The sequence below is a fragment of the Leptothoe sp. PORK10 BA2 genome, assembly GCF_034932105.1.
Classification (GTDB): domain Bacteria; phylum Cyanobacteriota; class Cyanobacteriia; order Phormidesmidales; family Phormidesmidaceae; genus Leptothoe.
In genome coordinates, this window is sequence record NZ_JAYGIG010000013.1 from 1 (window position 1) to 57671 (window position 57671).

Annotated in this window: 52 protein-coding genes and 1 other RNA gene (1 of these 53 running past the window's edge); 28 read left to right on the forward strand and 25 right to left on the reverse strand. The window is 51.3% G+C overall.

What is annotated here, in order from left to right; translation table 11 throughout:
• Positions 1 to 292 precede the first annotated feature (292 nt).
• Both VB741_RS05605 and VB741_RS05610 read left to right on the forward strand, forming a co-directional pair.
• On the forward strand, positions 293 to 1834 hold the full coding sequence (locus VB741_RS05605) for a SulP family inorganic anion transporter (RefSeq protein WP_323364166.1): 1542 nt from the start codon (positions 293 to 295) through the stop codon (positions 1832 to 1834).
• Between the two features lie 148 nt (positions 1835 to 1982).
• Positions 1983 to 2798, forward strand: a complete 816-nt coding sequence (locus VB741_RS05610; protein WP_442786295.1) for a TlyA family RNA methyltransferase — start codon at positions 1983 to 1985, stop codon at positions 2796 to 2798.
• Between the two features lie 238 nt (positions 2799 to 3036).
• Here the strand turns inward: VB741_RS05610 and glpK are convergent, their stop codons facing one another.
• Together glpK and VB741_RS05620 are read right to left on the reverse strand one after the other, a co-directional pair.
• On the reverse strand, positions 3037 to 4536 hold the full coding sequence (gene glpK / locus VB741_RS05615) for a glycerol kinase GlpK (protein WP_323364168.1): 1500 nt from the start codon (positions 4534 to 4536) through the stop codon (positions 3037 to 3039).
• Between the two features lie 395 nt (positions 4537 to 4931).
• Entirely contained in the window at positions 4932 to 5216 is a 285-nt protein-coding gene (locus VB741_RS05620) for a DUF6679 family protein (RefSeq protein ID WP_323364169.1), read from the reverse strand.
• Positions 5217 to 5404: 188 nt separating this feature from the next.
• Here VB741_RS05620 and VB741_RS05625 point away from each other — a divergent pair, with 188 nt between their 5' ends.
• From VB741_RS05625 to VB741_RS05640, 4 genes are all read left to right on the forward strand, one after another.
• On the forward strand, positions 5405 to 5578 hold the full coding sequence (locus VB741_RS05625; RefSeq protein WP_323364170.1) for a hypothetical protein: 174 nt from the start codon (positions 5405 to 5407) through the stop codon (positions 5576 to 5578).
• Positions 5579 to 6025: 447 nt separating this feature from the next.
• Positions 6026 to 7537: a glucosylglycerol-phosphate synthase gene (gene ggpS / locus VB741_RS05630; RefSeq protein ID WP_323364171.1), complete on the forward strand. Its 1512-nt coding sequence runs from the start codon at positions 6026 to 6028 to the stop codon at positions 7535 to 7537.
• 144 nt (positions 7538 to 7681) lie between these two features.
• Positions 7682 to 9364 carry a glycerol-3-phosphate dehydrogenase/oxidase gene (locus VB741_RS05635; protein ID WP_323364172.1) on the forward strand — a complete coding sequence of 561 codons (1683 nt, stop codon included), beginning with the start codon at positions 7682 to 7684 and terminating at the stop codon, positions 9362 to 9364.
• A gap of 103 nt (positions 9365 to 9467) precedes the next feature.
• On the forward strand, positions 9468 to 10412 hold the full coding sequence (locus VB741_RS05640; RefSeq protein ID WP_442786296.1) for an NAD(P)H-dependent glycerol-3-phosphate dehydrogenase: 945 nt from the start codon (positions 9468 to 9470) through the stop codon (positions 10410 to 10412).
• On the opposite strand, the gene VB741_RS05645 is transcribed toward VB741_RS05640, so the two are convergent.
• The gene (locus tag VB741_RS05645; protein WP_323364174.1) at positions 10409 to 12094 is read right to left on the reverse strand and encodes a hypothetical protein; all 1686 of its coding nucleotides are present in this window, start codon (positions 12092 to 12094) and stop codon (positions 10409 to 10411) included. The genes VB741_RS05640 and VB741_RS05645 overlap by 4 nt on opposite strands.
• A 693-nt stretch (positions 12095 to 12787) precedes the next feature.
• Between VB741_RS05645 and psaA the strand changes: the two genes are divergently transcribed.
• The 4 genes from psaA (at position 12788) to VB741_RS05665 (ending at position 20367) form a co-directional block, all read left to right on the forward strand.
• Positions 12788 to 15055 (forward strand): photosystem I core protein PsaA, encoded by a 2268-nt coding sequence (gene psaA, locus VB741_RS05650; RefSeq protein WP_323364175.1) that lies wholly within the window; start codon positions 12788 to 12790, stop codon positions 15053 to 15055.
• Between the two features lie 23 nt (positions 15056 to 15078).
• Positions 15079 to 17283 carry a photosystem I core protein PsaB gene (psaB, locus tag VB741_RS05655; protein ID WP_323364176.1) on the forward strand — a complete coding sequence of 735 codons (2205 nt, stop codon included), beginning with the start codon at positions 15079 to 15081 and terminating at the stop codon, positions 17281 to 17283.
• A gap of 296 nt (positions 17284 to 17579) precedes the next feature.
• Entirely contained in the window at positions 17580 to 18626 is a 1047-nt protein-coding gene (locus tag VB741_RS05660) for a DNA cytosine methyltransferase (protein WP_323364177.1), read from the forward strand.
• 1 nt (position 18627) lies between these two features.
• On the forward strand, positions 18628 to 20367 hold the full coding sequence (locus tag VB741_RS05665) for an ATP-dependent nuclease (protein ID WP_323364178.1): 1740 nt from the start codon (positions 18628 to 18630) through the stop codon (positions 20365 to 20367).
• Between the two features lie 141 nt (positions 20368 to 20508).
• Here the strand turns inward: VB741_RS05665 and VB741_RS05670 are convergent, their stop codons facing one another.
• Together VB741_RS05670 and VB741_RS05675 are read right to left on the reverse strand one after the other, a co-directional pair.
• A complete protein-coding gene (locus VB741_RS05670) occupies positions 20509 to 21201 on the reverse strand; it encodes a hypothetical protein (RefSeq protein WP_323364179.1) in 693 nt (230 codons plus the stop codon).
• 285 nt (positions 21202 to 21486) lie between these two features.
• Positions 21487 to 22692 carry a phosphoglycerate kinase gene (locus VB741_RS05675; protein WP_323364180.1) on the reverse strand — a complete coding sequence of 402 codons (1206 nt, stop codon included), beginning with the start codon at positions 22690 to 22692 and terminating at the stop codon, positions 21487 to 21489.
• A 170-nt stretch (positions 22693 to 22862) separates the two neighbouring features.
• On the opposite strand from VB741_RS05675, the gene VB741_RS05680 reads away from it, so the two are divergent.
• The 7 genes from VB741_RS05680 to VB741_RS05710 all read left to right on the forward strand — a co-directional run bounded on the left by VB741_RS05680 (position 22863) and on the right by VB741_RS05710 (position 31166).
• A complete protein-coding gene (locus VB741_RS05680; RefSeq protein WP_323364181.1) occupies positions 22863 to 23273 on the forward strand; it encodes a universal stress protein in 411 nt (136 codons plus the stop codon).
• A 46-nt stretch (positions 23274 to 23319) separates the two neighbouring features.
• Positions 23320 to 24234, forward strand: coding sequence for a ribosome biogenesis GTPase YlqF (gene ylqF, locus VB741_RS05685; protein ID WP_323364182.1), 915 nt, complete (start codon positions 23320 to 23322; stop codon positions 24232 to 24234).
• 313 nt (positions 24235 to 24547) lie between these two features.
• Positions 24548 to 25849, forward strand: coding sequence for a glycosyltransferase (locus VB741_RS05690; protein WP_323364183.1), 1302 nt, complete (start codon positions 24548 to 24550; stop codon positions 25847 to 25849).
• 170 nt (positions 25850 to 26019) lie between these two features.
• The gene (locus tag VB741_RS05695) at positions 26020 to 28074 is read left to right on the forward strand and encodes an ABC transporter ATP-binding protein (protein ID WP_323364184.1); all 2055 of its coding nucleotides are present in this window, start codon (positions 26020 to 26022) and stop codon (positions 28072 to 28074) included.
• A 91-nt stretch (positions 28075 to 28165) separates the two neighbouring features.
• Complete coding sequence (locus VB741_RS05700) at positions 28166 to 29164, forward strand: Npun_R2821/Npun_R2822 family protein (RefSeq protein ID WP_323364185.1); 999 nt, start codon at positions 28166 to 28168, stop codon at positions 29162 to 29164.
• A 12-nt stretch (positions 29165 to 29176) separates the two neighbouring features.
• Entirely contained in the window at positions 29177 to 30154 is a 978-nt protein-coding gene (locus VB741_RS05705) for an Npun_R2821/Npun_R2822 family protein (protein WP_323364186.1), read from the forward strand.
• 43 nt (positions 30155 to 30197) lie between these two features.
• Positions 30198 to 31166 (forward strand): hypothetical protein, encoded by a 969-nt coding sequence (locus tag VB741_RS05710; RefSeq protein ID WP_323364187.1) that lies wholly within the window; start codon positions 30198 to 30200, stop codon positions 31164 to 31166.
• A gap of 86 nt (positions 31167 to 31252) precedes the next feature.
• Here the strand turns inward: VB741_RS05710 and VB741_RS05715 are convergent, their stop codons facing one another.
• Both VB741_RS05715 and VB741_RS05720 read right to left on the reverse strand, forming a co-directional pair.
• The gene (locus tag VB741_RS05715) at positions 31253 to 32095 is read right to left on the reverse strand and encodes an N-acetylmuramoyl-L-alanine amidase (RefSeq protein WP_323364188.1); all 843 of its coding nucleotides are present in this window, start codon (positions 32093 to 32095) and stop codon (positions 31253 to 31255) included.
• 204 nt (positions 32096 to 32299) lie between these two features.
• Positions 32300 to 32944 (reverse strand): MotA/TolQ/ExbB proton channel family protein, encoded by a 645-nt coding sequence (locus VB741_RS05720; RefSeq protein WP_323364189.1) that lies wholly within the window; start codon positions 32942 to 32944, stop codon positions 32300 to 32302.
• Positions 32945 to 33585: 641 nt separating this feature from the next.
• Here VB741_RS05720 and VB741_RS05725 point away from each other — a divergent pair.
• Positions 33586 to 34227, forward strand: a complete 642-nt coding sequence (locus tag VB741_RS05725) for a LabA-like NYN domain-containing protein (RefSeq protein WP_323364190.1) — start codon at positions 33586 to 33588, stop codon at positions 34225 to 34227.
• Between the two features lie 54 nt (positions 34228 to 34281).
• A complete protein-coding gene (lptC, locus tag VB741_RS05730) occupies positions 34282 to 35436 on the forward strand; it encodes an LPS export ABC transporter periplasmic protein LptC (RefSeq protein ID WP_323364191.1) in 1155 nt (384 codons plus the stop codon).
• Here lptC and VB741_RS05735 read toward each other — a convergent pair.
• A complete protein-coding gene (locus VB741_RS05735) occupies positions 35387 to 36745 on the reverse strand; it encodes a D-alanyl-D-alanine carboxypeptidase (RefSeq protein WP_323364192.1) in 1359 nt (452 codons plus the stop codon). The genes lptC and VB741_RS05735 overlap by 50 nt on opposite strands.
• A gap of 155 nt (positions 36746 to 36900) precedes the next feature.
• On the opposite strand from VB741_RS05735, the gene VB741_RS05740 reads away from it, so the two are divergent.
• The 3 genes from VB741_RS05740 to VB741_RS05750 all read left to right on the forward strand — a co-directional run bounded on the left by VB741_RS05740 (position 36901) and on the right by VB741_RS05750 (position 38757).
• On the forward strand, positions 36901 to 37563 hold the full coding sequence (locus VB741_RS05740) for a cofactor assembly of complex C subunit B (RefSeq protein WP_323364193.1): 663 nt from the start codon (positions 36901 to 36903) through the stop codon (positions 37561 to 37563).
• Positions 37564 to 37637: 74 nt separating this feature from the next.
• Positions 37638 to 37907, forward strand: coding sequence for a YciI family protein (locus VB741_RS05745; RefSeq protein WP_323364194.1), 270 nt, complete (start codon positions 37638 to 37640; stop codon positions 37905 to 37907).
• Between the two features lie 121 nt (positions 37908 to 38028).
• A complete protein-coding gene (locus VB741_RS05750; RefSeq protein ID WP_442786297.1) occupies positions 38029 to 38757 on the forward strand; it encodes an NYN domain-containing protein in 729 nt (242 codons plus the stop codon).
• 10 nt (positions 38758 to 38767) lie between these two features.
• On the opposite strand, the gene VB741_RS05755 is transcribed toward VB741_RS05750, so the two are convergent.
• Positions 38768 to 39169 carry a type I restriction enzyme HsdR N-terminal domain-containing protein gene (locus VB741_RS05755; RefSeq protein WP_323364196.1) on the reverse strand — a complete coding sequence of 134 codons (402 nt, stop codon included), beginning with the start codon at positions 39167 to 39169 and terminating at the stop codon, positions 38768 to 38770.
• A gap of 102 nt (positions 39170 to 39271) precedes the next feature.
• Between VB741_RS05755 and VB741_RS05760 the strand changes: the two genes are divergently transcribed.
• Positions 39272 to 40264 carry a glycosyltransferase family 2 protein gene (locus VB741_RS05760; RefSeq protein ID WP_323364197.1) on the forward strand — a complete coding sequence of 331 codons (993 nt, stop codon included), beginning with the start codon at positions 39272 to 39274 and terminating at the stop codon, positions 40262 to 40264.
• A gap of 24 nt (positions 40265 to 40288) precedes the next feature.
• On the opposite strand, the gene VB741_RS05765 is transcribed toward VB741_RS05760, so the two are convergent.
• The 3 genes from VB741_RS05765 to VB741_RS05775 form a co-directional block, all read right to left on the reverse strand.
• The gene (locus tag VB741_RS05765; protein ID WP_323364198.1) at positions 40289 to 40696 is read right to left on the reverse strand and encodes a DUF4346 domain-containing protein; all 408 of its coding nucleotides are present in this window, start codon (positions 40694 to 40696) and stop codon (positions 40289 to 40291) included.
• A gap of 232 nt (positions 40697 to 40928) precedes the next feature.
• Positions 40929 to 42155, reverse strand: coding sequence for a GNAT family N-acetyltransferase (locus tag VB741_RS05770; protein WP_323364199.1), 1227 nt, complete (start codon positions 42153 to 42155; stop codon positions 40929 to 40931).
• Positions 42156 to 42251: 96 nt separating this feature from the next.
• The gene (locus VB741_RS05775) at positions 42252 to 42986 is read right to left on the reverse strand and encodes a RibD family protein (protein WP_323364200.1); all 735 of its coding nucleotides are present in this window, start codon (positions 42984 to 42986) and stop codon (positions 42252 to 42254) included.
• A gap of 284 nt (positions 42987 to 43270) precedes the next feature.
• On the opposite strand from VB741_RS05775, the gene VB741_RS05780 reads away from it, so the two are divergent.
• A complete protein-coding gene (locus VB741_RS05780) occupies positions 43271 to 45262 on the forward strand; it encodes a sensor histidine kinase (RefSeq protein WP_323364201.1) in 1992 nt (663 codons plus the stop codon).
• Positions 45263 to 45266: 4 nt separating this feature from the next.
• On the opposite strand, the gene VB741_RS05785 is transcribed toward VB741_RS05780, so the two are convergent.
• The 11 genes from VB741_RS05785 to VB741_RS05835 form a co-directional block, all read right to left on the reverse strand.
• Positions 45267 to 46277, reverse strand: coding sequence for a Gfo/Idh/MocA family protein (locus VB741_RS05785; protein WP_323364202.1), 1011 nt, complete (start codon positions 46275 to 46277; stop codon positions 45267 to 45269).
• Between the two features lie 42 nt (positions 46278 to 46319).
• Positions 46320 to 47093 carry a ribonuclease III gene (rnc, locus tag VB741_RS05790; protein ID WP_442786298.1) on the reverse strand — a complete coding sequence of 258 codons (774 nt, stop codon included), beginning with the start codon at positions 47091 to 47093 and terminating at the stop codon, positions 46320 to 46322.
• Positions 47094 to 47142: 49 nt separating this feature from the next.
• Positions 47143 to 47567, reverse strand: an RNA gene (rnpB, locus tag VB741_RS05795) — RNase P RNA component class A.
• Positions 47568 to 47724: 157 nt separating this feature from the next.
• Positions 47725 to 48012, reverse strand: coding sequence for an STAS domain-containing protein (locus tag VB741_RS05800; protein WP_323364204.1), 288 nt, complete (start codon positions 48010 to 48012; stop codon positions 47725 to 47727).
• A gap of 203 nt (positions 48013 to 48215) precedes the next feature.
• Complete coding sequence (locus VB741_RS05805; RefSeq protein WP_323364205.1) at positions 48216 to 48629, reverse strand: ExbD/TolR family protein; 414 nt, start codon at positions 48627 to 48629, stop codon at positions 48216 to 48218.
• Positions 48629 to 49060 carry an ExbD/TolR family protein gene (locus VB741_RS05810; RefSeq protein ID WP_323364206.1) on the reverse strand — a complete coding sequence of 144 codons (432 nt, stop codon included), beginning with the start codon at positions 49058 to 49060 and terminating at the stop codon, positions 48629 to 48631. Before VB741_RS05810 ends, VB741_RS05805 begins: the two co-directional genes overlap by 1 nt.
• 77 nt (positions 49061 to 49137) lie before the next feature.
• A complete protein-coding gene (locus VB741_RS05815) occupies positions 49138 to 49833 on the reverse strand; it encodes a MotA/TolQ/ExbB proton channel family protein (RefSeq protein WP_323364207.1) in 696 nt (231 codons plus the stop codon).
• Between the two features lie 125 nt (positions 49834 to 49958).
• Complete coding sequence (locus VB741_RS05820; RefSeq protein ID WP_323364208.1) at positions 49959 to 50690, reverse strand: hypothetical protein; 732 nt, start codon at positions 50688 to 50690, stop codon at positions 49959 to 49961.
• A 134-nt stretch (positions 50691 to 50824) separates the two neighbouring features.
• Positions 50825 to 51319, reverse strand: coding sequence for a MogA/MoaB family molybdenum cofactor biosynthesis protein (locus VB741_RS05825; RefSeq protein ID WP_323364209.1), 495 nt, complete (start codon positions 51317 to 51319; stop codon positions 50825 to 50827).
• A 107-nt stretch (positions 51320 to 51426) separates the two neighbouring features.
• A complete protein-coding gene (gene psb28, locus VB741_RS05830) occupies positions 51427 to 51759 on the reverse strand; it encodes a photosystem II reaction center protein Psb28 (protein WP_323364210.1) in 333 nt (110 codons plus the stop codon).
• 124 nt (positions 51760 to 51883) lie between these two features.
• The gene (locus VB741_RS05835; RefSeq protein ID WP_323364211.1) at positions 51884 to 54070 is read right to left on the reverse strand and encodes an S-layer homology domain-containing protein; all 2187 of its coding nucleotides are present in this window, start codon (positions 54068 to 54070) and stop codon (positions 51884 to 51886) included.
• 143 nt (positions 54071 to 54213) lie between these two features.
• On the opposite strand from VB741_RS05835, the gene VB741_RS05840 reads away from it, so the two are divergent.
• The 4 genes from VB741_RS05840 to VB741_RS05855 all read left to right on the forward strand — a co-directional run bounded on the left by VB741_RS05840 (position 54214) and on the right by VB741_RS05855 (position 56345).
• Positions 54214 to 54510 carry a hypothetical protein gene (locus tag VB741_RS05840; RefSeq protein ID WP_323364212.1) on the forward strand — a complete coding sequence of 99 codons (297 nt, stop codon included), beginning with the start codon at positions 54214 to 54216 and terminating at the stop codon, positions 54508 to 54510.
• A 116-nt stretch (positions 54511 to 54626) separates the two neighbouring features.
• Positions 54627 to 54959 carry a YtxH domain-containing protein gene (locus VB741_RS05845; protein ID WP_323364213.1) on the forward strand — a complete coding sequence of 111 codons (333 nt, stop codon included), beginning with the start codon at positions 54627 to 54629 and terminating at the stop codon, positions 54957 to 54959.
• Entirely contained in the window at positions 54952 to 55479 is a 528-nt protein-coding gene (locus tag VB741_RS05850; protein WP_323364214.1) for a DUF948 domain-containing protein, read from the forward strand. The genes VB741_RS05845 and VB741_RS05850 overlap by 8 nt, the downstream gene beginning before the upstream one ends.
• Positions 55480 to 55532: 53 nt before the next feature.
• A complete protein-coding gene (locus tag VB741_RS05855) occupies positions 55533 to 56345 on the forward strand; it encodes a TPM domain-containing protein (RefSeq protein ID WP_323364215.1) in 813 nt (270 codons plus the stop codon).
• 78 nt (positions 56346 to 56423) lie between these two features.
• Here VB741_RS05855 and VB741_RS05860 read toward each other — a convergent pair whose 3' ends face one another.
• Entirely contained in the window at positions 56424 to 56969 is a 546-nt protein-coding gene (locus VB741_RS05860; protein ID WP_323364216.1) for a GNAT family N-acetyltransferase, read from the reverse strand.
• Positions 56970 to 57058: 89 nt separating this feature from the next.
• Positions 57059 to 57671, reverse strand: the final stretch of a protein-coding gene (gene hisS, locus VB741_RS05865) for a histidine--tRNA ligase (RefSeq protein ID WP_442786299.1). Its footprint extends 665 nt past the window's final position; the window shows 613 of its 1278 coding nt (coding positions 666-1278); its start codon lies beyond the right edge, outside the window; it ends in the stop codon at positions 57059 to 57061.

The window sequence follows — 57671 nt, forward strand, 5'->3', positions numbered from 1 at the left end:
TCACTGAGTTTGATGCGACCCTTGGGCTTGCTCAAGGAGGTTACCAATTCCTATATTTGGATTACGCTAGCTGATAATCTCTGTAACCTGGGAAAACTCTCTAATTTTTTAAGCCTGAGTAGTTACATCTAAAGGCAAATTGGCAGCACTGTCTAGGGGCAAACAAAAAAGAGAATACAAAGACAGCAAGGGTATTCTTCTAGACTTGCTAATTTAATCAATAAGCTAAAAACCTATAGCTACCGTTATGGCCGCAGTAGCATTTCTACCCCCCAAACATTTGGAACAAATCATGAGTACAAAGTTTAGCTGGGACTCAATCCAACATGACTGGTTTGCCAATATTCGTGGGGATCTCTTGGCTGGCATTGTCGTCGCCCTGGCCCTGATTCCAGAAGCGATCGCATTTTCCATTATTGCCGGTGTGGATCCCAAAGTCGGCTTATATGCCTCCCTCACCATGGCCGTCACCATTGCCTTTGTGGGCGGTCGTCCTGGCATGATCTCGGCCGCCACCGGGGCCATGGCATTACTCATGATCGAATTGGTTAAAAACCACGGCGTGGAATACCTATTTGCCGCCACCCTATTAACAGGTGTTTTGCAGATCGTTTGGGGCTTTTTGAAAGTAGGCCGCCAAATGAAATACGTCCCCAGGGCTGTGCTAGTAGGGTTCGTCAATGCCCTAGCCATTTTGATCTTTATGGCCCAGCTACCCGAATTTGGCGGCCAGGGATTCACCATGTATTTCGCCGTGGCCCTCGGGTTAGCCATCATCTATGTGTTGCCCCGCCTGACCAAGCTGGTGCCGTCTCCCCTCGTCGCCATTGTGGTCCTCACCACAATGGGCATGGCCGCCAATGGCAACTTTGCCGATGGTCCTTTTGCCGCCCTCGGCGATCTAGCCGCTCCCTTTAGCAATTTGCCCACCATCCAAGATAAAGGGGACCTGCCCACCACCCTACCGATATTTCACATTCCCCAGATACCCTTTAACTTTGAAACCCTCAGTATTCTGCTGCCGGTGGCCTTGACACTGTCCGCCGTGGGGCTGCTGGAGTCGTTCCTCACCGCATCGGTGATCGACGATATGACCGACACCAATAGCGATAAAAACCAAGAAGCCAAAGGGCAGGGCATTGCTAATCTGGTCACCGGATTTTTTGGTGGCATGGCCGGCTGTGCCATGATCGGTCAGTCAGTGATTAACATTACCTCCGGCGGTCGCCAGCGGCTATCCACGCTCAGTGCTGGTGCGCTGCTATTTTTCTTTATTTTGGCCATGGGCCAGTGGGTCAGCCAAATCCCCATGGCGGCCCTCGTAGCCGTGATGATCATGGTCTCCGTCAGCACCTTTAACTGGGCATCCATTACCGACATCCGCCAGCTGCCTAAGAGCGAAACCACCGTGATGATAGTGACGGTCATTACGACGATTATTACCCATAACCTAGCCATCGGAGTGATTGTCGGCATTGCCCTCAGTTCTTTGTTCTTCTCCCGTAAGATTGCCAAAATCATCCGCATTGATACAGAACTCAAGGGAAATGACCGGATTTACTATGTCAACGGCCAGCTGTTCTTTGTCTCGGTTAATCATTTTTTGAGTACCTTTGACTTCCATGAAGAGTTAGACAGCGTTGTGATTAACCTCTCTAACTCCCACCTATGGGATCAGTCCGCCGTCATAGCCATTGATAAAGTAGTTCTGAAATTTCGTGCTAAAGGCATTGATACCACACTGATTGGCATGAACGAAGCCAGTGAATCCCTGGTGGAGAAGTTGGCAGTGCACAATAAGCCTGAAAAGCTGAAGAATATGTCTGCCCATTAAACGCCTGCCATCGTCAGGGACATCGTGTTTCAGCCATTAAGGGCCGCCCTTAATGGGATCGGTATTGGGATCGGTATATTGAATCCATTCCCCTGCAAAATGGTAGGGTGGGCACTGCCCACTATTCCCAATGAACGCCCCCCTCGCAATGGCCAAACAACGCCTGGATATGTACCTCGTAGAGCAAGGGCTGTGCGAATCGCGGCAGCAGGCTCAGCGGTGTATCCGAGCCGGTGAAGTGAAGGTGAATGAAGCGGTGATTGATAAGCCGGGCACACCGATTAAACCCGATGCGGTGGTGGTGCTGAAGCAAAAGTCGCCCTATGTGTCACGGGGTGGGGAGAAACTGGCGAAGGCGTTGACTGCATTTGGGCTGGAGGTGGCCGGGCGCATCTGCCTAGATGGTGGCATCTCCACGGGGGGCTTCACAGATTGCCTGTTGCAAAACGGGGCCAAGCAGGTCTATGGAATCGATGTGGGCTATGGCCAGGTTGCCTGGAAGCTGCGTCAAGACCCCCGTGTGGTGCTGCGAGAACGCACTAACCTACGCCACCTGACGTCAGAAGAGTTATATGAAGAAAACGCCCAGCGGCCTGACCTGGGGGTGATGGATGTGTCGTTTATTTCCTTGGTAAAAGTTCTCCCTGCGTTTTGGAACCTGATGACGGGGGTAAGGGAATGTGTTTTGTTGGTCAAACCCCAGTTTGAGGTGGGCAGAGAGAAAATCGGTAAAAAAGGTGTGGTGAGAGATCCGAAAGACCATGCGGAGGCTATCTGGCAGGTTTATGGGGCTGCGCAGCAGCTAGGATGGCATGCCCAAGGTCTGACCTGGTCACCCATTCGTGGACCGGCTGGTAATACTGAGTATTTACTCTGGCTGGCGGCTGACGGTGAAGATATGGGTTTAAGTGAGGATATGGTCCTAAAGCTGACTCAGAATGCCTGCAGTTCGTTGAACAGTTGACCAGAGCTACAATATCTAAGGGTTGATGATTATCTGTAGCTAGCCGCTAAAAGCCCCATCAAGCACGGGTATATTGATGGCAAAGCCTATAGGATGAGACTTTTGCTTTAGAGAGTATTGACTTCACAGGTACCTTTGCTGAGCGTTACGAAGATGTTGCCCTAGAACCTTAGCGCCAACCTGGATATGCTGACACTGTTATGGCCATAGACACAAAACTGGGGATAGACCTCAGCTCTTAGTTAATCCAGTCCTTGGCCCGCTCCACTGCTCGCTGCCAAGTTTCAAAATTATCTTGGGTCGCTGTTTGTCCCGGCCCCGGTTCAAAGGTTTTATCAATCTTGCGACTATTTACCAGGGCTGTATAGTCATCCCAGAAACCCACCGCCAGCCCTGCAGCAAAGGCTGACCCCTGGGCTGTCGCATCCAGCACTGCCGGACGCTCCACCGGAATCCCCAACACATCCGCCTGATACTGCATCAAAAAGTCATTGTTACAGGCACCTCCATCCACCTTTAGTGTGGTGATGGGGGTGCCACTGTCGTCATTAATCGCCGTCACTACTTCTCGGACCTGGTTAGCAATGGCTTCTAACACTGACCGTACCATGTGGGCCTTGGTCACCCCTCGGGTAATGCCCAAAAATGCACCCCGAGCCCCCATATCCCAGTGGGGAGCCCCCAAACCACTGAGGGCAGGTACAAAATAAACACCGCCATTATCCTCAACGGAGGTGGCCAAGGGCTCACTATCGGCAGCGCTGTCAATAATCTGCAATCCATCTCGCAACCACTGGATGCAGGCCCCGGCGGTGAACATACTGCCTTCTAATCCATAGCCCAGATCATAGCTGCCGTCTGCTTTGGCGGTGGTCCAGCCGATGGTGGAGAGTAGCTGGTTTTTGGATCGGACGATTTCCCCTCCGGTGTGGGCGACTAAGAATGCGCCGGTGCCGTAGGTGCATTTGAGTAGGCCGGGGCGATCGCAACCATGGGCAAATAAGGCTGCCTGCTGATCACCCAAAATCGCTGCAATGGGAATCTCTACCCCCAGCAAACTTGGGTCCGTGTAGCCAAAAATTCCCTGGCTGGGTTTGATGTCTGCCAGTAGCGATCGCGGCACCCCAAACCTATCCAAAAGGGTTTCATCCCACTGCTGTGTCGCCAGGTTCATTAATAACGTACGGCTAGCATTACTATGATCCGTCGCGTGGACCTTGCCACCCGTTAGATTCCACAAGGCCCAGGTGTCGATGGTGCCCGCTAGGATATTGTCCAAAGTCTTGTCTGATAATTGGGGCTGAGTTTTATCCAGCAGCCACCGAAGCTTTGTGCCTGAAAAGTAAGCATCGAGAAAGAGGCCGCTGCGCTCGTAAATATCGGCTTTATAGTCCGCCAGGGTGATACACATTTCCGCGGTGCGTCGATCTTGCCAAACGATGGCCCTATGCAAGGGCTCACCCGTCGTTTTATCCCACAGTAGACAGGTTTCCCGCTGCACCGTCAGACCAATGGCGGCAATATCCCTGGCGTTGACCTGGGCCTCTGCAATGGCTTTTTTCATGGCCCATTGCACAGCTTGCCAAATTTCGACCGCATCATGTTCCACCCAACCGGGCTGAGGATAGTACTGGGTCAGTTCCCTATAGGCTTGGCCCACAATGTCCCCTGCTTGGTTAAACAGGATGGCACGGTTACCGGTGGTGCCTAAGTCCAGGGCCATGACGTACTGTGACATGGGGAAAGATCTAACGAAAGAACTCCACCCATTGTGTCGCGGGTTTTCTGGTGTGGAAGGAAATGTGGGAAGTCTTACGGGAAATTAATAAAGGTTAGGAAAAGAGTATTGGTGGGGATGGGGGTAGCCCAAAACTGTCTATGCAATGAAAAAGAGGATGCGTGGCCGCACTCCTCTATGTTTTTGAGTATTGATTTGTTGTTGCTAATTTGGAAGATGGAACGCTCCGTTAGAAATGCCATCAGGCAGCATTTTCCAGATAGAACCAGGTTCGGATTAGCGAAGCTTTGATTTTTTAAACTAACGCTTACTTGACGGCTAGATCGGCCCAATGGGTGAATTTTTGTCAGGTGAGGAGGAGTGATGGAGTGGGACCACAATGGGAACCCAGCGCCTTAATCGTCCTGTTCTAGTAATCGGGATAGTTGGCCACGGATGGCATCTAGCTTTTTGTCCACTTTGGGCACGGTGAGTAGGCGTACTTCCACCTCGGCGATGTTGTCGATGCGGGTGGTTTTTTCCCACAGCTTACGCTCTACCTCAGACTCAGATTCGTAACGAAACGTAATGGTAGTGTCGGTCACTTCCAAAATTTCCACATTTTTAAACCAGCCACTGCTGCTTTTTACATACAGCCACACGCTGCCTTGGCCAACGAGTTCTTTGAGCTTTTTTTCCATATGACAAAATTCCCCAGACACTGCACAGGTCGACAAGAGATAATGCTGTCTTTTCTTAAGATTGATTTTATAATCTTAGCACTTTGAAAAGTTATATGTAGGCTAAAAAATAAATGTTCTATGATTTCAAAACTTTTCTGAGATGATTAATGGACTCCGTCCATTAATTGTTGCCAGGGAAAAATGATGTGACGGTCTATTCTCTGCCTGGGGTAACGGCGGAGATCGGAATGTATTTTGTGAGTACTTTTCTAGATGTAAAAACGATTTTTTTCTGTTCAACCAGAGCCCTTGTGCTGTCCCTGGGGGAAGTGGCGGCGATGGTGCTGCTTTGGGGGCAGATGCAATATGGCCTAACCTGATCGATCCGGTCGTAGGCGCGGGACACATTGCACAGATTGTGGCTATGCTCCATAAAGGCCAGGGTGGGTGAGAAAACCCATGGGGCCAGGTTTGAAATTCGTTCCTAAAAATGTGTGCCTGTGCCTTTTTGCTGAGTTTGCAGAATAGGGCAAGGACAACGTTGGTCCAATTGCTAAATCAGGCTGAATAGGATAGCGTAATCTACTGTAAACCCTTATGAATTAAACGTTTTACATGTCCAGAGTTAGGGTTTCTCTGTGGCAGCGCTTACAGGTTTAAGCTTGGGCAGGGTTTAGCAAAAAAACATCAGCGGATTTTAATTATTATATTCATGCAATTTTGAGGCTCAGTAGAGGCAACTTGGCAAAGGGGTTGTCTCCGCTGAGTCCTATTTGGTTTGAAAGCCCCAATTAACCGCTGTTTAGAAAACTACAGGAGAAATCAATATGAAATCTTCCTTGGTGATCCTCTATCACCGTGAACCCTATGATGAAGTAACGGAAAATGGCAAGATTTACTACCGTGAAAAGCAGAGTCCAAACGGAATTATACCCACGCTAAAGAGCTTTTTTGCCAATGCGGATCAGAGTACTTGGGTGGCGTGGAAACAAATTGCCGAGGCGGAGCATGAAGACTTTATTGATCGGGTGACCATGGAAGGGGGGAGCGATAGTTGCGTTGTTAGGCGTATCCCCCTCAATGCTGATCAGGTGCGTAACTTTTATCACATCACCTCCAAAGAAGCATTTTGGCCAATTTTGCACTCGTTCCCCGAGCATTTTACCTATGACAGCTCGGACTGGGAAAACTTCCAAAATATTAACCGTCTATTTGCTGAGGCTGCCTGTGAGGATGCTGCCGATGATGCCCTGATCTGGATCCACGATTACAATCTCTGGCTCACCCCCTTCTACATCCGCCAAAAGATGCCCCATGTGAAGATTGCCTTCTTCCACCACACCCCCTTCCCGGCGGCGGATGTGTTTAATATTCTCCACTGGCGAGATGCGATTATTGACAGTTTGCTGTGCTGCGACCTCTGTGGTTTTCACATTCCTCGCTATGTGCAGAATTTTGTGTCGGCTGCCCGTAGCTGCCGCGAGGTGGATATTGTGGAGCGCATCCCTGTGCCGGAGGCCTTTACTAAGACGGGCACCGCATTGGCTGAGCCTGAAATGGTGACTAAGCTCCGTTACAAAGGCCGCATTGTGACCATTGATGCTTTTCCCGTGGGGACCAGTCCCCAAAAGATTCATGATGTGGTGATGCGTCCCTCGATCCAAGAGCGGGTGAAGGTACTGCGGGCTGAAATTGGTGATAATACGCTGATCATGTCTGCTGGTCGAGTGGACTATGTCAAAGGGGCCAAGGAAATGCTGGCCTGTTTCGAGCGACTATTTGAACAGAGCCCGCAGTATATCGGTAAGGTGAATCTGATGATGACGGCGGTGAAGGCCGCTAAGGGCATGCGAGTTTATCGTATTGCCCAGGAGCAAATTGAGCAGATGGTGGGCCAGATCAACGGTCGCTTTGGCACTCTCAACTGGACGCCCGTACAGCTGTTTACTGAGCCCCTACCTTACGATGATCTGATGGCGCTCTATAAGGCGGCGGACATTTGCTGGATCTGTCCGTTGCGGGATGGGCTGAACCTGGTGGCCAAGGAATATGTGGCAGTGCACAACGGTGAGGACGGTGTTTTAATCCTGTCGGAGTTTACGGGGTCTGCCGTGGAGCTACCCGATGCCCTGTTGACCAATCCCTATTCGTCCAAGCGGATGGATGAACGTATTCATGAGGCGTTGGCAATGTCGGCTGAGGAACAGGCGGCGCGGATGAAGAAGTTGCACAAGGCCATTTGCCGCTACGACGTACAGCAATGGGCCAATCATTTGTTTAGGGAAGCAAAAGCGACGGTGGCGATTGAACCGGAGACGAAGGAGACGTTGGGCGTTTAGGGAAACTAGAAATGTTAGGGGCGTGCCATGGCACGCCCCTAACTAAATTAACTCCACGTCGAAAAATCTGTGCCATCTTGAGACATGGGAAGCCTGTGTTCGTAAGCTAATACATCTACAGATCGTTACTTATTGGTGGCAACTATGCCTGATTACTCAACGGTAGAGGCGACGACCTACGATTTGATTGTGATTGGTGGTGGCATCAACGGGGTGGCTGTAGCCCGTGATGCTGCGCTGCGGGGGCTTAAGACTATTTTGATTGAGAAAGGCGACTTTGGTGGCGGGACGACTAGTTGGTCAAGTCGTTTGATCCATGGTGGGTTGCGCTACCTGGAGTATTTTGAATTTAATTTGGTGCGGGAGTCCCTGCGGGAGCGGGAGATTTTGCTGAAGACGGCTCCCCATCTGGTGAAGCCGATCCAGATGACGATTCCGATTTATGCCCAAGGCTCCCGCAGCTATTGGGAAATCCAGGCGGGTATGGTGCTTTATGACCTGCTGAGCTATGACAAAAGCTTGCCCAACCACCGCATGTTGGGGGGGCGGAAAATGCGACAACTCTTTCGGGATGTGGAGCCGGAGGGGTGTCGGGGGGCGGCCCAGTATTATGACGCCCAGGTGGAATATGCGGAGCGCCTGTGTTTAGAGATAGTGCTGTCGGCCCAGGATGCTGGGGCCACCATGCTGAGCTATGTGACGGTGACTCAGCTGCAGCGGCAAGGCAACCGGATTTCGTCCCTAGTATGTCGGGATAGTGAGACGGCTGAGGCGTTCACGGTCCATGGCCATGACCAAACCGTGGTGATTAATACCTCTGGACCTTGGGTGGATCAGATCTGTCGCCGTGGGATTCGGGGCAATGCCCCGGCCCCTGTGGGTAAGACTCGTAAGATTGGGGGTACGCGAGGTAGCCATATTATTGTGGAGAAATTTCCTGGGGCGCCGGATGAGGCGCTTTATGTGGAGGCGCTGACGGATGGTAGACCGTTCTTCATTTTGCCGTGGTTGGGCATGTGTCTGATTGGTACTACAGATATTCGGTTTGATGGGGATTTGGATCAGGTCCATGCCAGCAATGATGAAATTGATTACCTCTTAAATGAGACTAATCGGGTTATTCCTAAGGCCCAGTTAACGCGGGAGTTGGTGCGGTTTACCTATGCTGGCATTAGACCGTTGCCCTATAGCGAGGGGAAAAAGACCAGCAGTATTACTCGCAGCCATGTGTTGTATGACCATACGTCTGAGGGTGTGGAGAACATGGTTTCTCTGATTGGGGGCAAGCTTACTACCCATCGTCAGGTGGGTGAGGAAATGGTGGATGCGGTGCTTTTTAAGCGGCTGAAAAAGCGGGGTCACAGTCATTCGGTGACTCGAAAGGCTCTATTGCCGGGGGCGATGGCGATGAATGCGGTTAGGGACATGATGACAACGGCCAACCGAGATGTGATGGCCCATTTGTTGTCTGTTTATGGTGCTCGGACACCCCAGGTATGGGCCATTGTGGAGGAACTTCCTGAACTGGCTGAGCCGATTGTGGTGGGTCAGCCTGATATTAAGGCTCAAATTGTCTATAGCGTTAGGGTTGAGCTGGCTCGCACCTATGTGGATATTTGTCGGCGACGGACGGCGATGGCCATGCGGGGTAACTATGGGTTTGATGCGTTGCCGGTGATGGCAGCGGTGCTCAAGCGCTACTGTGGTTGGTCTGGGGAGCGGTGCGATCGCAACCTCCTGGACTACTACACCTATATGCGCGATCACTGCATTCCTGAGTACCAACTGGATCAATACCAGCCCCCCGTGGCTGCAACCGTGGCTTAGGCTAGATATAGGTTCTGAGTTCTGAGTTTTTCTAAGGGGACATTTTCACGTGGTTACCTCATCGGCATCGTCTATAACGCCCATCATTCCGCTATCGGAAGCCCTGAAGCAAACGGCGCGAGTGACGGTGTTGGGGGCGGGGGCCTGGGGCACAGCCTTGGCTAGGCTGGCCCTGACCAATGGCAACCAGGTGCAAATTTGGTCAAGGCGGGGACCGTCGGATTTGGCGACGGCGGTGGCCGATGCCGATATTGTGATGTCGGTGATTTCCATGAAGGGGGTGGCGGCTCTGGCGGGACAGTTGCAGGTGGCCAATCTGAAACCGTCAACCATTTTGGTGACCGCCACCAAGGGGTTGGATCCGGAGACCACCCGCACTCCCTCGAGGATTTTTCGGGACACCTTTCCTGATAACCCGATTGTGGTGATGTCTGGTCCCAATTTATCCAAGGAAATTGAGGCGGGATTGCCGGCTGCCACCGTGGTGGCGAGTACGGATGTGGATGCGCTAACCCTTGTACAGCAGGTGTATTCATCCGAGACCTTTCGGGTCTATACCAGTCCTGATCCGGTGGGGGCGGAGCTGGGGGGGACCCTGAAGAATGTGGTTGCGATCGCAGTCGGCGTCTGTGACGGTCTGAAGCTAGGTTCCAATGCCAAAGCCGCATTGATTACCCGGGCTATTCCTGAAATGCTACGGGTGGGTGTCCACATGGGGGCCCAGGTCGAAACCTTCTATGGTCTCTCGGGCCTAGGGGATTTACTCGCCACCTGCGACGGCACCCTGAGTCGTAACTATCGGGTGGGCTATGGCCTGGCCCAGGGCAAAAAACTAGACCAGATTTTAGATGAGCTGGGCAGTACGGCGGAAGGGGTGAACACCACCCATGTCTTGGTTGATATGGCCAACCGAGAAGGCATTCCGGTCCCCATTGCGCGGCAGGTCCATCGGTTGCTACGGGGGGTGATCACTCCCCAGGCAGCGGTTGAAGGCTTGATGGAACGGGAACTAAAGCCGGAGGCCTGTGATTTGAAGGCTAGAAATTAGCGATCGCGACCATAGGTTTGCATAGACCGCTCGCGATAGTCATAGAGCCGTTGCAAATAGCGTCGCTTTGATGGAGATGCCTCTTCATCCCTAGACGGTTCAACCTCAGATTCATCCCTAGATGGTTCAACCTCAGATTCTGGGGAACCTTCACCCCTTGATTCCGTAATAGCTGTGGTTGATTGATCAATTTCCTCAGCTTGTTCCCGATCAGATGCTTGGGAATCAGATGCTTGGTACTCTTGACCGTCCTCCGTTATGACCTCGGCTTCTGGAGTGTCAAGGGCGTCAAGGATCGCTGGACTTGGCGGTTCATCAGCTTGGAGTGACTCCGGCTCCAAGGTTGATGATTGTTCCACCCGTGTGTCCTGCCCATCGTCTGACGGGGCAGAAGGTTCCTTACTTTCCCTGGTTTGATTCGAGGTTTTAGCCTCAATTTCTCCAGGTTGAATCTTTTCAGGTTCAGCCTCTTTAGGCTCAATTACTTTGGGTATTACCCCTTCCATCGATTCAACAGACGAGGCTTTGTCAGACGTAGCGTCTTCCATCGATTCAGCAGACGAGGCTGGTTTAGACGTAGCGTCTTCAATCAAAGAGGTGTCTTCAGAAGCGGTGTCTGAAGACGCCGCTTCAGGTTCTGAATTTAGGTCAATCGTTTCGTTTTCCTCAGAATCTTGGCTGGCAGGTGTTTCGGGCGTTTCGGTAATGGTGGGTTCAGGGATCGGTGGCTCATAGGTAGGATCGATAATGCCCCCCACCTGGGCAAACGTGAGGTCACCTCGGACAATTTTGGCCAGACTGTTATCCAGGGCTGGGTCATAGTTAATTAGCCGGATGGTGTTATTAAAGACTCCCCCGATGGGGTTGTCCTCCTCATCTACCAGGGTTAACTGCACCCAGTTTTGTCCCGGTTTTAGCCCCTCTATATATATAGACTCCCAATCCTTAAGCATTAGGCTGTCGCCATTGAGGGTATAGCGCACCCGCCAGTCTGTAATCCCTGGGTTATCTTCAGCCACCTGATGCAGGGGGGCATTGGTTAAATAAAAGTCCAATAAAACGGGTTCAGCGCCGTAGGTACCCACCGGTGAAACGTAGGTTAGCAGGGGTTGATTTTCCCCTGGGGAATTTTCGTCCGTTTTGGCCAAAATGTGGAACGTTACCTGGGCGTAGGACCCTTCATTTTTGAAGCTTTCATCCCAAGGTCCTAGGGCAAAGGCTCGGAGGGTATGGGTGCCTGGAGCCAGATCCTGCAGAATAATAGGTTGCTCCAGGTCATATACCGATTCATAGGGCTGGTTATCCAGCAAAATCTGCACATGGGGGCCCATGTCCCACGGTTCATCCTTATATATAGGTAAATCTTGTACCCGTAAACTCACCTTGACGGTGGTGGTATCAAAAACTTGCTCGGCCTTGGGTTGGCGGATCTGTACTTGGGGCGCATAGGCATCTAACCAGGGAGCTAACTCCTGAATCAGAGCGGGCGGGTCCACCTGTTTAAGGGCAGGTCGAGGGGCAAAGAAGGCTGGGGGAGCTTTTGCTGACGCCTCGATTTCGGTTTCAGGCTGAGGGGCGGAGTTACAGCTGGTCAGCAGCAGTAGCGCCACTAGGACAACCGGTCCGACCACCTGAGCCAGTAGCCGCTGCAGATGTCTTAAAACATCAGAAGCCAAAGTCATGACAAGCATTTCCCCAAAAGATGGTTAAACCTAGTGCCCCTGTAACGATGTAATGACATCCCAGGCTTAAACGATATTAACTGTCCATCGACCTCGATCAGTCCAGGATGTTCAAAGCTTTGCTCTAGAGGGCGACCTTCTTTAGCTGTCTTGCTCAGGGGGGCTTAAAGGTTAGGAAAATGCTAGGGACCCATGATGGCTGCGTGAGGCTGTTTCTGAAAGGTGAAACAACGCTCAGGTATTTTACAAAACTAAACAAAAATGGCCCTGAATGTAACTAACCTTTGAGTTTTAGTCATGGGTTCTTTATAAAAATGATCTATGGTTTTGATTTAAATAAATAAATTTGATTTTGAGGGTTTTATGCATGCCCTGCGGTGTGTAGCTGAAAAGGGCTGGGACTATTGAGATTTGTTAATATCCGAGCCGATAAGTGTCCGTTTTGTGAAAACGACTACCGTGTGACCCTTGTTCTAAGAGGATTTCGGAGGTTGAATTATTGTTAACTCGACGCGGGATCGAGCAAGTGCCGAGTCTATAATGCTCAGGAGCAATCCTATAAATAGCGAGTGTCGACGTTTTCTCTGACTTAACATCTCGGTTGAAAATGTTTGTAATTGTTTCCTTCATGAAGCTTTTGCTGACCTCAGTTTTTAGGCTGTTCGTTCTTTGTCTAGAGAGAGGAGAGTCTCCATGACAACTACCCCGCGGGAGCGGGAGGCGAAAGTCAAGGTAGAAGTGGATGAAAATCCGGTACCCGTTTCTTTTGAGAAGTGGGGTCAGCCGGGACATTTCAGTCGTACCTTGAAGCGAGGACCCAAAACTACTACTTGGATTTGGGATCTTCACGCCGACGCTCACGACTTTGATAGTCACACCAGTGACTTAGAGGACATTTCTCGTAAAATTTTTAGTGCTCACTTTGGCCATTTGGCCATCGTGTTCATCTGGCTGAGTGGCATGTATTACCATGGTGCTCGGTTCTCTAACTTTGAGGCTTGGTTAGCAGACCCCATTCATATTCATCCGAGTGCTCAGGTTGTTTGGCCCATCTTTGGCCAAGAAATCCTGAACGGTGACGTGGGTGGTGGCTTCCAAGGTATTCAAATTACATCTGGTTTATTCCAGATGTGGAGAGCAGCTGGCTATACCAATTCTTTCCAGCTTTTGTGTACCGCCATCGGTGCGCTGGTCATGGCTGGTTTGATGATTAATGCTGGTGTATTCCACTACCACGTCAAAGCTCCTAAGCTTGCGTGGTTCCAGAATGTGGAGTCCATGCTGAACCACCACTTGGCTGGTTTGTTTGGTTTAGGCTCTCTATCCTGGGCAGGTCACTTAATTCACGTGGGTGTGCCTGTTAACCACATGTTGGATGCGGGTGTTGCTCCACAAGATATTCCTCTGCCCCATGAATATCTATTGGATAAGGCATTTATGGCCGACATGTTCCCGAGCTTTGCTCAGGGTTTGACGCCATTCTTCACCCTTAATTGGGGTGCTTACTCTGACTTCTTGACCTTCAAAGGTGGTCTAAACCCGGTAACGGGTGGCCTTTGGATGACTGACATTGCGCATCACCACGTGGCGATTGCCGTAATGTTCATTTTTGCTGGCCATATGTACCGCACTAACTGGGGTATTGGTCATAGCATCAAGGAGATTCTCGAAGGTCAGAAGGGCGATCCGTTGCTCTTCCCTGCTAAGAATGGCCACGATGGCTTGTTTGAGTTCTTGACCACTTCGTGGCACGCTCAGCTGGCTATCAACCTGGCTATGGGTGGTTCGGTGACGATTATTGTGGCTCAGCATATGTATGCGATGCCTCCATATCCTTACCTGGCAACTGACTACGCTACCCAGCTGTGCCTATTCACTCACCATATGTGGATTGGTGCCTTCATGATTGTGGGTGGTGCTGCCCACGGTGCGATCGCAATGGTTCGGGACTACGACCCTGCCATGCATGTCGACAACGTGCTCGACCGCGTTCTGCGTGCTCGTGATGCCATCATCTCTCACCTCAACTGGGTATGTATTTTCCTAGGCTTCCATAGCTTCGGTCTATATATTCACAACGACACCATGCGTGCGTTGGGTCGTCCCCAGGACATGTTTTCCGACAGTGCGATTCAGCTTCAGCCCATCTTTGCTCAATGGCTGCAGAACCTGCACACCCTAGCTGCTAGCGGTACCACGGCTCCCAATGCCATTGGTCCTACTAGTATTGCCTTTGGTGGTGACATGGTTGCCGTTGGCGGCAAAGTGGCTATGATGCCGATTGCGCTTGGAACGGCTGACTTTATGGTGCATCACATCCATGCGTTCACCATTCACGTAACTGTTCTCATCCTGCTCAAGGGTGTGCTGTACTCCCGTAGCTCTCGCCTTATCCCCGATAAGAGTGAGCTGGGTTTCCGCTTCCCCTGTGATGGCCCCGGTCGTGGTGGCACCTGCCAGGTATCTGGTTGGGACCATATCTTCCTAGGTCTGTTCTGGATGTACAACTCCATCTCCATTGTACTTTTCCACTTCAGTTGGAAGATGCAGTCAGATGTATGGGGTACGGTTTCCGGCGGTACGGTGTCTCACCCTGCTGGTGGTAATTTTGCAACTAGCGCTATTACCATCAACGGTTGGCTCCGTGACTTCCTGTGGGCTCAGGCTTCTCAGGTGATCAACTCCTACGGTTCGGCTCTGTCCGCCTACGGTTTGATGTTCTTAGCCGGTCACTTTGTTTGGGCATTTAGCCTGATGTTCCTCTTCAGTGGTCGCGGCTACTGGCAAGAGTTCATCGAGTCCATCGTTTGGGCTCACAACAAGCTCAAGGTTGCTCCTGCAATCCAGCCCCGCGCACTGAGTATCACTCAGGGTCGTGCTGTTGGCGTCGCCCATTACCTCCTCGGCGGTATTGTGGTGACCTGGGCGTTCTTCCATGCTCGAATTCTGTCGATAGGTTAGCGGGGAGGACTTACTAGAAAACTATGGCAACTAAATTTCCAAAATTTAGCCAAGACCTCGCACAAGATCCAACTACGCGTCGGATCTGGTACGGGATTGCCACCTCTCATGACTTTGAAAGCCACGATGGCATGACTGAGGAGAATCTTTACCAAAAGATTTTTGCTTCTCACTTTGGTCACCTGGCAGTCATTTTCCTCTGGGTATCCGGCAACCTGTTTCACGTAGCTTGGCAAGGTAACTTTGAGCAGTGGATTAAAGATCCCCTCAACGTTAAACCCATCGCCCATGCGATTTGGGATCCTCACTTTGGTCAGAATGCGGTGGATGCGTTCACCCAGGCTGGCTCCACTGGTCCCGTTAACGTAGCGTTCTCTGGGGTTTACCACTGGTGGTACACCATTGGTATGCGGACCAACAGCGACCTTTATTCGGCGTCTTTGTTCCTTTTGGTTCTGTCGTCTATCTTCCTGCTAGCAGGTTGGTTACACCTACAGCCCAAGTTCCGTCCCAGCTTGTCCTGGTTCAAGAATGCTGAGTCTCGCCTAAACCACCACCTAGCTGGTTTGTTTGGTGTGAGTTCCTTGGCTTGGACTGGTCACCTGGTTCACGTTGCAATTCCTGAGTCCCGTGGTGTGCATGTTGGTTGGGATAACTTCCTAACTGTTTCGCCTCATCCCGCTGGCTTGGCCCCCTTCTTCTCCGGAAACTGGGGTGTGTACGCTCAGAACCCTGACACTGTAAACCATGTGTTTGGTACTTCTGAAGGTGCCGGGACTGCAATCTTGACCTTCTTAGGCGGGTTCCATCCTCAGACTGAGTCTCTATGGCTCACTGATATGGCTCACCATCACCTAGCCATTGCGGTGATCTTTATCATTGCTGGCCACATGTACCGGACTAACTTCGGTATTGGTCACAGTCTTAAGGAAATCCTCAATGCTCACCAGCCCCCTAGCGGTGGTCTGGGTGAAGGCCACAAGGGAATGTTTGATACCCTCAACAATTCCTTGCACTTCCAGCTAGGTCTAGCTCTGGCTTCCTTGGGTGTAGTAACTTCTCTAGTTGCTCAGCACATGTATGCGATGCCTCCTTACGCGTTTATTGCTAAGGATTACACCACCATGGCTGCGCTTTACACTCACCACCAGTACATCGCAGGCTTCCTGATGATGGGTGCCTTTGCTCACGGTGCGATCTTCTTGATTCGCGACTACGATCCAGCTGCGAACACTAACAATGTGTTGGCTCGTATTTTGGATCACAAAGAAGCGATCATCTCGCACTTAAGCTGGGTGACTTTGTTCCTCGGTTTCCATACCCTGGGTCTTTACGTACACAATGATGTGGTCGTTGCCTTTGGTACTCCCGAGAAGCAAATCTTGGTTGAGCCTGTGTTTGCCCAGTGGGTTCAAGCTGCCTCTGGTAAAGCTCTTTATGGCTTTGACACGCTGCTATCCAATGCTGACAGCATGGCCACTGGCGCTGCTAGCGGCATCTGGCTACCAGGTTGGTTTGAGGCCATTAATAGTGGTACAAACTCTCTGTTCTTGACTATCGGCCCTGGTGACTTCTTGGTGCACCATGCGATTGCTCTGGGTCTTCACACCACTACCTTGGTCTTGGTCAAGGGTGCGTTGGATGCCCGTGGTTCTAAGCTAATGCCCGACAAGAAGGACTTTGGCTATAGCTTCCCCTGTGACGGCCCCGGTCGTGGCGGTACTTGTGATATCTCTGCATGGGATTCCTTCTACCTAGCCATGTTCTGGATGTTGAATACCCTGGGTTGGCTAACCTTCTACTGGCACTGGAAGCATTTAGCTATCTGGTCTGGTAATGTGGCTCAGTTCAATACGAGTTCCACGTACTTGATGGGTTGGTTCCGTGATTATCTGTGGTTGAACTCTTCCCAGTTGATCAACGGCTATAACGCCTACGGCATGAATAACTTGGCGGTTTGGGCTTGGATGTTCCTCTTTGGACACCTGGTCTGGGCGACCGGTTTCATGTTCCTCATCTCTTGGCGAGGTTACTGGCAAGAGCTGATCGAGACCATTGTTTGGGCTCATGAGCGCACTCCTCTGGCTAACTTGATTAGCTGGAAGGATAAGCCGGTTGCTCTATCCATCGTTCAGGCTCGTGTAGTTGGTTTGGCTCACTTTACCGTGGGTTATGTTCTGACCTATGCAGCCTTCCTGATAGCGTCGACGTCTAGCCGATTTGGATAGCGTTTGAGGTTTTAGGAGAATGAAAAAAGCCCTTCAGCTTTGCCTGAAGGGCTTTTTGTTTGATACAAAGACATACTGATTTGAGTAGGACTGGAGTAGATATGAAATTTTAGAGGTTAAAGTATTTAACGGTTATTTAATAAATGACTAAGCTAGCTGATACTCTTTCAGCAGAGGTCTGCAAGGATATGAACTAATTTGAGCAGAGGTAAGTTCACCTATCAAGTCGAAGATATGAGGATACTTTTCTAGTACTTGTCTTACACCCAAGATTTATACCATCTGAATTTTTATTAATGGTCGCTCTATCGAAGATGAGAGAATTTACCTGTATTGATTTGTTTGCTGGAGCAGGTGGGTTGAGCTGTGGCTTAATCGCTGAAGGGTTTGATATTGCTGTGGCAGTGGAGATTGACTCTGTCTCTGCGAAAAGTTATATCTTAAACCATTCAAGTACTAAGGTTCTTGTTAAAGACATACGTAAAATTACTGGTCCAGAGTTGCTTAAACAGGCTGGTTTAGTTCGTGGTGATTTAGATTTATTAACTGGTTGTCCACCATGTCAAGGATTTTCAACACTTCGCACAAAGCGGCGAACACTAGAGTCCGATGATCCTAGAAATGACTTGATTCGGGAAGTATTGCGTTTAGTACGTTCTATGAGGCCTCGCGCTATTCTCATCGAGAATGTTCCAGGACTTGCTAAGGATAGAAGATTTGTGGATTTCCGAGTAGGTTTGAAGCAGGCTGGTTATTGTTCGGATTATGCAATTTTAAATGCTTCGGATTTCGGTGTCCCGCAACGTCGTCGTCGTTTAGTCCTGATTGCTTTTCGTGGCATGAATGTACCGGCTAACTGGTCTTGTTACGAGACTTCTGAAAAAAATGTTAGGCAGGCTATTTCTCATTTGGCTACATCAGCTGGATCCAGTGGAGATGCACTTCACGATATTCCTGAGAAACGGACGCCAGCTATGATGGAGCGAATAAGAGCTACGCCGAAAGACGGTGGCAGCCGAAAAGATTTACCTTCAGAAATGCAATGCAGATGTCATGTCCGTGGAGATGGATATTTTGATGTCTATGGCAGAATGGCTTGGGATGCCCTTGCACCCACTATTACAAGTGGATGTAGCAATCCTTCGAAAGGACGATTTTTACATCCTGAGAAGGATAGAGCTATAACTCTTAGAGAGGCAGCCGTACTGCAAACATTTCCAGAAACTTATAAATTTTGTCTTGATCGTGGGAAAGATCATGTAGCGCGCCAGATTGGAAATGCTTTTCCTCCTGATCTGATTAAACCTATTGCAAGAATTATCAGCCAAAAATTAGTGTCATAGAATGAATTCCCCTCTAGATTCTTTAAGTAGAAGTTTCAGAGCACTTGAGCATACGAAAATCCATATTCATAGTCTTCGTTTTCCAAATTATAGGAATCTTGAACCTAATGCTGAATTAGTGTTTAAATTTCCTATAACGGTTTTACTGGGTCGTAATGGGACAAATAAAAGCTCTATACTACATGCTTTGTATGGCAGTGTGAGAGGAAAGAGTATTGGAGATTTTTGGTTTGAAACGAAACTTGATTTGATTCCAGAAACAAGAAATGGTTTAAAGCAAAGTATTGTCCATAGATATTTGGACGAAAATGGAGATTTAGTGGAATGTATTAAAGCTCGTGCGCCAAGGAGAGGGAATCCAGATTACTGGGAACCAGTAAGACATACTCAACTTTATGGATTTAAAGATAGTGGTGTTCGTATTAGCCCTGTTCAACTTAATGTTGTTCATTTAGATTTTCGGGGTGAACTTCCTGCATTTGACAAATATTTTTATTTTCCTGATCCTCAACATTTGGACGCACGTGATCGTGATCGGAAGAAAAATTTAGATCCTCATATACGAAATAAATATAGTAAGCAAGATTATCTTAGATCTCGTTCAAGTTCTCTCAAAAAAGAAATTAGTGAAAGAGGAAAATCCTTAACTCCCAATGAACTGGAAGTTTTAAGATATATTCTTGAACGTGATTATACTGGTGGAAAAGTTCTAAAACATAAACTATTTCACGGGCACGAGGGCTGGACAATTTTATTTGAAACTGAGCATCTAAATGATTATTCAGATGCCTTTGCTGGTAGTGGCGAGTCAGCATCTACATTATTGGTTCATAATATTTTAGAAGCTCCTGATAATTCTTTAATACTGTTAGATGAACCTGAGACTTCCCTACATCCTGGTGCTCAGCAACGAATGCTAGAGTTTCTCGCTCATCAAGCTGTTCGAAAGTCCCTTCAGATTGTTATTGCGACACACTCTACACACTTTACAGAACTACTTCCTAGAGAGGCTATTCAGCTCCTTTATCTTGGATCTGAAGGCAATGTGTCAGTCGAGGCAAACCTTTCAGCTCAAGAAGCATTTCATGATATGGGATCATTTCCTGCAGGAAAGACTATTTTAGTTGAGGATGCGAGGGCAAGGTTGATTGTTTCAGAAATTTTGAAAATTCAGTCTGATCAAGCTTCTAAAGAATTTAGTGTAGTAGTTCAACCAGGTGGTACTGCAAAAATTTACAGAGATATAAAAGCTTTTGCTAACTCTAAAAGAAATAATATCTTTGTAGTTTTTGATGGTGATCATTCTCCTGAAGAATCTATCCCAAAAGATGGGCTTTTACCCCAAGGTGAAATGGAGGTTAAGGCTCTGATTGATGATCTTACAAAGGGTAATAATTCTAAGGGGCCTAATCTGAATTTTGAAGATGTAGATGATATGACACGTTATATTCGATTTTTCCGAAAGTTCGTATATTTTCTACCTGCCTGTACACCTGAAGAGCTGGTGTGGAATGATATTGTAGCTACAGAGATTTTAAAGAAAGAGTTACCTTCAAATATATTAGAAGAGGAAAACTACAAGCACAAAATAAGTTTACTTTCCGATATGATTCCAGGGGTTGACCCTAATGCTGTATTTCAATTCTTATTGTCTGGATTTTTAAAGCAAGATAGTGAACTCAAATCTAGTCTTGTGAAATGTATCCAGGAAATTCGATCGTCTCCTTCTACCAAACTTTAGCTATCCCACTGCATGGAACCAGTGCCTTAAGAGCTTATGTAGGATTTTTACAGCCCAAGGGCCATGCAAGAAAAGGCTATGGCCGTAACGCATTGGTCTTCATCTTTAAACAGATCCCTAGACGACCAAAGCCATAGATGCTCAGTTAGTCCTTAGTGCGGTCGGTTGGAGCATATCGCAAAGCTTATTTAACTGCTTTATGACCTGTTTTGCCTGAGGTTGTTGTCCACTGGCATTCAAGTACCACAGCGCATCCAGGTAATATTCAATGGCCACAGCTGGATGATTGGTGACTTCAGCGATATTGGCAATTTCACATAGCAAGGTGGCGATCCGTCTTTGTGTTAGCTTATCGGGTTTTTCTAAAGACTTATAGGCTTCCAGGGCAGCCTTAAACGAGGCCAAAGCAAAGAGATAATATCGTTGGGTATGGTAGATTTTTCCCATCATACCCAGGACAATTGCAGCGCAATATTGTCCCTGGGGTGGCTCAATATCCACCAGAGTATCGCTCAGCTGTAGACCACGTTCTAGCAGATTGATGGCGACTTGGTATTGATACCGACGACTGTGATGCAGACCTAATCGGCAGAGACGTAGGATTTCAACTTTTAAGGAGACAGACGGAGATGCCTGGGTTTCATCGGTTGGGCGAGACTCTAGTTCATAATTAAGTTCATTCAGACGCTCAGTCAGCTGGAAGGCAGTTATCTGATCGTCTTCATGTTTAAAGGCTTCAACCGCATTTAGATAATCAAGACAGGCTTGATCTAGATTGCCAAATTGAATGTTTAGATAACCTAGCGTTTGGTGGTAACGACCGTCTGAGTACATGGGATAGATGTCCTATGGTGTAAGCACATCTATTACTCGTTCTGACTTCCCAAAGCTTATGCAATTGAACGTACTGCTTTAAGAAAGTTAATACTGCACTATGGCTTGAATTCCAGACTTTGGATAGCCGGTGTGTGAGGGAGAAGTGCTGGCTTGGGAGAACAGGCCATGTGGGTGGGTAATGTATCGCTGGCAGAGTTCTGAAAAAAAAGTCCCTACCCGTAGGCAAGGACTTTCTTATTTCAAAGTCTTGCTCCTTTGATGGAGAAAGATTTTGAATGAGACTTACTTGTCATCTAGAGCAGCAATGCCAGGAAGAGTCTTGCCTTCTAGTAACTCAAGACTGGCACCACCACCGGTGGAAATGTGGCTCATCTTCTCAGCAACGCCCACTTTCTCAACAGCGGCAACGGAGTCACCACCACCGATGATGGACATGCAACCGGTGGCGGTTATGTCAGCCAATGTGTGGGCAATCGCTTCGGTACCCGCAGCAAATTTGTCGAATTCGAATACGCCCATGGGGCCATTCCAAATGACGCCCTTGCAGTCGGCCAAAGCAGCTTGGAAGACCTTGATGGAGTCGGGACCGATGTCTAGACCCATCCAGCCTTCGGGGATTGCATCAATACTAACGGTTTGAGCGTTGGCGTCGGGGGAAAAGTTGTCGGCAACCACGACATCAGTGGGCAGTAACAGCTCAACGCCTTTCTCCTTGGCTTTGGCTTCAAGGGCTTTGGCTAGTTCTAGCTTGTCTTCTTCTACGAGAGACTTACCGACGCTGAGGCCGCGAGCCTTATAGAAGGTGAAGATCATGCCGCCGCCGATGAACAGTTTGTCCACCTTGTCGAGCAGGGTTTCGATGACGCCAATCTTGGAGGAAACTTTGGAACCACCGACAATGGCGGCAAATGGACGCTGGGGGTTATCCACAGCATTCTGGAGATACTGGAGTTCTTTCTCGATCAGTAGACCGCTAACGGAGGGACTGAGGTACTCAGTAACACCTGCAGTCGAGGCATGAGCACGGTGGGCGGTACCAAAGGCATCGTTAACGTATAGGTCAGCGACAGAGGCTAGATTCTTCGCAAACTCAGGATCGTTGTCGGTTTCGCCATCGTAGAAACGTACATTCTCTAGGAGAGCAACTTGACCATCGGCCATGTCAGCTAGGGCTGCGGTGACGGAATCACCAATGCAGTCGTCGCACTTGATCACGTCTTGGCCCAGGAGCTCAGACAGGCGGACGGCGACGGGGGTGAGACGCATGCTGTCAACTACCTTGCCATCGGGACGACCAAAGTGGCTACACAAGATTACCTTGGCACCTTTGCTGGTCAGTGCTTGGATGGTAGGCAGAGCTGCCCGGATCCGAGTGTCATCAGTAATGGCGCCCTGGTCATCGAGGGGCACATTAAAATCGACTCGCATGAGTACACGTTTGCCTGACAAGTCAGCCGCTGACAAATCGGTGACGGATTTCTTAGCCACAGAACTATCCTCCTAATGCAGTTTTGTTACGTTACGTACGCTCTACTTCAAAGCTAGGACAAGCTTGATTACCCTAGTTGTAAAGCGTTAATACATTTTCTTTACTCACTAGGTATTATCGCCTATTGCGGCTCTGATTTCTGATCGAAGTCTAAGGTTTTGCTAATCGTATGTTTAAGACTGTTCTCTTTCCGATAGATGCTAGCCCAGAGGCCCAGCAGGCGGCTTTTAAGGCGGCGGAGTTAGTGAAATATCATAAAAGTCATTTGATTTTACTGTCGGTGGTTGAAGCGCCGGGTAGCTCAAATGCGGATGCTCACCCGGAGCAGACATCGCCGGAAGCGGTGGCTCAGCTTTTAGCCAAAGCTAAGATGGTATTCACGGAGCAGGGTATTGAGACGGAGACGCTTGAGCGAGAAGGAAATCCGGCGTTTGTGATTTGTGATGTGGCGGATGAGATGTCGGCGGATCTGATTGTGATGGGCTGTCGTGGTATTGGTCTTACCCCTGAAGGTCAATCGGAGAGTGTGAGTAGTCGAGTGATTAATTTATCGCCCTGTCCGGTGATGGTGGTGCCGTAGGGGTGGCTGACCGTTAGAATGGATCGCTACCTCATCTCTCTTCGCCATGTCTTCGCCATCTATTCAGTGGTATCCCGGCCATATTGCCAAGGCGGAGCGCTCTTTGAAAGAGCAGCTAAATCGGGTGGATGTGGTGATGGAAATTAGGGATGCGCGCATTCCCCTGGCTACGAATCATCCTGATGTGGATAGTTGGATTGGGGATAAGGCGAAGGTGCTGGTGCTGAATCGGGTGGATATGATTTCCACCGAGGCCCGGCAGGCTTGGCAGAATTGGTTTAAGGCCCAGGGGCAGACGGTTTACTTTACGAATGCTAAGCAGGGTAAGGGGGTGCAAAACCTGCTGCGGGCGGCCCAGGATGCGGGTAAGGCGATGAATGACCGGCGGGAAAGCCGGGGGATGATGCCGCGACCGGTGCGGGCGGTGGTGATTGGGTTTCCGAATGTGGGTAAGTCGGCGTTGATCAATCGATTGCTGAAGCGAAAGGTGGTGGTCAGCGAACGCCGGGCGGGGGTGACGCGCCAACTGCGGTGGGTGCGGATTTCCGAGGAGATTGAAATGCTGGATGCGCCGGGGATTATTCCGCTGAAGCTGAATGATCAGGCGGCGGCGCTGAAGCTGGCGATTTGTGATGATATTGGCAATGCTGGCTATGACACGCAGCGGGTGGCGGCGGCGTTTGTGGATTTAATTAAGGACTTGGATGGCCATGATGGGGATTATGGGAATGCGATCGCAACCCGTTACGATACCCCCTTAGCCTCGGATGCTGGCGCACCCTATACCGGCGAAACCTACCTAACATTGCTGGCCCAGCGTCATGGCGATGATCTAGAGCGAGCGGCCCACCAGCTACTCAATGACTTTCGCAAAGGCCATCTGGGCAATTTAGTATTAGAGCGACCCCCTGAGCATCCCATCGATGCAGTCCCATCGGCCCCAATGGAACTCCTGACATAGGTTTTCCCTAGGGTCAGGTAAATGATGTAAATCTTCAGCGAAGATTACTTCTTTAATACGGACGGGGTGGGTCTCCTGAGATATTATTCGGATTAAACGGGAAATCTTGATTAATAGCAACAGCATTGAAATCTCCGTGATCGCTCATGAGTGGAACGTACTTCCACGTCACTGACTCCACTCAAGGATTCTGGAGTACATCCTAGTTATCTCATAACTTTTACGTTGACTTAGGGTGTCTCGGGTAGGCTAGGGCTACTTAACTTAGTGGTTATCAGTTATGGCTAAATCATTCCAACATGATCCCACAGTCATGACTTTGCCTTTTATGTTTAGCAATGGTCCAGTGGACACCTCAAAATCCGAAAGTAAAGCCAAAAAAATCAAGATTTCAATCATTGCCAGCGATTTGTCTAAGTCTGGTGCAGGTCGTTGGCAGGGAGCTGTACGACCTTTTTTGCTAGCTGAGACGGCTGTAAGGCTAGGACATGACGTAGAGATACTAGGCTTTACCGATAGTAAAACCGAGGATGGCTTTCCATCAAAGTTTGCCATTAAAGCGATTCCTGGGGGGAACTACCCGCAGTTTTTTGGAGCAGCGCGTAGTCTTTTGCAGGCGATCAGCGGTGATATAGTCTACGCTTATAAGCCCAAACCCAGCAGCTTTGGGCTGGCGCTTCTACATCGTCTGCGCTGTCATCGCCCCGTTATTTTAGATATCGATGACTGGGAGCTCAGCTGGCATGGTGGCGACCACGGTCGCTATCGCTGGACCCCACAAAATGTGGCGAGGGGACTGCTTAAAGCTGATGGCGAACTGCGCATGCCAGACCATCCTGTTTATCTACGCTGGATTGAGAATCTGGTATCCAAAGCCGATGCGGTTACCCTGCACACACAGTTTCTGCAAAATCGTTTTGGGGGTGTCTATATTCCCAATGGCAAAGATACCGATTTATTTACGCCTGAACGCTACGACCCCGAGGCCAGTCGTGCCAAATACGGCTTATCAGACTATCGAGTGCTGATGTTTCCAGGGGCACCCCGTCCCTATAAGGGAATTGAAGATTTACTAGCAGCTCTCGATATTTTGAATCAGCCAGACCTACGACTGGTTATTGTTGGGGGTAGTCCCTACGATGACTACGACCAAATTCTGGCTAAACGCTGGGGGCGATGGCTTGTGCAGCTACCAAAGTGTCCCTACGATACGATGCCTGAGGTTGTGGCAGCAGCACATGTCATCGTCGTACCTCAGCAGGACCATGCTGCAGCCCAGGCCCAATTTCCTCTTAAGTTAACGGATGGTATGGCGATGGCAAAGCCAATTTTAGCAACTACCGTTGGTGATATTCCGGATATTTTAGGAGATACAGGCTACTTGGTCGACTCTGAATCACCCCAACAATTGGCCGATATGCTGCAAACTATTTTGAATAATTTGGACCAAGCATCTAACCAAGGGCGACGGGCTCGGGAACGCTGTATCCAGTACTACAGTATTGATACGATGGCATCAATATTAGGACCTCTGATTCAGCAATGTCTCAAGGGACAACTTCGGAATCAGTTAGGCTATAAACGAAATTTCAGCCGTATGGAGAACGGCCGCTAGCCTTTGATGTAAACAACATCTACATAATAGTTGTTGCTAAATGGGATAAACCGATGTGGGTAATATCCATTTCCGAAACTTCTCAGACTAATGCATCCCGAGGATCAGTAACCTTCCCATCCTAATTGCCCTTAAATTGCATCTATTTAGCGTCGCCTGACCATTTATTTATGTTTTCAATCCGTTTATTAATTCAGCCGCTTCTAAAGTATCCGGTTCTTTTATTTTTTACTGTAGTACTGGGTTTTTCCGGGGCATTGTTTAGCGGTGTGAGTACCCTGCTGATCTTACCGATTTTGCTGGAGCTGTTGGGGCAATCAGCAGAATATGTCACCTCCCTGCCGCCTATTTTGCAGAAGGCCATCAGTATATTTGATGGTTTGCCAGAGGGGGCGCGCCTGCCGGTCATGGCCGGTTCGGTGGTGTTGATCATTATCCTTAAAAGCCTCTCGGGCTATGCTAGTGCATTGACGGCAGGTACCCTGAACCGGAAACTGGCCGTGTCCCTGCGGCGGCAGGGGCTGCGGTTGCTGTTGGATGTGGATTTGGATTATTTTGCCCGGACTAAGATTGGCGATTTGATCAACCAGTTAAACGTTGAAATCAATCGCACCACCATTGCCATTAGAACCTTAGTCCGCCTGATGGTGGTGATCATCACCATCCTGGTGTTCTTTATTTTGTTGGTTTTGACCTCTTGGCAGCTGACGATAATTTCCGCCGTCACCCTGGGCGGCGTCACCCTGCTCAACCAGTTTATGATCAGGCGCTCTAAGGTTTTGGGTAAGCGTCTGTCGGCAATTTCTAAGGACTATTCCTCCCGAGTGTTTGAAATCCTATCGGGGATTCGTTTGGTTAAGGCGACGGCCAATGAAGATCGTGAATATCGCTACGTTGATCAAATAATTTTGGATCGGGAAAGCGCTGAGTATGACTCCCAGCTGATTTTTGCGGCGGTTGGTCCGTTTAATGAAATCATCAACATTTTGGCGCTGATGTTGATTGCGTTGCTAGGGCGGGTGGCCTTTAGTAACCAGCTGGATTTGTTTTCGTCTTCGCTGCTGACCTATTTAATTATTCTATTTAGGATGCTGCCCTTTTTGGGACAACTTAACAGCCAACGGAGTACCTTGGCCAATAACTTTGCCAGTGTAGAGATCGTTCAGGCGCTGCTGCGCCGGGATGATAAACCGTTTATGCCCCTGGGGGTTCAACCTTATCGTCCCCTACAGGACGGTATTCGATTTAATCAGATTCGGTTTAGCTACCCCGGTCATGATCAAGAGGTGTTGCAGGGGATTGATCTGTTCTTGCCCAAAGGGCAAACCCTGGCGCTGGTGGGGTCCTCAGGGGCGGGAAAGTCCACCCTGGCGGATTTATTACCCCGGTTTTACGATCCCACCAGCGGCACCATCGAACTGGATGGGGTGGATCTAAAAACCATAGACATCTCTAGCTACCGGTCGAATTTGGGTATTGTCAGCCAGGAAACCTTTCTGTTTAATGCGTCGGTGCGGGAAAACTTGTTATACGGTCGCCCTGGGGCTACGGAAGATGAGCTGATATTGGCGACTAAGCAGGCCAATGCCCATGAGTTTATTGAAAACTTACCCCAGGGCTTTGACACCCTGATTGGAGATCGGGGGGTGTTGCTTTCGGGAGGACAGCGGCAGCGGTTGGCCATTGCCAGGGCACTGCTACAGGACCCTGATATTTTGATTTTGGATGAGGCTACCAGTGCCCTGGATACGGTTTCGGAGCGGCTGGTGCAAAATGCCATTGATAAGCTTAGTCGCGATCGCACCACCTTGGTCATTGCCCATCGCCTATCCACCATTTATGAGGCGGATCAAATTGCGGTTTTAGAGCGGGGCCGGGTGGCTGAGGTGGGTAGTCACGAGGAACTGCTGGAAAAAAGGGGAGCCTATGCCAAACTCCATGCGATGCAGTTGACCAAGAGTCTGCACGAAAATAATAATGGTATAAACGGTAGCAGCCTGGTGGCAGATGTTTTGCCCGTTTATCGCAGTGCCATCGGTAAGTCTTCATATGAGCTGCGATCGCAACTTAATTCCATGATTGGACTGCTGACTCTGATCCAAGAGGATGTCGATGACCCCTTTGAACAGGCAGAGTTCATGGCCGATGCCCAAAATATTGCCGTCGATCTGCTCCGGGTGGTCGAAAATCTAGAAGCCATTGGCACCCCCCCCCCGAAAACATAGCCCCCGCTCGCTCTTGCCATCCCCGTTTGCCGGTGGTCGCCCCTGTAGCCCTAACGTAGCTTCCTCCCAACCAACCATTTGATTTTTTCCCATGACGCGTGGCATATACACCCTGGCTAATGACGTGGTCTATGACCAGCTCGTCGCCCTGCTCAATAGTATTCAGCAAAACTCAGGCCATACTCCCGTCTGTGTGATTGCCTACAACGACGACATTGAGAAGGTGGCAGCGGAGGTGGCCAAACGAGACCAGGTATCGTTGCTAAATGACCCAACCCTCTTTAAGTTTTGGGAAGACTTTTCCCTGCGAGTCTGGCAGACCCACCCCACCGCCATCCAACAGTGGAAAGCATCCGGAGTCAAAACCCAGTTCTATCGAGTGGGGGAAAACCACCGCTATGTGTCCTTTGACCAGGCCGCTCCCTTTGAAGAATTTATCTATCTAGATGCTGACACCCTGGTCATGCAGCCCCTAGATTTTATGTTTGAGCGCCTCACCCAGGCAGATGTCGTCGTCTACGACTTCCAGTTCAAAGACCTCAGCCACATATTTAATGTCAGCTCCGACAAACTGACGACGGTCTTTTCTGAGGAACGGCTGCAGCGCGATATTTTTTGTTCGGGCTGCTATGCCTCTAGGCGAGGCCTGTTTTCGGCAGCAGAGCTAGACCATGTGGTGGAGACCCTGGCCCAGGGCAATGCAGACGTTCTCTACATGGGGGCACCCAACCAGTCCCTGCTGAATTATATGGTGCAGATTAACCACCATAGCGTTCACAATATGGCCTTAGAATGGCGGCCCCAGGGCAAGGCTACGGGCAATGCCATCTCCTCGAAGCACTTCGAGGAAAAAGACGGTTTTGTCTACGACCAGGGCAACCTGCTCAGCTATCTCCATTTTATTGGGCTGTCGTCTCGGGTGTTCCGCCGCGTCTGTAATGGGGAAAACCTTGACTTTCCCTACCGCCAAACCTTTTTACACTACCGCTATCTGCATGAGCCGATGCCAGAGTTTCAGGGCAAAGCTCAGGATTACAACCAGCCTCCGTCCCTAAAGACGCGGCTGCTGAAAAAAATTGGACTGGCCTGAGGGGGACCGATCATGACGAGCCAACGGACCAGAGGCGTTTATATCGTGGCCAATAGGAAGGTGGGGGAAAATGCGATCGCACTCCTCGCCAGTCTGCGGCACCACGACCCGGGCGTGCCGGTGTACATGATTCCGTTTAATGACGACTACCAAACGCTGTACCAAACGCTGAATCAGCTTTACCAGGTGCAGCTGTATCCAGATCTAGGATTTCTAGACTCATTTACCCAGAAAATTAGTGAGATTTTTCCCCGCGATTTTCTGGCCCTGCCCAACAAAATGCGCAAGCTAGCCGCCTGGTTTGGGCCCCTGGATGAGTTTCTCTATATCGATACCGACATTCTTTTTTTTGAACCGGTCTCCCATACCCTGGCCTATCTCGACCGGGCAGACTTTATCTGCTGTGACTACCATTTCAAAGGGCGCAAGCTGCGGGATGTTTTTGCCTCCAGCGTCGTTGAACGGGGCATTTTCCCCGCCGATGTGGTCAACTCTGTATTTAACAGTGGTCTGTGGGGGTCCAAAAAAGGCACCATTACCCTGGAGCAAATGTACGCCCGCTTGGGGGAATGCGCCCAAAATCGTGACTACTTTGACTTCTCCGGCGGTACCACCGACCAGCCCATCATGAACTATCTGGTGCTCAACAGCATCGAAAACCGGCTCAACATTGCTCAGGTAGAACCCAACGAACCTGGCAGCTGGGGAGGGATGAAGCATTTTGTCACCCGCGATCAGGCCCTTTACGACGGCGATACTCGGCTGCGTTATCTCCACTGGGCCGGTACCCCCATGGGGCCGGGGGGACCCTATCGAGCGCTTTGGGAATATTACCGGTATCTAGATCAGCCCGATGCCCGTCTGCCTGGGGAGAAGCCAGGGGCCACATCCCAGCGTTCGCCGCTGCAGCAGCTGAAACAGACCTTAGGCCGTTTCAGTCAGCGGCTGAAACAGATCTTAGGCCGTTTCAGTCAGCGGCTGAAGCGATAAAGCCCCTTTCACCCCATCACCCATCCTCACCTTTCCTTCCCCCATGACTTCTCGTAGCTGTTCCCTATCCATCATGGTGGCCCGCACCGACATTCCCTTCATGATGGAGACCATTCCCCATCTAGTGCGCACCAGCCACTATCCCTTTGTGGAACGGGTATTGTTTCTCGATACGGCTCCCCTCACCGGAGATAAGGTGGGCCGACCGGGCATTGGTACCCTGGAGCAACTGCGGGAAAACTGCGCCCAGCTGATGGCCATGGGGGTAGTGGATCGCTTGGTGGACATGGACTATAACGATGCCTGTCGACGGCGGATGTACAAAAAGCACTTTGGTTCCATTCCCCAACCCACCCACAATTGGAAGGGGTACCCCATTTTGGGCACTATTTTTTCCTTGGAAGAAACGGTGGGGGACTATGTGGTGCATTTTGACAGCGACATGCTGCAATACCAGAAAGCTGGCCACAGCTGGATTTCTGAGGGTATGGAGCTGATGGAACAGCGGCCTGAGGTGCTGTTTATTCGGCCTTTGTCGGGCCCCCCTCTCCCCGATGGTAGTTTGCATCAGCGGGTGCCCTATGAACAGGACGATGGCTTCTATCGGTTCAAGTTTTTTGGCAGTCGAGCTTACTTGATCAAAAAACAGAGCTTCGAAGCCTTTTTGCCTATTCCATTGCTGTGGATGGATTATAAAAATGAATGGCTACAGCAGTTGCCCGCCCGGATGTTGACCTGGCTTAACTATTGGACCGGTCGAGGCAAACTGGACTCCTGGGAGGTGATGATTTCTCTCCAGCTAGAACGCACTGATGGTTGGCGAGGGACCCTGGCTAGTCCAGATGCCTGGACCCTGCACCCTGTTGCCCGAGGGCAAGAATATATTGCGGTCCTACCTAAAATTATCAGCGCCGTTGAGCAGGGGGAGTATCCCCCTGGCCAGGAAGGATATTACGACCTCAATCTGGAGCTATGGTTGGAAAAGGTAGGAGCCGATGCAGCTGAGGTATGACGGCGATATGGGGTATGTCCCGGTGGGCGGCTCACTCTGTGATTTTCGATGGTGATTACAGGGTCATGCCCAGTGGACGGCCCACCCTAAGCTTGACGGCTGGGGTACTGGTTTAAATATTCTAGAAAATGGGGCCAGTTAAAACTACGGGGGTCCTGTCGAGTCTCGGAGCGATCAACGGCGGCATGGGTGACAATGCGCTCTTCCGGGATGGTGGTTTGGGCTATGAGCCAAGCCAGGGACTGGTATTGGGTATCTGTATAGCCACTGTGGTTGGGCGCATTGTTTTGGCCGTCGGAGGGGGTGACCAAGGAAATGTGATAGGCGAAGTTATTTACCGATGGCGGAAAATTAGGGTTGGTTAGGGCAGTTTCTGGACCATTGGGGCCATCAAACACCGAGTTGCCTGCTCCAAAGGCTCGTTTCTCGGGGGGCACGATGTAGATGACGGTGCCATCCCGGTCAATGATGGTGTGGTAGCTGGATTGGTCCTCATCTTGAGGATTGTGCCTTTGAAATGTATTAATAGCACTGTCGGCGCTCCATACGGTCTCATGGAGCACGGCGATGTAATCCTGGTTCAGGGGGTTACCGTTGGCATCGACGGTGAAGCGTTCCCCATAGTTTGAGGGATCGGCCAAGGCCACTCGCTCAGGTGGTCTGAAGGCGGGAGTACTTTGGTCGGCGGCGTAGATAAATCCATTTTCTACTACCGGCGGCGACTCTGCCGGCGGCAGCTCTGCGGCGTTGGTGGTTGCTGTTGCAGAGTCGCCGTCGGTGGCTATTGCGGCAGCACCTACGGCGGTGGTGGCCACTATCTGGGGTTCAAAAACCGTCTTGTATGTGGTGGCTAAAACAATGGTGGCCAGCATTGCTAGGCAAAACGCGCCTACATATAGTCTGATTTTGGACCAACGAGAATCGCCCATGGACAGTTTGTTCAAAGAACCTAGATGTGGGCGTGGTGAACGACCCAGTAAAGCACCGATATCAGCTAAAAGCTTAGTGAGTATTATTACGTTTTCCTAGAATATTCGTTTCGATCCGATTATTAAAGTAGCTAAATAGGCAAAATCTCTAAATTTATTGCGCATAGTTCACATTTTTCTGATTTCTGTCCCTTGGTGATGGGGCTACCGGCCTTGGCGGTTAACAAACTGCCGATAGTACCGGCGATAGGCGATTTCGAGACGGCCACCGTAATCTGCGATCGCAGCCCGCTGCCGATGATAAAGCCCCTGGAATACATTGGCAAATACCAAGGTCACCATGGCCACCACTAACCCGAGGGCGGTGGACACCAGCGCTTCCCCAATCCCCGCTGTCACCCCTGAGGCGCGGGCCGTGCCCACATCCCCAATTTGCACATACGACAATGCACTAATTAAGCCCAAGATTGTACCCAACAGCCCCAGGAGTGGCGCTAATCCTACTACCGTTTCGAAAACTGTCCCAAACCGCTTGAGCACTGGAATCTCCGCCTGAGCTGCACTCTCTAGGGCCAATTTAAATTCATCTGGGGTAGCTTGCTCTAAGGCTAGGGCGGCCAAAAAAATTCGTCCTATGGGTAAAGACTGCTGCTTTCTCAGTGTTTCAATCGCCACCTTGGGTTGCTTCCCGTAGTCCACCAGAAACGTATTAATTATCCGTTCTTGGTGCTGAGAAACCTGCCACCAAAACCAGCTGCGCTCCAAAATTAAGGTCACCACCAAAATTGAGGCGGCCAGCAATGGCCAAACAACTACGCCACCAGATTTGAATACTGTTGAAATCCCCACTTAAGCTCTCCAATTGGCATGTTTAGCGGTTTTTTATGGCTGATTTATGAGGATAAATCGCTTGGTTATTCAAAGATCACCTGGCCAGGATTTTTTAGATTAAATCATACTGAAGATTAGCAACGCCGGATTTTTTACCGGATTTTTAATATACCCGGTGGGGCAATCCGGCTTTGTCGGCGTTTCAAGACATGTGTTTTTATATAGCATTTTTAAACCTTGTAAACTTATTCATCAATGGCTTTAGATAGTTGTCAAAAAAGTCGTAATTTCACCTCAGGTTTACTTGGCTCAATGCGTCAATAAATAATCACAATTGTTTTCTACTTTCTTGAGAAGAAGTTAAGTTACGGCGATATTGCCTTCATCTCTAAATGCCTCATGTATGATGAGGGCAAGCGTCTAATTTAAGGGCATTGATTTATTGACTCAGTCAGTTTAACCCGTGACTAAGAACCGTCTAAAATTGCGCGTAACCACCCAAAATTTTGCAGGTTTTTATCACTAGCGCCCCTCTGCAAACTCTTGACAAAATATCCCTCAATCACCCGCGAGTACTGAGGAGTCATTAAAGGTCGATGCTTACCCTTGCTTACCCTGGTTAGGGATGTAAATCATAATAAATTGGACAGGATTACACTATGTTGAACCACCGCAATACCCTCAGTCACGACCCTGGATTTACGCCGGAAGAAGTCCTGGAAAATCGCGGTAGAGTTGCGATTTTTATTGATGGTTCGAATCTGTTTTATGCCGCCCTTCAGCTTGGCATTGAAATTGATTACACCAAGCTGCTATGTCGGCTGACTGCGGGTTCTAGATTATTTCGCGCCTTTTTCTACACCGGTGTGGACCGCACCAATGAAAAGCAGCAGGGGTTTCTGCTGTGGATGCGGCGTAACGGTTACCGTGTAATTGCCAAAGACTTGGTGCAGTTGCCCGACGGCTCTAAAAAAGCAAACCTCGATGTGGAAATTGCGGTGGATATGATGGCCCTAGTGGGCTGCTATGACACGGCTATTTTGGTCAGCGGTGATGGCGACTTGGCCTATGCTGTGGATGCTGCGAGCTACCGTGGTGTCAGGATAGAGGTGGTCAGTCTACGCTCCATGACCAGCGATAGCTTAATCAACGTGTCTGATCGCTACATTGATCTAGATACGGTCAAGGACGATATTAAAAAGACACCCCGCAGCCACGGTAATGGATATACCTATCGTCCGTTGACTGGTTTGAGTACGATGGAAGAGGAAGAAGTCGAAGTCACCAGTGATCAGCCTTAGAATCCGCTAGGATAATCTGGCCAACCAGATATGTGCTAGCACAAGTGACACGGTATGAATAAGTGGTATCGGTTTACGTTGGTTGCGGCGTTGGTTGCTGTAATAGTCGTAGCTGTACGAACATGTCAGTCATCAAGTGACACCCTAGAAAGTCTTCAGAATCAAGCGAGTACCGCTCAGACTGAGGCACTGTTAACCCTGAAAGATGTCACCCTAGAGCAGCCTGACGAAAATGGGGGGCTGCTTTGGCGTGTTAAGGCTGAGGAGGCTTCCTATAGCCCAGATCGGCGTTTGGCCAATCTTAAGTCTCCCGAGGGTGAGCTGTTTCAGGATGGCAAAGTGATCTATCGGGTCAAGGCCGATCAAGGTGAGATTCGTGAGGATGGCAAGGCCATATTTTTGCAGGGCAATATTGTGGCTACGAATCCAGACAACCAGCTGACCATTAAGGGAAATAGCCTAGAATGGACCCCCGAGGAAGATCTGCTGCTGGTGCGAGATAGCATTACGGGCAATAACCCCCAGCTTCAGGCCAAGGCTCAGGAAGCAAGGCTGTTTAACAAAACCAAACGCCTGGAGCTGTTCAAGGGGGTGGTGGCCATGACTAAGCAAGAGCCTTGGATCAGCTTTAAGTCAGAAAAACTCGTGTGGCAGCTAGACGAAGAAAAGCTGGAGACGGACGTGCCGTTGCTGATGGAGCGGTATGTTTCTAAAACCGATCGGACGGTAACGGAGCGGTTAGTCGGGAAGCAGGGGAAGTTTGATTTGGTCAAACAGCAGGCCACAGTGCAGCAGCAGGTTCAGCTCAATGCGCTGAAAATTCCTCTGCAAACCAACAGTGACCTGGCGGTGTGGAATGTGAAAGAAGGCACCGTGGTGATTGATAAACCTTTGCAAATTCAGTACCCTAAGCGTAAACTCACCGCCAATGCCAATCAGGGACGGCTCAATTTGAATACCCAGATTGTGGACCTCAAGGGCAATGTGCGGGCTTTAGGCCAAGCCAAGCAATCCCTGCTGACGGCGGATGAGATGACTTGGAATATCCAAACCCAGGATGTGGAGGGTCGTGGCAATGTTGCTTACCAACAGCAAGACCCGGTTGCCACGGTCAATGGCGATCGGGCTGTGGGTAACCTAGAGCGGCAGACGGTGGTGGTTACGGGGCAGGATGTAGTGACTGAGATTGTGCCCCAGGGGCTTGAATAATTTCGTTGCGTTTGGTGTCCCCCAGGCGGTAAGGGTCTTGATTGAACTGGAGGGTGGCTTTGATTTGGTTTGGGAGCTGATTGGCTTTTCCCCATTGTTGTTCGAGGGCAGTTAGGAGGCGATCTTGGCGCGATCGCAACGTCTCTAAGCCGTTACCATAATTAACGATGGCAAACCAAACGATACCCTTTTTCTCCGTCGGAAAGGCTCCGGCCAAGGCACTAACCACCGCCAAGCTCCCGGTTTTAACCGTCGCATTAACCGGAATATTGCGGTCGATCAGGGTGCCTACATCCGTGCCTGACACTGGGAACAGGTCCGCAAAATTGAGATTCTTGGTCTGGAGTCGGTCTTGAATGCCCTGCATCAAGATAATGACGGCCTGAGCAGAAAGCTGATTGTCTTCCCCTAAACCAGACCCATTCACTAGGCTGATTTCCCCAGGTGTCACCCCAATCTGTTCAGCAATTTTCACCACATTGGCCGGACCGCCTGCCAGGGTAGAGAGCATCTCCGCCATCACATTATTGCTGTAGATATTCATAGCCTTGAGAATGACCGCCAGAGGCAAAGACTTATGACGAATCAGCCAGCCCGATGCCTGCTCGATGGTGGGGGCGGCAGAGACGACCTGCACCGGTCCTTGAATCTGCAGTGTCGGTTTGGGCGTACCGGTTGGCAGGGTGGCGTATTGTGTCTCCACCGCCCCCCCCCAGGTGGCAGAGTTCATTGACTGTTTGAGTAGTTCCCCCGACACCAATGGGTCCGTATTGAAATTCATCACAAACCGATCGATCACAATCAGGCTGCCCGTCACCCGTTGAATCCCCAACTGCTGCAATGAATTGCCCAGAGTGATTCCCTCTTCCCACACAAACAGGGGATCATAGGCCCCTTTAATAATCAGATCGCCCTGGAGGGTGCCATTGGCGATGGTGCCTTGCCAGCCCACAAACGTCTCAAACTGATGCTCCACACCATAGGTTTCCAGGACAGCCAGGGTGGTGGCTATCTTGGTGAGGGAGGCTGCCGGTAAGCGGCGAGACTCCTGATGGTGAGCCGCCGGATAGCGCCCCACATTCACCGCCACACTTTGTTGACTGGCAGAAAAGCCCAATCCGGCCAGGCCAGCCACATAATCATTGAGAATTTTTTCAGCCGCCGGATCCGCCGCTAGGCGCTGCTGCAGCCAGGGAGAATCCCAGGTGGGACGGATATCGATGGTAGCAAGGTTAACACTGGTAAGAGGCTGCCAGGGGCGAGGACCAATCAGAGCAGAAATAAAGGCTAGAGGTAAAAGCCAGTTCACAGTAGATGAGTAGTGTAGGTGGGTATGGGGGGAGTTAAGGTGGCTGAGTATCAGCGGTTTCACTGGCTAAAGATACACTAGGAAGGAAGGCTATGCCCATGGTCAACTGGGTAATAGGTAATTGGGCGTAGAAATATTGACTAGGAATAGTGGCTATGGCTAAGGCGGACGAGAATCAATGGTTACGGCGATTGCCATTGATCGTAGGCATGGTGGGAGGCACATTGCTCATGGTCAATCGGTTGCTGACACCAATGGTGACCGACTCCCAGGCGCGGGCCGATGTGGTAGGCGTATTTCTCAGCGCAATTTTGATTTTGACCACCTTACTCTGGCAGCAGATTCAGCCGGTTTTGCCCGAGGCTGTCATCCTAGAGGGGGAAGAGGGCTTTGTGCTGGCCGACGATCTGTCGGATGCCGTAGCAACCGAACTAGCCTGGGCCTCACACCTATTACTGACCAATACGGTTACCCGGTCCCTGGTGGCCTATGCCGATGGTCAGGTGCTGATGCGGCGGGGGGTGCTAGGGCCTGCTAAAGAGGTGGAGATAGGGCCAATTTTAGAGCGAGTGCTGACCCAAAAAAAGCCAGTCTATTTAGTGAGTCTGAAGCTTTACCCTGGCAAAGTTGAATTTAACTATTTACCCGAAAACACCCAGGGCATTATTTGCCAACCCATGGGGAATAATGGCGTGTTGATTTTAGGGGCCAATGCCCCCCGCAGCTATACCAAGCAAGATGAAGCTTGGGTGGAGGGGATTGCCGATAAGCTGGGGGCGAGTTTAGATGCTGTTGTCACATCCCAGGTGACAATATAAACCACAGGTAGCCAAAGATTTTGTATTCTGACAATTGTGCTACTTATTTAGACCCGTGACAGGAGCAACAAGCCATGGCCAAGTTTGTGATGTGGGGCAGCTATTGCGAGAACGCGTTGGAAAAGCGTACGCCCTACCGAGCCGATCACCTGGCAGGACTCCAGGAGCAAAAAGAAAAAGGTCTACTGACTTCTCTGGGGCCGACTACGGATAACAGCAAAGTTTTTGGTACTTACGAAGCTGAGTCTGAAGCCATAGTCCGACAGCTAGTGGAGAATGATCCCTATTGGCTCAATGGTATTTGGACCGAATACGAAGTATACGAGTGGAATCAGGTGTTTTAGTTTAGATTGAGAACTACCGAAGGGAAGGCTGACAACCTAAGTATTTTCCAATTTATCCGGAGGAGTGAGCATGCCAAATGGGTATACAGATCTGTAAGTAGGCTGTATACCCTGGATGAATATGATGCAATCGGAGTCAAAAATTGCGTTACTAATTGATGCAGATAATGCACCTTCTCCAAAAATTGATGCCATCTTGGCAGAGGTTGCTAAATATGGCGTGGCTAATATCCGTAGGGCCTATGGCAATTGGAAAAACTCTAACCTTCGAGGGTGGGAGAGTTGTCTGCATGACTACGCGATCCAGCCTATTCAACAGTTTGACTATACCAAGGGTAAAAATGCAACTGATGCTGCCCTGATTATTGATGCCATGGATTTGTTATACACACAGAAATTAGATGCATTTGCATTGGTATCTAGTGACTGTGATTTTACGCCACTAGTCATGAGAATTCTCACAAGTGGCCTTAAGGTCTATGGTTTTGGAGAAAAGAAAACACCTGCACCGTTTGTTTCAGCTTGTTCGATATTCTTATATCTTGAAACCATTGATCAATTAGCTGATATAGAGGCATCAAAGATGTCTACTAATGAGAGAAAAACACCTCAGGAGCTTAAACAAGATACGAAACTGATGAATCTGTTAAGAGGGGCTGTTTCCAGTACTCGAGAAGACGATGGGTGGTCTCGATTATCTGTTATAGGAGCACATATAGCTAATCAAGCATCTTTTGAATCTCGTAACTATGGTTATGCCAAGTTGAGCAGCATGTTTGAGGCGATTGACTTATTCGAGATGCGTAGAAAAGATAAAGGTGTTTATGTAAAGACTAAAAAGAAGAAATAGATCTTCTCAACTAAGTTGTTTGAGTAAACTCTTTCTTTAAAGTTGTTAAGATTGTTGGAACTTCATGAAGTCGTTTGTAACGCGACCATAGAGAAAATGGTTTTGAGAGGTCGTAGAGCGAATTTTCTAGTTTGCAAAACATGAAATCACTACCGTTGGTGACCATGCCAAAAGCTGGTTGTGTCTCACCAGCAGTCATGTAGGCTAGACATTGGGGAAGGACCATATCTACAGCGAATTTGGAGCGTTTTGCTTCAACTGTAAGCACCCCCATTAAATTGCAAACAACTAAGACATCCATCCGACCTCGATAAATTTCATCACGTTCCGTGACTTTTACCTGTACAGGGACTTCCGAATGAACGAGCAAAGGGGCGTCCTGAAACCCCAATCGCTCTAATAACGGAGCCACGATAGAGAGAAGGATTGGCCACAGCTGGTTCAGCGGTTAGTTGAGGATGGGGAATGTTAGTGTTTATTTATAATGGCCCCCATATTTAGTTAAGAACCCATCATGGTGACTTCCCCCAGTCTAATTGCCCCAGTTATTAGCCGCTGCGAGCTATCGGTGGTCGTGCCGGTTTATAACGAGTACGAAAGTATTCCGTTGCTGGTGGATAAAATTACTGGGGTGGCGCAGCTGATGGATGTGCCCTATGAGCTGATTTGCGTCGATGATGGTTCCACCGATGGGTCGGCGGAGTTACTCAAAACCTTAGCTAAGGAGCGCCATGACCTGCGGGTGATTTTGCTGCGGCGCAACTATGGGCAGACACCGGCCATGGCGGCCGGGTTCAACTATGCCAGGGGGCGGGTGATTGTAACCCTAGACGGTGATTTGCAAAATGAGCCAGCGGATATTGCCACGGTTTACCAGAAGCTGAATGAGGGGTATGACCTGGTGAGTGGCTGGCGCAAAAACCGTCAGGATAATGCGGTGACACGACTGCTGCCGTCAAAAATTGCTAATTGGCTGATTGCCGGAGTAACGGGGGTAAGACTCCATGACTATGGCTGTTCCCTCAAGGCATACAGTGCTGATGTGGTGAAGGATATGAACCTCTATGGTGAGCTGCATCGCTTTTTGCCAGCCTTGGCCTACATAGAGGGGGCTCGCATTAGTGAAGTGCCGGTGCGTCATCATGCTCGTCAGTTTGGCCAAAGCAAGTATGGTTTGGGCCGGACGTTTCGAGTGGCCCTAGATCTGATGACCATCTACTTCATGAAGACGTTTTTGACCCGGCCCATGCATGTGTTTGGCCCATTTGGGGCACTTTCGGTGGTGACAGGCCTGGGGCTGAGTCTCTACCTGGCGTTTGTCAAATTTATCTTGCAGGCTGAAATCGGGGACCGTCCCCTCCTATTGCTGGCGGTGGTGCTGTTTATTTCAGGGATTCAGCTGTTGAGTGTGGGACTGTTGGCTGAGTTAATGATGCGTACTTACCATGAGTCCCAGCAACGTCCCATCTATCGGGTACGGGAAGTGGTAGGTGGAAAAGTGCCTTAATCTTGTCCTTTAATCTTGAACGCTTTAATCTTGCACATACGGTTCACCGTTAATTAAGGCCAGTTCTGCCCTGACAAACTCTCGGCCAAGGTAGGCGGCATGGTCTAGATAGCTTATGGGACAAGGGTTATCTTTGTCTTCAAAGATTTTTATACAGAGTTCTTTGGCGGTACGGCCTTGGTAGATGTGAGTTTCTTGGCGGGGCTGGTTGTTTTTCTTGGCAATTAGGGGTTTACCGGTGTCTGGATCACAGGCTAGACCTTTATCGTTAATGACATTGGTGAAGTGTTTGGCGCAGATCAGACCCTGCTCTGTATCTAGATAGATTAAAAAATAGCCGTCTGGGTCTAGGGCAATAAACCGTTTCGATAGTTTGTCGTCCAATGTTTGGAGGTCAGTCGCAGACGGGGGACTATTGTGGCTGATGGTCATGGTGATGGGGTCGTTACGGGTTGCGCCGCCGTAGCCGATGCATGTGGCTTTCAGCGAGTACCTGAGCTATGGGGGCCGAGTTTTTGGGTAGGGGTCTATTCTATCGTGGGGATTATGGAATTTGCCGTTGCTGATTGAGGGGATAAACCGGTGTGTCAGAAACGCTATACGTCGGTATCTGACAGATGAAATCATCCCGAGGATCGACAACGGCTATAGGTTTATCAGGGGCTTACGGGTCTGCTGGGGCTTGCTCTGGACTTTCCTTTTGGAGCAAGGGCTTGAGGGGTAAGTCTGCGTTAATGGCTTCGATTTCTTGCTGTTCGGCGCTGTTGATGCGGTCGATGTAGTTATCGAGTACCTGGGTCAGGGTGGGGTGGTAGAACCGATGCAGACTGTAGTTGGGGGCAGCAGGAAAGCCGCGTCGTTTTTTGTGGCGGCCACCGGCACCGGGGTCAAATAGCTGAATGCCGTTACTAATACCCCAGTCGATGGGTTCGTAGTAACAAGCGTTGAAGTGGAGGTGATTGTATTCTTCTATGGCCCCCCAGTAGCGTCCATAGAGGCGTTCGCCCTTGGTGAGGCAAAAGGACATGCCGATGGGGTCGTTGCTGTTCTCAGTGTAGGCGGCGAATACGACTGTGCGATCGCAATACTCCGGATACAGCTGCTGAAAAAATCGACGAGTTAAATACTTACTCCCCCACCAGCCAAACTTGTCACAGGTATCACTGTAAAAGTCGTAAACCAAATTACACAGAGTGTCCGACAGGCCATCCCCGGTGTGCACCTCAAAATGTAGTCCGGCCTTAGTAACAGAATTACGCTCGCGCTTGATGTTACGCCGCTGATTGGCATTAAACCGAGCCAAATAGTCATCAAAGGTGGTGTAGCCTTCATTTTTCCAAATGTAGCTATGGTGTAGCCATTTTTGAAAGCCGAGGGATTCCAGATTGCTGCGCCAGGTGGGGTCCGCATAGAGAAAATGACAGCCTGAAATCTGGTTCTGCCGACAAAACTGATCGATCGCCGCCACCATTACCTGGGTCAGCGTCGCCTCATCTTCCCCGGCCGCGATCAAAAAACGATAGCCTTCAGCGGGGGTAAACGGCGACATCCCCAACAGCTTCGGATAATAATCAATGCCCAACTGCTCCGCCAAATCAGCCCACTGGTGGTCAAACACAAACTCACCGCGACTGTGACCCTTGAGATATAGGGGAGCGGCTGCCACCAGGGTGTCCTGACACCACACGGTCAAATGATTGGGCAGCCAACCCGATTGGGCCACGGTACTGCCAGAGGTTTCCATGGAATTCAGCCAGAACCACTCCAGAAATGGCGTCTCTAGCGGTTGGGCCATCTGGTCCCAAGCGGTTCGGGGTAGGTCTGCCATGCAGTTGACCCAACGCAGCGTATAGTCGGTCAGAGACTGGGGTGGAGTGATGGTTATACCCATTGCTTAGCAGAGCGGCTTAGTTCACTACGGTAATGTAGCGCGTTTAGTCTGAAGCATGGGGGATAGGGGTAGGGTTGGTAGAGGGGACCAGGGACGCTACTGAACTGATGGGCCTGATCCCTGCCGTTGGTAATTTAAAAAAATTTCATCCCCCATGGTTTGGCTTGACTTCAGGGTGAATCTGGGAGCCTGGTCCAGGGAAAACCCTTCCCCGTCGCAGGGGGTGGGGGATGTCGCGCCGCCGATGATTAGGGGACAAATGGTGAGCCATAGTTCATCGATCACGTCAGCGGCCATCAGCCCAGCCACGAGTTGCCCGCCACCCATCACAAGTACATGGCCCATGCCCAGGGTATGGAGTTCCTGTAAAATTTGTGGCCAATGGTATTCCCCAGCGGTTTTAATAGGAGCGATCCAAACCCGATCAAAGCCCGGCTGTTCCCGCCAATGTTCAGCCCCAGCCTGGGTGGTGAGTAACCAGCGCGGCACCGGCTGCCTAAAAAAATGTGCGTTGGGTACTATACCCCCTGAGCGGGAGCAGACAATGTGGGTGGGCTGGGGCGGTTGCTGACGCTGGCAACGGGTTGCTAATAGGGCAGGATCTTTAACCAGAGCGGTGGTGCCGTAGGCCCGCAGGGTGCCTGCCCCAAACAGGGTCGCGTCTGCAGTTGCTAAGCGTTGTTCTAGATGACGCTGATCGTTGGCCGATGGAAACCTTGCTGCCGTGCCATGGGTATCGCTAATTTTGCCATCGGCACTCATGGCTAAAATAGCAGTGACATGGGGACGATATCCGGCTGCCGACCTAGACCGTAAAGCTGGGGCTGACATGTTCTTAACTAAGGGAGAGACGCTGAGAATATTCGCTCACAAGCAATTAAGTTACCTTTGATAAGGCTTCATCTATGTAAGTGCTATTTCAACTTTTGCCAATGTAGCCGGTAGATGGGTAAGACCAGTCGATAAACTAGATGGGTGTTAATACCGGTATCAGTAATAACACTGTGGTTGTATGTATGAACATAGTGAAAGCTGAGATTTTGGTTCCATGGTTTAACCCTGTGTTTCCTGTTGAAATCAGTGACGGTTCTTTAACTTTAAGTTGTTAGCGGTTTATGGCTAAGCGTCCTCTTTCATTCCGCCGGTTATTGATGCTGCGTATCTTGCTGCTGAGTACGCCGGTGTTGCTGCTTGGCCAGGCCATTACCCTGCGAAAGGCACGGTCTAGCTTGCTGGAAACTGCGCGGCAAAATCTAGCCAGCAGCGCCATCAACAAGGCAACTGGTTTAGAGGACAGTGTGCGAGCCGTGGAGTCTGAACTACTGTTATTAACGGATAGTCAGGCCTTAAAATCTGGTGATGCGGATGATGTGGCGGTCGCCCTAAGTCGTTACACCAAGGTGGCTTCCCACACGGTGGGTTGTTTAGAGCTAACCGAGGCTGAAACTGGTGCAGTCATATCGACAACCTGTAATCAACCCTTGCTGCCCACACCGCTACAGCTTCCGTGGCAGCAGTCGCCCACGGGGAATGCGGACTTTTATTTGGTGGATCTGGATAGTCCTCAACCAGCGGATGGCGTTGATGGGAACGCCCTAGAGGATGACGCCCAGGGAATGCACCCTTCTATTATTGACCTGACGGTGGCAGCGCCGATTTATAACCCTGAAGGACAGCTGCGTTATACCCTGTCTGCCCAGCTTGGGTTTACCCAGCTGGAGGATACTAATCCCCGTTCCCTGGTGGGTAAAACCGTGATTATTGATCCTAACGGGATTGTGGTCACCCACCCTAACCCCGAACTGGTGGGTAAGTCGGTGGATGATCTCCATGGTGCGGATCGGTTTGTGAGCATTATCAGCAGTATTCGGGTGGGCAACGCGGATACCCTACACCTCTTTAGCTTGCTGGAGAATGGGGATGAGTGGCTGGCGGGCTACAGCGGCGCGGAACTGCCCTTGTCTAGCGGGGTGACGGAGACCTGGAATGTGCTAGCGGTAACGCCTCTGAATCAGGCACTCCATGCGTTGGGGGAAATTCGGATGATTTTATTTCTCCTAACCCTGGGGCTGCTGGGGGCGAATGGGCTATTGGCGCTCTATGTCGCTCGGAGTCTGTCCTTACCTGTGGAGCGGTTGATTCGCTACACCCAACAGGTGCAGGATCTATCTTCTGAGGTGAAGGCCGCTCCTCCGAATCGTAGTATTTGGGAGTTGGACTATTTGGGTAAGGTGCTAGAGCGGATGCTACGGCGTTTGGAGGGGGGGGCGCAAGAGCTACGCGAGGCTTGGGAAAATGCCCAGATGGCTAACCAGCTCAAGAATGAATTTTTGGCCAATACCTCCCATGAGCTACGCACGCCGCTCAATGCCATTATTGGCTGCATTCGACTGGTGCGTGATGGCTGCTGCGACGATCGTGAGGAAGAACTGGAGTTTTTGGAACGGGCCGATAATGCGGCCATTCATTTGCTCAAGATCATCAATGATATTTTGGACATTGCCAAGATAGAGTCGGGCACCGTGAGTCTTGATTTGGATACCTTGGATTTAGGGGAGATTGTGCGGGATGTGTTAGATATGCAGGCCCTGCAGATTCAGCAAAAGGGATTGACGCTCCATCGTCCCCATAAGTCGGAGCCGATCTGGGTGAAGGGGGATGGGGATAAGTTAAAGCAGGTGCTGCTGAATATTGTTTATAACGCGATCAAGTTTACTGACAGTGGCAGCATTACGGCCAAGATCACGGTGGTTTCTGAGGTGGGTGCTAAGGATGATTCAGGCGAGGATACTGTGCCAGCGCCTCGGGTGAGTGTGACGATTCAGGATACGGGGATTGGGATTGCGCCGAAGGATCAACAAAAACTTTTCCATCCCTTTGTCATGGTGGATGGTAGCCACACCCGTAGCTATGAAGGAACGGGACTGGGGCTGGCCATTTCTAAGAACTTTATGAAACTGATGGGGGGCAGCATTGGCCTCTACAGTGCCGGTGTGGATCAGGGGACGGCGGTGACCTTGAGTATGCCGCTGTTGGCTAACCACGGTGAGGTGGCGGCGGACCCGGTTGATGCTGCGGAGGCTACTGAGCAGGTTTTGGTGGGGTAATAGGCTAAGGGGTAAGGTCAATCCAGGTGCCAGCTTGCTCTAGGGATTGGGAGAGGGCCTCTAGGATGGCGACTAGGGTGGTGCCGACGGCGCCTGAGGAGATGGGAGAGGGCTGGTTGGTGAGGACGCTGTGGATGAATTGGTTACACATGGTGGCCAGGGGTTCTTGCTCGGGTATTTCCAGGGCTAATGGGGTTAGGGCTTGGGGCTGAAATGTGTTGGGGGCGAATTGTCCCATTTGTAGCGTCAGTGGGGTGTCGGGCTGCATTTCGTCAAAAATCAGGCTGCCGCGATCGCAAACCACAGACAATTGCCGTTGCTTGTGGGGATTTGCCCAGCACAGATGAATGGTCGTTTCGAAGCCGCTGGGGTAATGGAGCCGACACCACACCACATCGGCCAGGGGCCGGTCTGAATGCTGTGGTAGCCAATTCAGCCCCTGGGCTTGGACGCGGTTTGGTGAAGCATTGAGCCAGTGGTTAAAAATGGCGATGTCGTGAATGGCCAGATCCCAGAGGGCATCGACATCGTGGCGGACGGGGCCGAGGTTGGTGCGGGCGGCATAGCCATAGCGGGGAGTGCCTAGACGCTCCAGGTTTGCTTTAGCGGTGGTGATGGCGGGATGGAAAAGGTAAGTGTGGTCAACAAACAGCTGTCGGTTTTGCTGTTGGGCCAGTTGGCAAAGGCTGGCGGATGTGGCGGCGGTGAGGGTGAGGGGTTTTTCGCACAGCACATGGAACTGTCGCTGCAGGGCAGCGGTGACGATGGCCTGGTGGGTGGTGGCGGGGGTGGCGATCGCCACCGCTTCTAACCCTTCCATCTCCAGGGCCTCTTCCCAATGCTCCAGCAACCGGACGGAGTCATCCAGGCCAAACTTGGCGGCGGTGGTTGCTAACTGCTCGGCTTGTGGATCCACCACCGCCCGCACCTGAATCTGGGGATGGGCCAAAAAGTTGCGTAGGAGGTGGGTGCCCCAACGGCCCACCCCCATGAGTGCCAGTTGAATTTGGCCCATGTTAATGTTTCCTGGTTAATGTTTCCTGGTTAATGTTTTCTATTAACCAGCGGCCAAGTGCTCAGACAGCATGGGTTCTAGCTGCTGATAGGCTTGCTGGGCGGCACCTTGTTCCGCCTGTTTGATGGAGGGGCCTTTACCGTCCCCCCAGAGTTTGCCCTGATAATGCACTTGGGCATAAAACCGTTGCGGATCGCCATGGTTCTGGCTGATTTCTGAGACGGTGTATTCCGGTAGCTGTTTGCTGTGGGCCTGGGTGAGTTCCTGTAGGGCGGCCTTATAGTTTTGTCGGGCGGGGTCCCGCTTGATGGTTTGGGTGAGGCGTTCAAAGCGGATATCCAGCCAAGGGCGAATCAGGCTGAGGTCGTGGGTGCTGAGGTAGAGTGCCCCCAGGACTGCTTCAAAGGCATCGGCTAGGCGGGAGCTTTTGCCTGCTCGATCTCCGGCGGCACTGGTGGAGATCTGTAGGTAGCGGCCAAAGTTATAGTCCTGGGCCAAAATTGCCAGGGTACGATCGCTGACCAGTTGCGATCGCACGGCGGCCATATCCCCTACGGACATTTGAGGATAGGTTTCTTGCAAAAATTCAGCCGCAGCTAGCCGCAGGGCCGCATCCCCCAAAAATTCTAGGATTTCGTTATTTCGGTCCGCCGATTTAGAAATATCCACCAGCGCCTGATGCAGCAGTGCCCATTGCACAGGCGCATCCTCGGCTAAGCCTAGCTTTGCTACGAGCTGCGTTAGCTCTTGGTGCCGCCGGGGATCATCTTGCGCTGTCCACGGTTCACTACCCAATGCCTTCTGGCTGCTGACCATTTCCCCTTGTTTGGTGGGCAGCGCCCACCCTCCTATGCGCATAAAAAAGTGGAAAGAGTCGGCCGTAAGCCGGGTTCTGTTCTCGCCGATGTCAACCTAGGGCGAGCACGAGCGGGCGGTTATCTATCTGGGACGACTGTTACCAGTCGCCTCTAGCGGTACACCAAAAGCGGGGCTGGAAAAAGGTCAACCATGACCCCTGCGACCTTGCTCCTGGCCGGGGTTTACCGAGCCAGTACCTCTCGATACTGCTGGTGCGCTCTTACCGCACCTTTGCACCCTTACCTGTAGCGGGGCAAGCCCCGCCCATCGGCGGTATGTTTCTGTGGCACTATCCTCACGGTCACCCGCACTGGGCGTTACCCAGCAAGCCTGACCTTTTAGGAGCCCGGACTTTCCTCAGACGAAGGTCTTAGCAAAGCTAAGGTCTTAGCAAGGCTAAGGTCTTCGTCCGCAACCGCAGCACCAACTCTTTCCGACTAACTATAATATCGTGGCGCTGCGGTGTGACGTCAAAGCTAAATATTGGGTTTGAGATATTGGGTTTGAGATATTGGGTTTGAGAACGGGCAATGGGATATGGGGAACGGGCAATGCTGAGCTCAGCTTTTCAACTCTATGGCTAATGGGGCTATTGCAAATGGGGCAATAGGCCGGAGCGCTCTAGGACAAGCTTGACTTGTTCATTCATGCCTTTGGCAACAATCTTGGCGCCTGCTTGCTGGGATTGGAGAACCCCTTCCCAGAATATAGCTGCGGTGGAGGGCTCAATGAATTTAGTTTTGGCCATGTCGATGATGAGGGTGACCCCAGGCTGCAGCTTTTGTTTCAGGTCCTGTTGAAAAAATGGTGAGATGACGCTGTCTAGGCGGCTGGGGAGACGAATGATTGCTTGGGATGTAACCGAAGTGGTATTCATGGGTAGCAAAAAGTACTCAGTACGTTACTACGATAAGCGAAATATATCTAGCGAATCAGGGGCTTTCTACGGATTTGGCTGCTTTTTTAGATGAAGTTTCGGAGTATCTTAAAGCTAGTTAAAACTGAGTTCTACCTAATAATACGTAGTCCATAAATGGTGCATAGGGCACCGCTGATGGATGTCTGAACACAAAATCTGCCTTACTCCACCGCCAACGAAACCTTTTTCCCACCAATACTCCGCAGATCCGCCAACAACTTTGCCACATCCGCATAGGGCAACGTCCGATCTGCTTTCAGCAGCACAAACCCCTCCGGATTCTCCGCAAAATATTCTTGAATAATCGGAGCTAAGGCCGGAATCGTCACGGCTTCATCTTCATAAACCGTCTGTCCATCATCCCGCAAACCAATCACCAACGGCTCAGCCTTTTCCAACACCTCTTCATCCACCCCAGACACCGCCTGGGGCAAACTCACCCCAAAAATCTGTACGCCGCTGAGTTCCATGGAGATAATCACAAAGAAGGTGAGGACCGTCATCAACACATCCATCATTGGCACCAGGTCCACCTCGGGGATACCTGAACTTTCATGGCGCGATCGCAACCCCATTACTCCCCCTCACCATTCTCTAACGCTAACGAAACCCGATCACCACCCACTGCCCGCATATCCCCCAAAAACTGCATCACATTTTCATAGGGCAATGTCTGATCCGGTACCAAATAAACAGTTTTATCAGCGTTCTTTTCCAGATATTCACTGATCTCCAGGGCCAGCTGCTCAGACTCTATGGGTTGACCATTGAGCAACGTTTTCTCATTGGCATCCATTTCCACAATAAAAATCTCATCAATGGACGGCAGCTGGTCCGGCGGCACATCCTCCGTCTGTTCCGGTGGCAGCTCCACCTCAATCAGCTGCTCACTTCCCAAAGACACTGAAACTACCACGAAAAACGCTAGCACTCCCATCATCACCGTGAGCATGGGCACCAGATTAATGGTGGGAATTTTGCTTTCACTGCGTTTACCAAAAGCCATAAAAAGACGTACTTTAAGGGGTTGAGCGCTGACGGAAGAATGTTATCTAGGGTGGGCTAGGAGAGGGTTGACCATCCCTAATAGTAGGTTTTTGACACCGACGGTTCTTCTTCAGGATGTCCATTTTCGGTAGCTTGCAACGCGGGTTCATACCAGTATTGCCGATAGATCAGTTCTAACTCATTGCCCGCTTCGGAAAAGTAATCCGCTTGCTGACTCTGGAGAGACACCAGCACCCGCAGCACCAACAGGGCCAAAATAGCGACCACCATACCCGCTGCCGTGGTAATGAGGGCTTCCCCAATACCGGCGGCGGCCTTGCTGGCTCCTTCTCCACCGCCGCTGCCGCCAATATCCAGACTGTAGAAGGTGGCAATCAGACCGGTGACCGTTCCCAACAGTCCTAATAGGGGTGAAATGGCCACAATGGTCTCCAGCAGTTTTTCGCCCTGGCGCATTTTGACAAATTCTCGATCCGCTGCGGTTTCCATGGCGAGGCGGAAGGTTTCGGGGGAGGCATTGCGCAACCGTAGGGGGGCAAAGAGGAAACGGCCAATGGGGGTATCGCTATGTTGATTTGCGATCGCAGCCGCCTCATTCAAGTCTCGAGGTGCAGCGGCCAACACATCGCTGACAATTTTGCCCTCCCGGCGCAACAGGTCGGACCAAAACCGAGTCCGCTCCAGGGCACAGGAAATAGTCAGCACTGAAGCCCCCACAATGGGCACCATCACCGGCCCTCCCTTGGCCAAAAAGTCAAATACCGTTGCCATAGCCTATGTCCTCAAAAACGTGGGTAGATAGTGAATTCAGCCTGCCTAATAACCGGCCTAATGTCTGAACTGGTGACTGCTTGGTGCCTAACGGGTGCGCTCCTAATGTCTTACTGGCGATCGCCTTAATCATCCCCGTCTTCCTCTGCTTCAGCCGTAGATCCAGCCGTAGATCCAGCCGTAGAATCAGCGGTGGGTTTTGGGGTAGATTCAGCGACATCATCAGCCACCGTTGCGGGAGTTGATGAGACCTGAGCTGCTGCCGTCGTTCCTGGGGGAGCAATCGCTGCCGGGTCAGGCACTGCCCCACCTGCGGCAATCAACACCTCCTGCCATCCCAGGTTTCCATCCCTGTCTACCGTTACCATCACCGACTCCACCCGACCAGCGGCCACGGTTCCGGCCCCCACCACATCACATTCAAATGTCTCCCCCCGCTGGTTGACTCGATAGGCATCGCGGCAGTCAATGGCCAAACGCTTACCTAGGGCTTCCTTAGTCTCGTCCTGAATAGTTTCTTCGACGGAGGCCAAATTAATCAGCACCTTAGAGCTTGGCACATCCCAACTCAGGGTACCTTGGTCATCCTGCTGAATGACATTGATGGTGAACTGTCCTCCGTCGGGTAGCTCCCCCACACAGCGAAAGTAAGCCTCGGCCTGCTTCTCCACTCGGTTTGGACAGATGACTGACTTGAGGGACAGCCGCCGCCCCTGGCGCTCAATGTCATTTTGAATGATGGCCTCAATGCGAGACATATTTAAATTTTGCGAGCAACTGCCTAGGAAAACCAGACCCAGGATTGCCCCCACTCGAACGATGGCGACCATGCGGCAATGACAAAAAAAGTTAACCAAGACTCACTATAACGGTGGGGTTTAGGGGCCAGGTAAAGGACGGGTTAAGGGACACCGGGATGATGGTAGAAAACTCTGATAAAGACTCCATAACGAAGCTGCACCAAAACCCACGCCAAGACTTAGACCAGGGCTTAGCCTTTAATCTGCCGCACCAAATGGTGTAATTCTGGCAAAATCAGGGCGTCCATGGCTAAGGTCACCCCATTACTGGAACCGGGCAGTAAAAATATTAGGGTGGATTGATACACCCCAGCGGTAGCCCTGGAGGCCATGGCCCTGGAGCCAATTTCAGCATAGCTAAGCTGTCGGAAAATTTCGCCAAAGCCGGGGATTTCTTTTTCCAGGAGCGTTGCGATCGCATCATAGGTGGTATCCCTGGGCGCAATCCCAGTCCCCCCATTGCAAATGATCACATCCACCGTCGGTGTCAGTCGCTGCACCAAACTAGCAATCTGCTCCGGTTCATCCTTGACCAATCGATAAGCCTCTAACCGATGACCAGCCCCGCGCAGCTTGGACTTAATCAACTGTCCGCTCTGATCAGATTCCACCGTACGCGTATCACTGACGGTAATCACACCACAAGTAGCGGACAGTGAACCCTGATCGGGATGGGGGGAAGCCATAGGTAAGGTGGTGAATTTGAGTTGTGAGCTAGGGTACCTGAAAACTCATCTGCCGAGAAATCAGATCGCAGAAAAACAACTCAAAATTCAGCCCTCACCTCTAAAAATCAATTCTTGGTCAGGCCAAGGCCATTTTCCTCAGCATAGCGATTCATAAACCGCATGAATCGATCCCACTCAGCCACACTCTTCATCAGCAGTCTGGCCTCTAATGCAGCGGGCGCGCCATTAATAAACTTGGCATTGACTTCCCGGCTAATGATTTCGCCTTCTTCGTCCACTAGATAGAGGCCCGTCACCTCAAACCCTTCTTCCATCAGGGCCTTGGGCTCCTCAAAATAAAATGTGGCAGTGCCGTCGGAACCATCCTTGGCACGGGTTAGCCGCACATCTGGAATCACTTCCTCAGCCACACCCCGAGCAAATTGGATTTCTGCCATGGCACTGTCCTCTAGATTAAATAGTGTTTATAACTCGTTTGTAACGAAGCATTAAGCTTCTATCATCCCATGATCCGGGTGTTGTTTAAAACACTATCGGCAAAACTTTGCCCTGATCCCGGCTCTATGTTTTCTCGGAAACCACCACCCGATAGGGCGACGCTAGGGGCGGCATCTGCTTACGTAAGACCAACCCCTGGTAAACCATGGCGGCCACTTCACCCCAGGTGGCCACCTGGTTCGGGACCAATTGATCGAGCTGGGGATAGTTAAAGACGAGGCCGAGCTTGGTGGCGGTTGCGATCGCCTCCACGGCATAGCGGGGAACCTGGGACTGGTCTTGATAACGGGTCAGCACCCCGGCGGTGTTTTTAGCCGTCAGATTGAGGCCACTCACTAGGGCCAACAACACCTGGATTTTTAGAATGGATTGCTCTGGAGCAAAGGTGTAATCGGGAAAGCCGGAGAGAAACTTGGCCCGGTAGGCCCGGTGGATCGACTCCGAAGCCCAATGGGCAGCGGGGACATCCCGAAAGGCCACCGGATAGCGCTGGGGTTTGGGGTCAAAGGCCCGCACCACCAGGTTGGCAAACTGGGCCCGAGTCATGGGGGCGTCGGGGGTCGTGGCCATTTCCAGCAGATTTTGAGTTGCCAGGGACTGCCAAAAGTCCATGGCCCAATGGGCCGTGGCCCCATGAGTCCCAGGCACATCGGTAGCCGTCGTATTGCCCCTGGCCGCTACGCTATTGCTCACTGCTGTCCTAGCGGGCTGCACAATGTAGGGCGACGTCAGGGGCGGCATCCGCCCCAGGGTGACCAAACACTGATAGACCAACGCCGTTGTCTCCCCTCGGGTAATGGGCTGCATCGGTCGCAACTCTGCCACATTCGGGTAGTTCACCACAATGCCCCGGCGGGTGGCCATGGCCACCTCCTCCACTGCATAGGGGGGCACCTGGGCCCGATCTGTATATATGCCAATCTCAGCGGCCTGGCCCTCCCCCAGCTTCAAACCATTGAGCAGGGCCACTAAGGCCTGGGCCCGCGTCATGGGGTCATTGGGGCGAAAGGTTTGATCGGGAAATCCGGCAATAAATCCCTGGGCTTGGGCTTGGTAGATCACCCCCCGGGCCCAAAACCCCGAGGCCACATCCTGAAACGGCTGGAAGCGGCTGCTGCTGCTGTCAGCGCTAGCCGGAAATGTGGCCATGGCTAGGGCGGCAAACTGAGCCCGCGTCACCAGCAGGTCGGGCTTAAAGGAACCATCAATAAATCCTTTGATAAAGCCAGCCTCGGCCATGGCGTCAATGAAGGGGGCGGCCCAATGGCCCACCACATCCTGAAAGCGACTGTTTAAGTTCAGGGGAGGGGGGGGCGGTTCATCCGGGGTGGGCGGGGCCGGGGTGGGGGTGACTCGCCCCAACAGCATGGGGGGCACTGCCACCGGATCTGGCAGGCCACTAGCCACATAGCGAATGGCCCCCTGCGCCCGATTGGGGTTGATATCATTGCCCGCCGTAGTAATGGCCTGACGACTCTCGTTGCACAGATCCCACTGACCGTTGTCTTTAAATTCGTTACCCCCCAGGTCCTGACTTTGGCCCACATCGGGCTGGGCCGTATCCTGCACCCACAGCCCCATGGTCTGATTGCGTAGGATACGATTTTGTCGCAGCACTGGCTTAGCTGAGCGAGATAGGACAATCCCAGCTCGGTTCTCCAACACCTGGTTGTCAATCAGTAACGGTGCGGATTGATCGCTAATGGCAATGCCGTAGCCAGTCTGGGTAAAGCGGTTTTGCCGCACCTCCCCCTTAGAACGGCGCACCATGAACAGGCCACTGGCCTGATTGCCGGAAAATTCATTGGCCAGCAACACCGGCAGGGCATCGCCGGTGACGAAAACACCGTCTCGCCCACAGTTTTTAACCTGACAGCGGGTCAGGAGGGCCGAGCCCTGGTCTAACCACACCCCAATGCCCTGGGCCTGGGGATTGGTCACCGTCACATTGCGCAACTGGGCGCCATCCGCCAGCTGTAGGGTCACCGACTGGAGACCAAAATCCTCCGTGGCCAGTGCGCCCCCACCGCTAATGGTGACATTCCCAATGCCCACCACCGTTACCCCCGACGCCAGGGTTAAGGGAAATGATTCGCCCTGGCCATAGGTGCCCGCTTCTAGTTGTATTGTGGTACCGGCGCTGGCCCGGCCTAGGGCCTGGGTCAAGGTGTTGAACGGCGACTGACGCGTTCCTGTACCCTGGGCACTGGCCCGATTGACGTATAAAACAGGGGCGGGAGCTTGCACCATGGCAACTAGGCAAATGGATTGACCCACTTAGGGTAATGGGAAACGCAGACGGCTTCACCTATGATTGATCATTCTGACTGAAAAATTTATCTTCGATGTAGGGCTTCGATCTATTTAAGTCAACTGCCAAGTCAACCGCCGCCATGCTCATAGCCATTGCCATAGTCAACGTTGCGATCGCACTGCTCTGCCTCATCCTAGCCGCCTACGTGCTGCGGTTTAGCCACCAAGTCACCCAGCTCAATAGAGATCTCAATCGTTGGACAGTACTATTAGAAAACACCCTCACCCAGCAGGCCCTCACCCTCACCCAAAAGCGCACCCAGATCAGGCAGTGGCAGCTGATCCAACTGCAATGGCAACTGCAGCAACGGCGCATCAGACAAATTGCCAAATTCCTCAGGCTCATGGCCCTATTCAGCCGACGGCGACGGCTATAGCCAACCCAATGCGCTGGCCCTAGATTTCCTCCCCGAACTCTTCTTCCTCAATCGGTGGGCCATGCCCACCCGCCCTTCTCCCCTTCCCCTCACCGTGGGCCTGCCCACCGCATCCCATGTCCCAAGACAACTCCGACAACTTCATCGGCGGCCTATTAGCCGGCACCGCTATCGGCACCGTCATCGGCCTGCTGATCGCCCCCCGCAGCGGCAAACATACCCGCAAGGTGCTCAGAAAATCAGCAGACGCGGTCCCTGATCTAGTGGAAGACCTCGCCACCAGCGTGCAATTCCACGCCGATAAGCTCTCCCAAGCCACCCTACAAAATTGGGACAGCACCCTAGATCGACTCAAAGCGGCCCTAATTGCTGGCCAAGCAGCCACCCAGGAAGAGTTGCTCCAAACTAGGCCCCCAGCCCAAACTAAGACAGCGTCCCCGCGTGACTAATCCCGTGATCTGGTTAGGTCTGTCCATTTTGTTGCTCGCCCTGGGGCTAGCCCTGTTGGTGTGCGTATCTATCCCGGCATTATTGGGCCTAGCCCGAGCCGCTCGCAGTGCCGAAAAGCTGTTTGATACCCTGGACCGGGAGCTGCCCCACACCCTACAGGCAATGCGCAATACGGGCCAAGATCTCAGTGGCTTAGCCGACGACATGACCGATAGTGTCAATAGTGCCCGCAACATTGTTAAACAGGTGGATCACAGCCTCAGTGATGTGCGCCAACAGGCCCACCAACTTAGCCGCACCACCCACAGTGTGGTCGTAGGATTCAGGGCGGCTTGGCGGGTCCTGACTAAACCGACCCCAACCCGTGCCAAGCGTCCACGCAAACCACCCGTTAAACCAACCGCCAAACCATCCAGCAAACCACCGGCCTCAAAAAATCCAGTCCCAAAATCACCACCCGGATCAAAGGATAGGACGTCCGACCGTAGCTCTGATGCATCCATGACCATTGATGATTGACGGAAACCTGTATTCTTCTTTACATTAGAGTTAGGTAAACAAGTGTAAACATCATGAGCCCACGCTTTCACAATTGGTTGCAGGCTTCCCTGTGGGGAAGTTTGTTGGTTTGTTGCATTGCTTTCACCACAGGGGTCGGACCGGCCTACGCGTACAACAATCCAGAACTGCTGCCAGACAAGCCCACCATGGTGATTGATCTAGCCAAAATTCTCACCCAGTCCCAAGAAAACTATCTCAACGAACATCTACCAGAGTTTGAGGCCAAAACGGGTTGGAAGCTGCGCGTGCTCACCCAGTTTGACCAAACCCCCGGCCGAGCGGTCAAAGATTTTTGGGGATTGGACGATAAGAGCGTCATGGTGGTTGCTGACCCCCGCGGCGGCAATATTCTCAACTTTAGTGTGGGGGATTCGGTCTATCCCCTGCTCCCCCGCGTCTTTTGGATTGAACTCCAAACCCGCTTTGGCAACCAGTTCTTTGTCCGTGACAACGGTGAAGATCAGTCCATCATGCGCTCCATTGAATCCCTGGAAACTTGCTTGGAGCGGGGCGGTTGTTCCGTTGTGCCCGGTCTGCCTAGAGAGCAATGGATTCTCACCCTGATTACCTCTCTGCTAGGGGGCGTGATCTGCGGGTTTGCTGCCCACCCCCGCAAGGAGGGTCAGATATTCTCCTGGCAGTGGATGCTGATTTTCTCACCCCTGTGGGGCATGTTGTTCATTGCCTTTGGCATTGGTCCTGTGGTGACTAGAACCCAGGACTGGGTACCGCTGACCCGTAACATTGCCGGGTTCCTGATTGGGGCCCTGGTGGCGTTCTTGAGTCCGGCGTTTGTCAACTCATCGACCAACACAGAAACCTAGATCGTGAGCCCAGTGAGTCAGGTTAGGAGGCTGGATCGGGGATTCGATTCTATGCATTGAGGTGAAGCAGACCTCAGCCTAGGGGCGACGGGCTCCAGCCCAGGGACCAGGTGGGCTTTTGGGCAGATCAAACACGGACTGTTGCTGATCGTAAATTACCAATCCTCGGGCTTGGTAGTTTCTCAGGGCATGGGGACCATCGATGGAATTGGTGTGTACCCACACCCGTTTTGAAGTCAATTTCCAGGCTGTGTTGAGGGCCTGGGTGAGGAGGTACCCCCCATGGCCCTGGCCAATAAACTGGGGCAACAGACCAAAGTATTCGATTTTGGCACTGCTATCAAGCTGTTGTGAGAGTTCAAAGTACCCGGCGGGTGACCCTTCCACATAGCCGACAAAAGTTCGGACGGTGTCCTGGCTGATGTAGTCCAACCATTGTTGATAGGTCCACCGCAGCCGGTCCATCCAATACCAGGGACTACCCACAGCTGTATAGAGAAACCGTTGGAACTCTGGGCAAGGAATCCTCGATTCCATGACGGTTAGGGCTGTGGGTGCGGCCGGAATAATCTGCGCCGCAGACAGCATTTCTAAATAGGTGGTGGTGACCTCGAATCTGGCCATTTGTTAGGAAAATGGTCGGTAAAAGGGAGAAAGGGAGGGTGGGCAGGCCCACCGGAAAAGGGCCGCCTACCGCACAAGCAACGTCAGCCTTAGCGTAAGGTAGCAATTTTGGCCTTCAGGGTGTCCGCCATATCGAGTAGTTCACCCTGGGAGAGTTCTGCCTGCTCGCCAGAACTGAGCCATTTCAGCTGGACGGTGCCGCCCTCGGCTTCGGCATCGCCAAGAATCAGGCAGGCCATGGCTCCACTGCGGTCGGCCCGTTTGAACTGTTTCCCAAAGACACTGCCGCTGAGGTCAACCTCGACGGCAAAGCCCTGATGGCGTAGCTGCTGGGCTAAGACCGTGGTGACGGGTTCTGCCTTTTCCCCACGGGACACCATGTAGAAATCTAGGGTGGGGGTGGGGGTGGTTTGGAGCTGCTGAAGCAAAATGGTCAGCCGTTCTAAGCCAATGGCAAAGCCGATGGCGGGCACCTCGGGACCGCCCAACTGCTGCACCAGACCGTCGTAGCGACCACCGCCGCAAACCGTGGCCTGGGCACCGAGATCCGCTGACATGATTTCAAAGGCGGTGTGGGTGTAGTAGTCGAGACCGCGCACCAACCGAGGATTGATGGTGAAGTCGATGCCTAGGGCGCTGAGCTGTTGTTGCACCTGATCGAAATGGCCCTGGGAATCCTCACTGAGGTGATCCAGTAGGCTG

What these genes read in the sequence shown, in the direction of transcription:
- VB741_RS05765 (WP_323364198.1), bottom strand. Translation starts at nt 40,696, where the DNA reads ATGACCATCAGCCACAATAGTCCCCCGTCTGCGACTGACCTCCAAACA.
- VB741_RS05770 (WP_323364199.1), bottom strand. Translation starts at nt 42,155, where the DNA reads ATGGGTATAACCATCACTCCACCCCAGTCTCTGACCGACTATACGCTG.
- VB741_RS05660 (WP_323364177.1), top strand. Translation starts at nt 17,580, where the DNA reads ATGGTCGCTCTATCGAAGATGAGAGAATTTACCTGTATTGATTTGTTT.
- VB741_RS05840 (WP_323364212.1), top strand. Translation starts at nt 54,214, where the DNA reads ATGCTCATAGCCATTGCCATAGTCAACGTTGCGATCGCACTGCTCTGC.
- VB741_RS05665 (WP_323364178.1), top strand. Translation starts at nt 18,628, where the DNA reads ATGAATTCCCCTCTAGATTCTTTAAGTAGAAGTTTCAGAGCACTTGAG.
- VB741_RS05780 (WP_323364201.1), top strand. Translation starts at nt 43,271, where the DNA reads ATGGCTAAGCGTCCTCTTTCATTCCGCCGGTTATTGATGCTGCGTATC.
- VB741_RS05695 (WP_323364184.1), top strand. Translation starts at nt 26,020, where the DNA reads ATGTTTTCAATCCGTTTATTAATTCAGCCGCTTCTAAAGTATCCGGTT.
- VB741_RS05760 (WP_323364197.1), top strand. Translation starts at nt 39,272, where the DNA reads ATGGTGACTTCCCCCAGTCTAATTGCCCCAGTTATTAGCCGCTGCGAG.
- VB741_RS05610 (WP_442786295.1), top strand. Translation starts at nt 1,983, where the DNA reads ATGGCCAAACAACGCCTGGATATGTACCTCGTAGAGCAAGGGCTGTGC.
- VB741_RS05800 (WP_323364204.1), bottom strand. Translation starts at nt 48,012, where the DNA reads ATGAATACCACTTCGGTTACATCCCAAGCAATCATTCGTCTCCCCAGC.
- VB741_RS05845 (WP_323364213.1), top strand. Translation starts at nt 54,627, where the DNA reads ATGTCCCAAGACAACTCCGACAACTTCATCGGCGGCCTATTAGCCGGC.
- VB741_RS05605 (WP_323364166.1), top strand. Translation starts at nt 293, where the DNA reads ATGAGTACAAAGTTTAGCTGGGACTCAATCCAACATGACTGGTTTGCC.
- rnc (WP_442786298.1), bottom strand. Translation starts at nt 47,093, where the DNA reads ATGGTCAGCAGCCAGAAGGCATTGGGTAGTGAACCGTGGACAGCGCAA.
- VB741_RS05725 (WP_323364190.1), top strand. Translation starts at nt 33,586, where the DNA reads ATGTTGAACCACCGCAATACCCTCAGTCACGACCCTGGATTTACGCCG.
- VB741_RS05715 (WP_323364188.1), bottom strand. Translation starts at nt 32,095, where the DNA reads ATGGGCGATTCTCGTTGGTCCAAAATCAGACTATATGTAGGCGCGTTT.
- VB741_RS05805 (WP_323364205.1), bottom strand. Translation starts at nt 48,629, where the DNA reads ATGGGGTTGCGATCGCGCCATGAAAGTTCAGGTATCCCCGAGGTGGAC.
- lptC (WP_323364191.1), top strand. Translation starts at nt 34,282, where the DNA reads ATGAATAAGTGGTATCGGTTTACGTTGGTTGCGGCGTTGGTTGCTGTA.
- VB741_RS05710 (WP_323364187.1), top strand. Translation starts at nt 30,198, where the DNA reads ATGACTTCTCGTAGCTGTTCCCTATCCATCATGGTGGCCCGCACCGAC.
- VB741_RS05825 (WP_323364209.1), bottom strand. Translation starts at nt 51,319, where the DNA reads ATGGCTTCCCCCCATCCCGATCAGGGTTCACTGTCCGCTACTTGTGGT.
- VB741_RS05785 (WP_323364202.1), bottom strand. Translation starts at nt 46,277, where the DNA reads ATGGGCCAAATTCAACTGGCACTCATGGGGGTGGGCCGTTGGGGCACC.
- psaB (WP_323364176.1), top strand. Translation starts at nt 15,079, where the DNA reads ATGGCAACTAAATTTCCAAAATTTAGCCAAGACCTCGCACAAGATCCA.
- VB741_RS05680 (WP_323364181.1), top strand. Translation starts at nt 22,863, where the DNA reads ATGTTTAAGACTGTTCTCTTTCCGATAGATGCTAGCCCAGAGGCCCAG.
- VB741_RS05690 (WP_323364183.1), top strand. Translation starts at nt 24,548, where the DNA reads ATGACTTTGCCTTTTATGTTTAGCAATGGTCCAGTGGACACCTCAAAA.
- VB741_RS05645 (WP_323364174.1), bottom strand. Translation starts at nt 12,094, where the DNA reads ATGACTTTGGCTTCTGATGTTTTAAGACATCTGCAGCGGCTACTGGCT.
- VB741_RS05855 (WP_323364215.1), top strand. Translation starts at nt 55,533, where the DNA reads ATGAGCCCACGCTTTCACAATTGGTTGCAGGCTTCCCTGTGGGGAAGT.
- glpK (WP_323364168.1), bottom strand. Translation starts at nt 4,536, where the DNA reads ATGTCACAGTACGTCATGGCCCTGGACTTAGGCACCACCGGTAACCGT.
- VB741_RS05705 (WP_323364186.1), top strand. Translation starts at nt 29,177, where the DNA reads ATGACGAGCCAACGGACCAGAGGCGTTTATATCGTGGCCAATAGGAAG.
- psaA (WP_323364175.1), top strand. Translation starts at nt 12,788, where the DNA reads ATGACAACTACCCCGCGGGAGCGGGAGGCGAAAGTCAAGGTAGAAGTG.
- VB741_RS05835 (WP_323364211.1), bottom strand. Translation starts at nt 54,070, where the DNA reads ATGGTGCAAGCTCCCGCCCCTGTTTTATACGTCAATCGGGCCAGTGCC.
- VB741_RS05740 (WP_323364193.1), top strand. Translation starts at nt 36,901, where the DNA reads ATGGCTAAGGCGGACGAGAATCAATGGTTACGGCGATTGCCATTGATC.
- VB741_RS05700 (WP_323364185.1), top strand. Translation starts at nt 28,166, where the DNA reads ATGACGCGTGGCATATACACCCTGGCTAATGACGTGGTCTATGACCAG.
- VB741_RS05620 (WP_323364169.1), bottom strand. Translation starts at nt 5,216, where the DNA reads ATGGAAAAAAAGCTCAAAGAACTCGTTGGCCAAGGCAGCGTGTGGCTG.
- ggpS (WP_323364171.1), top strand. Translation starts at nt 6,026, where the DNA reads ATGAAATCTTCCTTGGTGATCCTCTATCACCGTGAACCCTATGATGAA.
- VB741_RS05810 (WP_323364206.1), bottom strand. Translation starts at nt 49,060, where the DNA reads ATGGCTTTTGGTAAACGCAGTGAAAGCAAAATTCCCACCATTAATCTG.
- VB741_RS05670 (WP_323364179.1), bottom strand. Translation starts at nt 21,201, where the DNA reads ATGTACTCAGACGGTCGTTACCACCAAACGCTAGGTTATCTAAACATT.
- VB741_RS05775 (WP_323364200.1), bottom strand. Translation starts at nt 42,986, where the DNA reads ATGTCAGCCCCAGCTTTACGGTCTAGGTCGGCAGCCGGATATCGTCCC.
- psb28 (WP_323364210.1), bottom strand. Translation starts at nt 51,759, where the DNA reads ATGGCAGAAATCCAATTTGCTCGGGGTGTGGCTGAGGAAGTGATTCCA.
- VB741_RS05815 (WP_323364207.1), bottom strand. Translation starts at nt 49,833, where the DNA reads ATGGCAACGGTATTTGACTTTTTGGCCAAGGGAGGGCCGGTGATGGTG.
- VB741_RS05745 (WP_323364194.1), top strand. Translation starts at nt 37,638, where the DNA reads ATGGCCAAGTTTGTGATGTGGGGCAGCTATTGCGAGAACGCGTTGGAA.
- VB741_RS05860 (WP_323364216.1), bottom strand. Translation starts at nt 56,969, where the DNA reads ATGGCCAGATTCGAGGTCACCACCACCTATTTAGAAATGCTGTCTGCG.
- ylqF (WP_323364182.1), top strand. Translation starts at nt 23,320, where the DNA reads ATGTCTTCGCCATCTATTCAGTGGTATCCCGGCCATATTGCCAAGGCG.
- VB741_RS05750 (WP_442786297.1), top strand. Translation starts at nt 38,029, where the DNA reads ATGATGCAATCGGAGTCAAAAATTGCGTTACTAATTGATGCAGATAAT.
- VB741_RS05635 (WP_323364172.1), top strand. Translation starts at nt 7,682, where the DNA reads ATGCCTGATTACTCAACGGTAGAGGCGACGACCTACGATTTGATTGTG.